At 42.0% G+C, this 57,671-nt stretch carries 52 protein-coding genes and 1 riboswitch (1 of these 53 running past the window's edge); of the genes, 35 read left to right on the plus strand and 17 right to left on the minus strand.

Going from position 1 to position 57,671, the window contains the following annotated elements; all coding sequences use genetic code 11:
• Window positions 1-390: 390 nt before the first annotated feature.
• Entirely contained in the window at window positions 391-2,814 is a 2,424-nt protein-coding gene (locus G3R48_RS15065; RefSeq protein ID WP_228497505.1) for a bifunctional diguanylate cyclase/phosphodiesterase, read from the plus strand.
• Here the strand turns inward: G3R48_RS15065 and G3R48_RS15070 are convergent.
• Window positions 2,783-3,757: an alpha/beta fold hydrolase gene (locus tag G3R48_RS15070; protein WP_153666047.1), complete on the minus strand. Its 975-nt coding sequence runs from the start codon at window positions 3,755-3,757 to the stop codon at window positions 2,783-2,785. The two genes, G3R48_RS15065 and G3R48_RS15070, sit on opposite strands and share 32 nt — an antisense overlap.
• Window positions 3,758-3,870: 113 nt before the next feature.
• Complete coding sequence (locus G3R48_RS15075; RefSeq protein WP_380714294.1) at window positions 3,871-5,625, minus strand: DUF885 domain-containing protein; 1,755 nt, start codon at window positions 5,623-5,625, stop codon at window positions 3,871-3,873.
• Window positions 5,626-5,860: 235 nt separating this feature from the next.
• On the opposite strand from G3R48_RS15075, the gene add reads away from it, so the two are divergent.
• Window positions 5,861-6,871 (plus strand): adenosine deaminase, encoded by a 1,011-nt coding sequence (gene add, locus G3R48_RS15080; protein WP_153666049.1) that lies wholly within the window; start codon window positions 5,861-5,863, stop codon window positions 6,869-6,871.
• Window positions 6,872-6,946: 75 nt separating this feature from the next.
• On the opposite strand, the gene hemN is transcribed toward add, so the two are convergent.
• From hemN to G3R48_RS15100, 4 genes are all read right to left on the minus strand, one after another.
• Window positions 6,947-8,323 (minus strand): oxygen-independent coproporphyrinogen III oxidase, encoded by a 1,377-nt coding sequence (hemN, locus tag G3R48_RS15085; protein ID WP_153666050.1) that lies wholly within the window; start codon window positions 8,321-8,323, stop codon window positions 6,947-6,949.
• A gap of 286 nt (window positions 8,324-8,609) precedes the next feature.
• A complete protein-coding gene (locus G3R48_RS15090) occupies window positions 8,610-9,371 on the minus strand; it encodes an NRDE family protein (protein ID WP_153666051.1) in 762 nt (253 codons plus the stop codon).
• 26 nt (window positions 9,372-9,397) lie between these two features.
• Window positions 9,398-10,906, minus strand: a complete 1,509-nt coding sequence (locus G3R48_RS15095; protein ID WP_153666052.1) for a ZIP family metal transporter — start codon at window positions 10,904-10,906, stop codon at window positions 9,398-9,400.
• Between the two features lie 114 nt (window positions 10,907-11,020).
• A complete protein-coding gene (locus G3R48_RS15100) occupies window positions 11,021-11,620 on the minus strand; it encodes a YhgN family NAAT transporter (protein ID WP_153666053.1) in 600 nt (199 codons plus the stop codon).
• Window positions 11,621-12,123: 503 nt separating this feature from the next.
• Between G3R48_RS15100 and G3R48_RS15105 the strand changes: the two genes are divergently transcribed.
• Window positions 12,124-14,931 (plus strand): immune inhibitor A domain-containing protein, encoded by a 2,808-nt coding sequence (locus tag G3R48_RS15105; protein WP_153666054.1) that lies wholly within the window; start codon window positions 12,124-12,126, stop codon window positions 14,929-14,931.
• A 287-nt stretch (window positions 14,932-15,218) separates the two neighbouring features.
• On the opposite strand, the gene G3R48_RS15110 is transcribed toward G3R48_RS15105, so the two are convergent.
• Window positions 15,219-15,788 (minus strand): chorismate--pyruvate lyase family protein, encoded by a 570-nt coding sequence (locus G3R48_RS15110; protein WP_153666055.1) that lies wholly within the window; start codon window positions 15,786-15,788, stop codon window positions 15,219-15,221.
• A gap of 122 nt (window positions 15,789-15,910) precedes the next feature.
• Between G3R48_RS15110 and G3R48_RS15115 the strand changes: the two genes are divergently transcribed.
• Window positions 15,911-16,306, plus strand: coding sequence for a flagellar basal body-associated protein FliL (locus G3R48_RS15115; protein ID WP_153666056.1), 396 nt, complete (start codon window positions 15,911-15,913; stop codon window positions 16,304-16,306).
• A complete protein-coding gene (gene rlmF, locus G3R48_RS15120; RefSeq protein ID WP_153666057.1) occupies window positions 16,306-17,433 on the plus strand; it encodes a 23S rRNA (adenine(1618)-N(6))-methyltransferase RlmF in 1,128 nt (375 codons plus the stop codon). The genes G3R48_RS15115 and rlmF overlap by 1 nt, the downstream gene beginning before the upstream one ends.
• Window positions 17,434-17,497: 64 nt before the next feature.
• Here rlmF and G3R48_RS15125 read toward each other — a convergent pair whose 3' ends face one another.
• Window positions 17,498-18,334, minus strand: coding sequence for a formate dehydrogenase accessory sulfurtransferase FdhD (locus G3R48_RS15125; protein ID WP_153666058.1), 837 nt, complete (start codon window positions 18,332-18,334; stop codon window positions 17,498-17,500).
• Between the two features lie 365 nt (window positions 18,335-18,699).
• On the opposite strand from G3R48_RS15125, the gene G3R48_RS15130 reads away from it, so the two are divergent.
• The 16 genes from G3R48_RS15130 to G3R48_RS15205 all read left to right on the plus strand — a co-directional run bounded on the left by G3R48_RS15130 (window position 18,700) and on the right by G3R48_RS15205 (window position 36,304).
• A complete protein-coding gene (locus G3R48_RS15130; protein ID WP_153666059.1) occupies window positions 18,700-19,167 on the plus strand; it encodes a DUF3305 domain-containing protein in 468 nt (155 codons plus the stop codon).
• Window positions 19,164-19,784 carry a DUF3306 domain-containing protein gene (locus tag G3R48_RS15135; protein ID WP_153666060.1) on the plus strand — a complete coding sequence of 207 codons (621 nt, stop codon included), beginning with the start codon at window positions 19,164-19,166 and terminating at the stop codon, window positions 19,782-19,784. The genes G3R48_RS15130 and G3R48_RS15135 overlap by 4 nt, the downstream gene beginning before the upstream one ends.
• A 110-nt stretch (window positions 19,785-19,894) precedes the next feature.
• Complete coding sequence (locus G3R48_RS15140; protein ID WP_153666061.1) at window positions 19,895-21,571, plus strand: 4Fe-4S binding protein; 1,677 nt, start codon at window positions 19,895-19,897, stop codon at window positions 21,569-21,571.
• Between the two features lie 10 nt (window positions 21,572-21,581).
• Window positions 21,582-22,253: a TorD/DmsD family molecular chaperone gene (locus tag G3R48_RS15145; protein WP_153666062.1), complete on the plus strand. Its 672-nt coding sequence runs from the start codon at window positions 21,582-21,584 to the stop codon at window positions 22,251-22,253.
• 77 nt (window positions 22,254-22,330) lie between these two features.
• On the plus strand, window positions 22,331-22,525 hold the full coding sequence (locus G3R48_RS15150) for a formate dehydrogenase (protein ID WP_153666063.1): 195 nt from the start codon (window positions 22,331-22,333) through the stop codon (window positions 22,523-22,525).
• Window positions 22,526-22,541: 16 nt separating this feature from the next.
• Window positions 22,542-25,391 carry a formate dehydrogenase subunit alpha gene (locus tag G3R48_RS15155; protein WP_153666064.1) on the plus strand — a complete coding sequence of 950 codons (2,850 nt, stop codon included), beginning with the start codon at window positions 22,542-22,544 and terminating at the stop codon, window positions 25,389-25,391.
• 27 nt (window positions 25,392-25,418) lie between these two features.
• Window positions 25,419-26,015 carry a formate dehydrogenase FDH3 subunit beta gene (gene fdh3B / locus G3R48_RS15160; protein WP_153666065.1) on the plus strand — a complete coding sequence of 199 codons (597 nt, stop codon included), beginning with the start codon at window positions 25,419-25,421 and terminating at the stop codon, window positions 26,013-26,015.
• A 47-nt stretch (window positions 26,016-26,062) separates the two neighbouring features.
• Window positions 26,063-27,076 carry a formate dehydrogenase subunit gamma gene (locus G3R48_RS15165; RefSeq protein ID WP_153666066.1) on the plus strand — a complete coding sequence of 338 codons (1,014 nt, stop codon included), beginning with the start codon at window positions 26,063-26,065 and terminating at the stop codon, window positions 27,074-27,076.
• A 481-nt stretch (window positions 27,077-27,557) separates the two neighbouring features.
• Window positions 27,558-27,755 (plus strand): formate dehydrogenase, encoded by a 198-nt coding sequence (locus tag G3R48_RS15170; RefSeq protein ID WP_153666067.1) that lies wholly within the window; start codon window positions 27,558-27,560, stop codon window positions 27,753-27,755.
• A 17-nt stretch (window positions 27,756-27,772) separates the two neighbouring features.
• Window positions 27,773-30,628 carry a formate dehydrogenase subunit alpha gene (locus G3R48_RS15175; RefSeq protein ID WP_153666068.1) on the plus strand — a complete coding sequence of 952 codons (2,856 nt, stop codon included), beginning with the start codon at window positions 27,773-27,775 and terminating at the stop codon, window positions 30,626-30,628.
• 29 nt (window positions 30,629-30,657) lie between these two features.
• A complete protein-coding gene (gene fdh3B, locus G3R48_RS15180) occupies window positions 30,658-31,227 on the plus strand; it encodes a formate dehydrogenase FDH3 subunit beta (RefSeq protein ID WP_153666069.1) in 570 nt (189 codons plus the stop codon).
• Between the two features lie 66 nt (window positions 31,228-31,293).
• Window positions 31,294-32,265, plus strand: coding sequence for a formate dehydrogenase subunit gamma (locus G3R48_RS15185; protein WP_153666070.1), 972 nt, complete (start codon window positions 31,294-31,296; stop codon window positions 32,263-32,265).
• A gap of 237 nt (window positions 32,266-32,502) precedes the next feature.
• Window positions 32,503-33,840 (plus strand): coproporphyrinogen III oxidase family protein, encoded by a 1,338-nt coding sequence (locus G3R48_RS15190; protein WP_153666071.1) that lies wholly within the window; start codon window positions 32,503-32,505, stop codon window positions 33,838-33,840.
• Between the two features lie 125 nt (window positions 33,841-33,965).
• Entirely contained in the window at window positions 33,966-34,832 is an 867-nt protein-coding gene (locus G3R48_RS15195) for a PfkB family carbohydrate kinase (RefSeq protein ID WP_153666072.1), read from the plus strand.
• A 321-nt stretch (window positions 34,833-35,153) separates the two neighbouring features.
• On the plus strand, window positions 35,154-35,855 hold the full coding sequence (locus G3R48_RS15200; RefSeq protein ID WP_212593386.1) for an MOSC domain-containing protein: 702 nt from the start codon (window positions 35,154-35,156) through the stop codon (window positions 35,853-35,855).
• Window positions 35,856-35,890: 35 nt separating this feature from the next.
• Complete coding sequence (locus G3R48_RS15205; protein WP_153666073.1) at window positions 35,891-36,304, plus strand: DUF4870 domain-containing protein; 414 nt, start codon at window positions 35,891-35,893, stop codon at window positions 36,302-36,304.
• Between the two features lie 174 nt (window positions 36,305-36,478).
• Here G3R48_RS15205 and G3R48_RS15210 read toward each other — a convergent pair whose 3' ends face one another.
• Window positions 36,479-38,128, minus strand: coding sequence for an electron transfer flavoprotein-ubiquinone oxidoreductase (locus tag G3R48_RS15210; protein ID WP_153666074.1), 1,650 nt, complete (start codon window positions 38,126-38,128; stop codon window positions 36,479-36,481).
• Between the two features lie 261 nt (window positions 38,129-38,389).
• Window positions 38,390-38,523: riboswitch (molybdenum cofactor riboswitch) on the plus strand.
• Here G3R48_RS15210 and moaA point away from each other — a divergent pair.
• The 11 genes from moaA (at window position 38,511) to G3R48_RS15265 (ending at window position 46,926) form a co-directional block, all read left to right on the plus strand.
• Complete coding sequence (moaA, locus tag G3R48_RS15215) at window positions 38,511-39,491, plus strand: GTP 3',8-cyclase MoaA (RefSeq protein WP_153666075.1); 981 nt, start codon at window positions 38,511-38,513, stop codon at window positions 39,489-39,491. Its footprint overlaps the riboswitch before it by 13 nt.
• Window positions 39,492-39,583: 92 nt before the next feature.
• Entirely contained in the window at window positions 39,584-40,027 is a 444-nt protein-coding gene (moaC, locus tag G3R48_RS15220) for a cyclic pyranopterin monophosphate synthase MoaC (protein ID WP_380714277.1), read from the plus strand.
• Between the two features lie 72 nt (window positions 40,028-40,099).
• Window positions 40,100-40,348: a molybdopterin synthase sulfur carrier subunit gene (moaD, locus tag G3R48_RS15225; protein ID WP_153666077.1), complete on the plus strand. Its 249-nt coding sequence runs from the start codon at window positions 40,100-40,102 to the stop codon at window positions 40,346-40,348.
• A gap of 10 nt (window positions 40,349-40,358) precedes the next feature.
• On the plus strand, window positions 40,359-40,826 hold the full coding sequence (moaE, locus tag G3R48_RS15230) for a molybdopterin synthase catalytic subunit MoaE (protein WP_153666113.1): 468 nt from the start codon (window positions 40,359-40,361) through the stop codon (window positions 40,824-40,826).
• 20 nt (window positions 40,827-40,846) lie between these two features.
• Window positions 40,847-41,641, plus strand: a complete 795-nt coding sequence (gene modA, locus G3R48_RS15235; RefSeq protein ID WP_153666078.1) for a molybdate ABC transporter substrate-binding protein — start codon at window positions 40,847-40,849, stop codon at window positions 41,639-41,641.
• 2 nt (window positions 41,642-41,643) lie between these two features.
• Window positions 41,644-42,324, plus strand: coding sequence for a molybdate ABC transporter permease subunit (gene modB / locus G3R48_RS15240; protein WP_153666079.1), 681 nt, complete (start codon window positions 41,644-41,646; stop codon window positions 42,322-42,324).
• Window positions 42,305-43,414, plus strand: coding sequence for an ABC transporter ATP-binding protein (locus G3R48_RS15245; protein WP_153666080.1), 1,110 nt, complete (start codon window positions 42,305-42,307; stop codon window positions 43,412-43,414). The genes modB and G3R48_RS15245 overlap by 20 nt, the downstream gene beginning before the upstream one ends.
• Before the next feature lie 123 nt (window positions 43,415-43,537).
• Window positions 43,538-44,071 (plus strand): hypothetical protein, encoded by a 534-nt coding sequence (locus G3R48_RS15250; RefSeq protein ID WP_153666081.1) that lies wholly within the window; start codon window positions 43,538-43,540, stop codon window positions 44,069-44,071.
• Between the two features lie 8 nt (window positions 44,072-44,079).
• Window positions 44,080-44,757 (plus strand): response regulator transcription factor, encoded by a 678-nt coding sequence (locus tag G3R48_RS15255; RefSeq protein ID WP_153666082.1) that lies wholly within the window; start codon window positions 44,080-44,082, stop codon window positions 44,755-44,757.
• Window positions 44,758-44,791: 34 nt separating this feature from the next.
• Window positions 44,792-46,066 carry a sensor histidine kinase gene (locus G3R48_RS15260; protein WP_323741280.1) on the plus strand — a complete coding sequence of 425 codons (1,275 nt, stop codon included), beginning with the start codon at window positions 44,792-44,794 and terminating at the stop codon, window positions 46,064-46,066.
• 158 nt (window positions 46,067-46,224) lie between these two features.
• Window positions 46,225-46,926 (plus strand): TIGR01621 family pseudouridine synthase, encoded by a 702-nt coding sequence (locus G3R48_RS15265; protein ID WP_153666115.1) that lies wholly within the window; start codon window positions 46,225-46,227, stop codon window positions 46,924-46,926.
• 36 nt (window positions 46,927-46,962) lie between these two features.
• On the opposite strand, the gene G3R48_RS15270 is transcribed toward G3R48_RS15265, so the two are convergent.
• Window positions 46,963-48,129, minus strand: a complete 1,167-nt coding sequence (locus G3R48_RS15270) for a GGDEF domain-containing protein (protein ID WP_153666083.1) — start codon at window positions 48,127-48,129, stop codon at window positions 46,963-46,965.
• A 38-nt stretch (window positions 48,130-48,167) separates the two neighbouring features.
• On the minus strand, window positions 48,168-49,376 hold the full coding sequence (locus G3R48_RS15275; protein WP_153666084.1) for a GGDEF domain-containing protein: 1,209 nt from the start codon (window positions 49,374-49,376) through the stop codon (window positions 48,168-48,170).
• Between the two features lie 185 nt (window positions 49,377-49,561).
• On the opposite strand from G3R48_RS15275, the gene G3R48_RS15280 reads away from it, so the two are divergent.
• A complete protein-coding gene (locus G3R48_RS15280) occupies window positions 49,562-49,729 on the plus strand; it encodes a YqaE/Pmp3 family membrane protein (RefSeq protein ID WP_153666085.1) in 168 nt (55 codons plus the stop codon).
• An 87-nt stretch (window positions 49,730-49,816) separates the two neighbouring features.
• Entirely contained in the window at window positions 49,817-50,014 is a 198-nt protein-coding gene (locus G3R48_RS15285) for a DUF2986 domain-containing protein (RefSeq protein WP_153666086.1), read from the plus strand.
• 1 nt (window position 50,015) lies between these two features.
• On the opposite strand, the gene moeB is transcribed toward G3R48_RS15285, so the two are convergent.
• Window positions 50,016-50,783, minus strand: a complete 768-nt coding sequence (gene moeB, locus G3R48_RS15290; RefSeq protein WP_153666087.1) for a molybdopterin-synthase adenylyltransferase MoeB — start codon at window positions 50,781-50,783, stop codon at window positions 50,016-50,018.
• Window positions 50,784-50,793: 10 nt separating this feature from the next.
• Window positions 50,794-52,047, minus strand: coding sequence for a molybdopterin molybdotransferase MoeA (gene moeA / locus G3R48_RS15295; protein WP_153666088.1), 1,254 nt, complete (start codon window positions 52,045-52,047; stop codon window positions 50,794-50,796).
• A 103-nt stretch (window positions 52,048-52,150) separates the two neighbouring features.
• Here moeA and G3R48_RS15300 point away from each other — a divergent pair, with 103 nt between their 5' ends.
• Window positions 52,151-52,462, plus strand: coding sequence for a GIY-YIG nuclease family protein (locus tag G3R48_RS15300; RefSeq protein ID WP_153666089.1), 312 nt, complete (start codon window positions 52,151-52,153; stop codon window positions 52,460-52,462).
• 284 nt (window positions 52,463-52,746) lie between these two features.
• On the opposite strand, the gene G3R48_RS15305 is transcribed toward G3R48_RS15300, so the two are convergent.
• The 4 genes from G3R48_RS15305 to hslR form a co-directional block, all read right to left on the minus strand.
• Window positions 52,747-54,663, minus strand: coding sequence for a M14 family metallopeptidase (locus tag G3R48_RS15305; RefSeq protein ID WP_153666090.1), 1,917 nt, complete (start codon window positions 54,661-54,663; stop codon window positions 52,747-52,749).
• 188 nt (window positions 54,664-54,851) lie between these two features.
• Window positions 54,852-56,396 carry a phosphoenolpyruvate carboxykinase gene (locus tag G3R48_RS15310; protein ID WP_153666091.1) on the minus strand — a complete coding sequence of 515 codons (1,545 nt, stop codon included), beginning with the start codon at window positions 56,394-56,396 and terminating at the stop codon, window positions 54,852-54,854.
• Between the two features lie 308 nt (window positions 56,397-56,704).
• Window positions 56,705-57,571, minus strand: coding sequence for an Hsp33 family molecular chaperone HslO (gene hslO, locus G3R48_RS15315; RefSeq protein WP_153666092.1), 867 nt, complete (start codon window positions 57,569-57,571; stop codon window positions 56,705-56,707).
• Between the two features lie 25 nt (window positions 57,572-57,596).
• On the minus strand, window positions 57,597-57,671 hold the end of the coding sequence (gene hslR, locus G3R48_RS15320; protein WP_153666093.1) for a ribosome-associated heat shock protein Hsp15. 324 nt of this gene lie beyond the right edge of the window; only the last 75 of its 399 coding nucleotides appear in the window; its start codon lies off the right edge, out of view; it ends in the stop codon at window positions 57,597-57,599.

Below are 57,671 nucleotides of genomic sequence, written 5' to 3' on the forward strand. Positions count from 1 at the left end.
CCGTCCGCTCCGCCAATATTACGATAAGCCCTAACAGCAATGTTAGGGCTTTTTCGTGTCTGAGGTTTATAACCAACGATGAATTGATAGTCATTTAGCACCAGAGTCTGTTCGTTAACGGCGTGCATGTCATGATGATTTATAGCGGGCTGCTATCGGTATAAACAATTATTTTTGATTTATATCGCGACTTTGTTATATCTGCAGCCATAATTAGTCAAAGTCCTCCTTATACCTATGGACTAATGATATAAGCACAGCTTATGCTATGTGCTCGTAATAAAGGCAGGAGCCTTTATATGTTAGATTTATCTACTGCCTTACAATGGATGTATTTTGCTTCGACTGCCTAAAATATCACTTAGTTTCTTAATTCCAGCATTTATAATAATGTTGTTTGTCCTTATTGTTTGCAGTCAATATCTTTATGAACGTAGTCAGTTGCAGACTCAAATTGCCCAAAATAAGTCCGAACAGATTATTAGCTCATTGTTTAGGATGCGTTATGTGGTTGAATCGTCATTAGCTACGCAAGATCTTGAACGTATTGATCAAGAAGTTTCCTTAGCTTCAACTGATGTCAATATGACTATCTACTCTCTACTTGATATGTCGGGTGAAATTCATTATTCAAACCATGCCATTTGGCGTGAAAGTAATGCTCGAAATGTATTACAGGATTACGATCAATTGACGCATCAAACGGTTGTCGATAATGAAAAACCTGCTGTCAATATCAGTCTTGATAAGCAGCTTATTCAAATTTACTACCCAATCAATACCAATAATCGCTTCAGTTATTCCAATACCATTAATTTAATTTACCTTGAGTATGATATTGCCGTGCTAACGTCACGGGCGGATGATCAGTTGATGGACCGTTTTATTAAAGTGTGGACATTTGGCTTTGCTGCAATCACATTTTTCTGTCTATTGCTCAATTGGTTATTGGTGATTCCTTTGAGAAAACTCACCCGCAATGTGAGCAAAATTGACTCTAAAGCGTTCGATATTGGTTTTAGCAACCCAGCAACAGAGTTGTGTGATTTACGCGATTATTTAATATTGGCCAATGCCAAATTAAAGCGCAGTAATAAAAGGTTAAATAATGCTGAGCAACGATGGTTATTTGCCGTTGAAGGTGCGAGAAATGGCATTTGGGATTGGAATTTAATCACCAATGATGTGTTTATATCTGATCGTTGGAAAGATATTTTGGGCTACCAGCCATATGAACTTGATAATGATTATTCGGTTTGGGAGTCACGGTTACACGTTGAAGATAAACAGCAAGTGCTAACGACGTTGCACAGTTACATTAATAATACAGTAGACGATTATGAGAGTGTGCATCGACTGCGAAATAAAACAGGTCATTATATTTGGGTATTAGATCGCGGCAAAAGCGTTGAGTGGGATGAAAATGGTCAACCGACGCGTATCATTGGCACGATTACCGATGTCACAGGTGATGTAAAAAGCCAGCGTCTTGCCGTACAGCAAGATTTAAAAACTAGCCTGACAGATTTAGTGGATCGTGAATCGTTGGCAAATGAGCTGTATGATTTACAAGTTTACAGTAGAAGAGTGGGTCAGTTCTCTGCAGTATTAATGATTAATCTCAATAATTTTAAGCTTATCAATGATGCGCTTGGTCGTCAGGTAGGTGACCGATTACTAATTCAAATTGCTGCAAGGTTAACCGGGGCTTTTTCATCCGTAGGGATTGTCGCGCGTCTTGGTGCAGATGAGTTTGTTATTTTGGCGAAAAATTTTGGCGGGGACATTCAGCAAGCAAACAAACGCGCACTTGCATTGGCTAGCGAGGTAAGACAATTGATCGGTCGTAGCTTTACCGTTGCTGACCAAACGTTATCTATTTCTGCTCGAATTGGTTTAGTGGTTTTTGATGGTATTGAATCACTTGAGCCACAAACATTATTAGCCAGAGCCGATGGGGCATTGGTTCAAGCAAAAGACAGCCGCTCTAACGGTTGTGCCATTTACTACCCTAATTACGATGAAGAATCTAAGCCGTTCGACTTGGGTTTTGAATTGAAAAAAGCATTAGTAGCGCAACATATTTCCATGATGTATCAACCCGTTGTCGACCAAGCAGGAAGAGTTCAATCTATTGAAGTATTATTACGTTGGTACCATCCTTTACATGGATTTATTTCACCAAAGAAGTTTATTCCTGTTGCTGAGTTATCTGACACTATTTTTGAGCTGGAATTATTGGTTATTGATGAAGCTTGTCATTTGATAAAGTCATTACAACAAGAAGATTTACAAGTGCCTATTATTTCGATCAATATCTCTGCTAGACACTTTCATCAAGACCACTTTGTATCGATGGTTGTCAGTAAAATCCAGTCGAAAAAAATTAAATTAGACAATATTCAATTTGAATTTGATGGCGATATTTTTTCGGTCAACGCAGGGCAGGCAAGATTAAAACTACTTGAATTACAACGTTATGGATTTAAGGTCGCACTAGATGACTTTGGGGCGGGTTCGTGTGCATTGTATTTAATTCAAGGGATAGGTTTTGCTCAAGTTAAGTTGTCTAAACACTATTTACGCAATATTGACAGCTCTGCAGAGTCGATAAACGTGCTCAATGGTGTGGTTGATGTAGCGCGGCAACTTTCATTACCTGTTGTCGGTAAACATATTGAAAACAAGCTACAACTTAATAAATTAACACAGGCTAAATGCAGCTTTTTCCAAGGCTATATTGTTAGCCGTCCATTAAATGAAGTCGACATAACCCAATTGATTAAATCTCAGTTGTCGTTGAGTGTGAAGTAAAGAAATCAAACATGGCTGTTAAAGCCTGATTACGGGCGCTATCTGATTCAATAAACATTTCATGGTAAGCGTTTTTAATGACCACCTTTTGGCAGTATTGATTCAGGCTGCGATTTTGAGCTTGATTACAGACAATTTTTTCTTGTTCTGCCTGCAAGATTAGCCTTGGCGTTGTGATACTCCTGCTTAAGTTGACACATTGCTCCGCCGCTTCTATTGCTTCTAGCAGCCAGTGATTTGTCGGTGCACCTAATTGGATTTTTGGGTATTCAGTAAATAATTCACGAAACCGATAGTATCTTTTGCGGCTGTGGCTAAGGTGGTTACTTTCAAATTTTATGGGAGAGTAATCCTTTCCACCCAACACATAATTGCATTGATATAGCCCTTCTTTTAGCTGGCAACTGTCTAGCAGTTTAGCTAGCCATAAAATGAAGTTAGCATTTAGCGGTAATTTAATGCCAAACATGGGTGATGAAAACACCGCGCAATTAAACCAATGCGGCTGCTGTGCAAGCAGTAATGTTGCGACTGTACTGCCCATAGAATGTGCTAATAAATTCAACTGTTGATGCTGTTGGCCTAGCACTATCTGCTTAATAAAGTCAGATAAATCGACAACATAATCTTCAAAACGCTTAACAAAACCTTGATGGGGATTGTGAGTTTGTCTTTGAGACAAGCCTTGGCCTCTGTGGTCAAGGGTGTAAACACTATAACCTTGTTGGTAAAGGTCATACATTAACTCTTGATATTTTAAGTACGACTCTACGCGTCCATTACTAATGACAACGGCTTTATTATTGTTAGGGTGACGAATGTAAGCATAAGCCAAAGAGATATTGTCTTGAGTAAGTAAGGTAGCTTGCGTGACCTGCTGCCAAAATGTGTTTTGTTCAGGGGTGTTAAATTGTGCTTCTGAGGAAAAGGTATAGTTTTGCATGATGCCTTAACGTTAATAATTTACAGATGATTGATTGGCTTAATTGGCTCGTGATAACGCGAATACCATTGGGTGGCAGTTTATTATGGTATCAAACTGCCACTTTATTAAGGCTACTTTTTATTATCAGCAATAAACTGCTCAACTATTTGCTCTAAAATCGACATAGGTACTGAGCCATTCTCTAGCACCGCGTCGTGAAAAGCGCGTATATCGAAGTCTTCGCCCAGTTCTTGTTCCGCTTTGGCTCGTAATCGTTTAATGGTTAGTTCACCAATTTTATATGACAAGGCTTGTCCCGGCCATGAAATATAGCGGTCAATTTCTGTTGTGACGTTGTGCATTGAAAGCGCGGTATTACTAGCCATAAAGTCCATCGCTTGTTGACGGCTCCAACCTTTAGCGTGCATCCCTGTATCAACCACTAAGCGTGCAGCGCGCCACATTTCATAGGTAAGCCTACCAAAGTTACTGTATGGGTCTTTATAGAAGCCTGCTTCTAATCCTAAATATTCACAATACAGTGCCCAGCCTTCACCAAACGCAGAGATATAACTGTAACGACGAAAGTTAGGTAAATGGGTTAATTCTTTAGTTAAAGATATTTGTAAATGATGCCCTGGCACCGCTTCATGCAGCGTTAATGCTTCCATTTCATATAATGGGCGCTGCTCTAGCGCATAGGTGTTGACCCAGTAATATCCAGGTTGATCATCACTGTTTGAGCCTGAATAGCGACCGGTCGTATATTTGGGGGCAATTTCCGCGGGAACAGGCTTAATTCCGTAAGGCGTTCTGGGAAGTTTGCCAAAATATTTTGGCAACATAGCATCGGCTTTCTTAGCAATATATGCAGCTTCTTTTAATAACTCTTCAGCACTTTTGGGGTAAAACTGTGGGTCGGTTCTTAAAACATGTAAGAACTCAGCAAAGTTACCTTTAAATTTTAAGTCCTCAATAATTTGCTGCATCTCTGCACGAATTCGGGCAACTTCTTTAAGGCCTAATTGATGAACTTCATCAGCAGTCATATTTAACGTGGTGTAATATTTTACCCGATTATCATAAAACGCTTCGCCATCCGGTAACGATGATGCGGCAATGTCAGTTCTTGCATTAGGAATGTACTCTTGGGTCATAAAGTCATAAAAGGCTTGATAGCTTGGTATGACATTTTGGCTAACGCTGAGTAAACCTTGTTGCGTAAAATGTTGTTTTTGCGCTTCAGTAAAGTGTGTTGGAAAATTCAAAAATGGTTGGTAATAACCACTTTTTTCCGCTGCGACAATATAAGGACTAATGCTATCTTCAAACCCTTTAAGGGTGACTTTAGCTGGTGTTATGCCGGCTTGTAAGCCTTGCGATAACCAATATGTTTGTTGGGAAAAATAGCGCGGTAAAGCACTCAGCTTCTCTAAATAATGTTGATAATCTGCTTCTGAATCAAAATTCGAATTGGCAATAGATGCAATGTAAGCATGGAAGCCGCTTTCAGCCGTAATCGGTAAGTAATGATCTTTAAAGCGATACATATCGACTTCATTTTGCAGCTGATCTTGTAAAATCGTTAGGTTAATTAAGTCATCTTTATTAAGCGATTCACGATCGATCCCTTTTGCGGTCGCTAAAAGTTGCATCGCTTCGGCGTTGCTCTTAGCTAATGTTTCAACCGACATATCGGTTAATTTTCCTAGCGCTTGTGTGTTACCAAGGCGTGCCGCCATTGCGGGATTAAATTTTAAAGTATGTGCCCAACTTTGGTCTATTAAGGTTGCCACCTCATGTGCTTGGGCTGTTTTTTGTGGTTGTTGAGTGTGATTAGCTTCAAATGAAGTGGTATGGGCACTGCAGCCCAACAATGTTGTCATAATGACTAAAGATAAAACAGAATTACGCATTATTATTCCTTATTAATTTTTACGCAATTGCAGAGTATGCAATAAAAAACTAACAAATACATGCGCCAAAACACAAAATGCTTTTAAAAGTAATTGGTTATATTAATTAAAGAACACTGTGTTTGGCCTGATTATGTTAAGCTTAATGATAGCCAACGTTAGTAACAAAAATATTCATATGGCTGTTTTGTAAAGAGGTAATTTCATGATCGATAAAACACTTCCATTAGTCGATTTACATCGACATTTAGATGGTAATGTTAGAGTTAACACGGTGTGGGAATTGGGTCATCAACACGGAATTCAATTACCCGCAAATTCTTTATCTGAGCTAGCTCCTTTTGTACAAGTACAAGGTGTTGAAAGTAACTTGGTGGCTTTTTTAACTAAGTTAGATTGGATGGTAGGCGTGTTGGCTGACCTTGATGCCGTTAAACGTGTGGCTTATGAGAATATTGAAGATGCTGTGGTGTCGGGTTTGGATTACACTGAGTTACGCTTTAGCCCATATTACATGGCAATGAATCATAAGTTGCCTATTGAAGGCGTAGTCGAAGCCGTTATCGATGGTGTGCAAGCAGGCTTAAACGACTTTGATATCGACGTTAATTTAATTGGTATTTTATCTCGCACGTTTGGGCAAAAAACCTGTCAGCAAGAACTTAATGGGTTATTGGCATTTAAAGATAAGCTGATTGCAATTGACCTTGCGGGGGATGAACTTGGATTCCCGGGTGAGTTGTTTAATCACCATTTTAAACAGGCTCGAGATGCTGGTTTAGCCATTACTGTACATGCAGGGGAAGCTGCTGGCGCATCAAGTATGTGGCAAGCAATAGAGAAATTAGGTGCAACACGTATTGGGCATGGCGTTAATGCCATTGACGACCCTAAGTTAATGAATTATTTGGTTGAACATAAAATTGGGATTGAATCGTGCCCAACCAGTAACTTGCACACTTCAACAGTGACCAGTTATGACGCGCACCCTTTTACGACGTTTCTCAATGCGGGTGTATTAATTGGCTTGAATACTGATGACCCTGGGGTGAGTGCAATCGATATCCAACATGAATATCAAATAGCTAAGTCGCAACTTGGATTAACCGATGCCCAAATTAGCCAAGTTCAGCGTAATGGCGTTGACATGGCATTTTTATCTGCCAGTAGCCGACAAGCCCTATATAACAAGGTTCGTGCTAAATCACTTAAATAGTACGCGCATATTTACTCAGAGACACAAAAAAGCCAGCATTTATGCTGGCTTTTTTAATGGCTTTCACGCCATGTGTTAGATAACGCGAGAGAACTGCTGTTGACGTGCTTTTTGACGGTAGTAAACATCAAAACACATACAAATATTACGAATAAGCAAATGGCCTGTTGGACTAACAGTCAGTTTACGATCGTTAATTAGCACCAGTTTGTCATTAACAAAGGTTTGCAACAGTTTTAAATCTTCAGCGAAGTAGTCTTCAAACACAATGTTAAAGCGTTCTTCAATTGTTGCCATATCAAGGTCAAAATGACAAATGATTTGTTTAATTACCACACGACGAATCTCATCGTCATGGTTTAAGCTACAGCCTTTCCATAATGCATGACCTTGTTCGTCAATGGCTTCATAGTATGGACGTAAATCTTTTTGGTTTTGCGCGTAACAGTCGCCAATTTGACTGATTGAAGACACGCCAAGCCCAAGTAAGTCACACTCTTCTTGAGTGGTGTAACCTTGGAAGTTACGGTGCAATTTGCCTGCATTTTGTAACTTAGCAAGCTCATCGTCAGGTTTGGCAAAGTGGTCCATACCAATAAACTGATAACCTGCGTTCGTCAATGACTCAATCGTTTGGTGCAACATATCAAGTTTTTGTTGTGGCGAAGGCATATCAACCTCTTTAATTTTGCGCTGTGCAGCAAAACGAGATGGTAAATGTGCATAGTTAAACACTGATAGACGATCAGGTGATAACTCAATTATACGTTCAATTGTTTGAGCAAATGTTTCAGGTGTCTGAAGTGGTAAGCCGTAAATTAAGTCAACGTTGGTTGAAACAAAACCAAGTGCTTTGGCTTTTGCCATAAGGTCAAAGATGAATTGTTCATCTTGCTCACGGTTTACAGCAACCTGTACATCTTTATTGAAGTCTTGTACCCCAATAGAAATACGGTTAAACCCTGCTTCTTTGAGTGTATCAAGCATTGTGAGCTCGATTTCACGAGGGTCTACTTCAATAGAATACTCACCGATTTCTGCAAAATTGAAGTGCGATTTAATTAGGGTGGTGAGTTTTAAAATTTGTTCAGGGTTAAGGAAAGTTGGTGTGCCTCCACCCCAATGCATTTGCGTTACCGTGTAGTTTTTAAATAACGGTGCGCGTTTAATAATTTCAGCCGCTAGATACTCAATGTATTGATCAGCTTTGTGTGCGTGACGGGTAATAATTTTATTACAACCGCAGTAATAGCAAAGCTTGGCACAAAAAGGAATGTGCACATATAGAGACAACTTATCCGATTGACTGTTTTCAATCGACGTCTGCAAATTCTGTTCGGTAAATGTGTCGTCGAATTCAAGTGCGGTCGGATAAGAGGTATAACGGGGACCGCTGTAATTGTACTTCTCGATCATCGACTGATCCCAACTAATCTGTGTGGGCTGCTTCAAGGCGTGTCCTCCGGAGGGTAAATTAGCAACAACCGAAGTATGCAAGGTATGCCAATAAATAACTATGATCTAGGTTGTAAAATTGATATTTGTTGTTAACTTTTCGCCTCCTAGCTAAGGACGCTTTATTATCAATGTTAAGTTTTGCTGGTGACTTCACATCAAAATAAACGATGAAAGCATAGAGCACTGCTAAGAAGAGTAATGATTTGACGCTGAAATAATTACCACTTATAGGGTGGTTTATAGTGTTAACTATTGATTAATAAGCTATATCGTAAAAGACTTATTGAGGGGATAACCAGAAAGTTTGTTGGCCTAAATTACGCGCTTTGCCATCGTAGCGCCTCTCAGTAAATTCAATGTCACTTTGTTGGTTTTGTAAAATGATGGTTGTTGAACGAGTGCCGTATTCAGGGTGTTGAATGAAAATAGGTGATAATAGTCGTTCCCATTCTATCGCGATACCTGTACTGGGCAGTTGCTTGTCATCGGGAGTTGATTGATCAAGCATCAAGTTTATCAATTGTTCTTTATCTAAGGTTTCATGTTGATTGATTAGAGACTCTAAGGCTTGTTCGCCTTTTGTCATTTTAGGCCATTTATCTTGTAAATCCCCATTACTAATTGTATGAAATCCCGTTGTTAAGGACGTGGTCGCCATCGTTAGGCTATTAAAACAAAAGAGCTTTGTGCCTGTTTGGAATATTAAATTAAAAGGTGCGTAATTAGAGGCGTGCTGCATTAACCAAGCTTGGGTTATTTTCCCTTGTAATGCCATGATAACTAATTCACCGCGACTGCGGGCTTTAGTTGGTATTGAAGGCTGACGTAGATTGGTTAATGCTGCAAATTGCAGCGATAGTGAAACGCCTAACCACGTTCCCCCAGCTTGTAAGTCTCGTCCTGCAAGTATCTGATCGTTAGCATTGTTAGGTAGCCAATATTGTGCGGGTTGAGTCGGTCTGTGGTGAAACTCATCTCTATTGGCGCACACCACTAACGGGTATTGAGGATGAACATTCACAGCAATAAACAAAATACACATAACCGCCTCCGGCTTGGGTTTAATACCTAATGGTGATGCTTATGTTGTTTTATTAACATTAATTTGGCTAAAAATTGGCGAGGCCCAACCCGCAATAAGCTGGCACTAAACAATAAACTGACCAGCGTTAAACTGACAATATTTATCCACTCTGGTAAGGCTAACGCCTGTTGCTTAGGTAATTCGACCCAATAACTAACGCTGACTAGCGCCATTAATATGAATAATGATGTTATTACTTGTCGTGGTTTCATTAATTTACATTGTGCCAAATTAATTAGTGGAGCGGCAATAACAGCAAATATAATCGCAATAGGCGTCCAACCGCTTAACGCAAGAGAAACCGCTAATATTGCTGCGCCTAAGTTACAAAAACGCAGTGGGATAAAGACACACAATAAAATGGCTACTTGTAACCAAGGTGCAGACAACGGTACCGAAGGGTGGCCAATCACATTGGCTACGACCAAACTAAAGATTATCCATGGGGCACTGCGGTCCACCGTGTGGGCGAAGCCAAACTGCCAAGCTGATGTGGGTAATTGGCTATGTGGGTCCGTTAACTCAACTTTTTGATGAGTGAGGTAAAGCGTGAGTAACAGCGCTGCGAGAAAATGCAGTAAACCATAAGTTGGCCCCAGTAAAGCCAAGGTAAGGATCATTGACTCAGGGCCAATCAAACGTTGTAGCCAGCGTTTATTGAGCTGTGGGTTGTTTGGCCTACAGTTTAAGTGATAGCGCAATGTCGCGGCTAAATAACAGAGAATTAAGTAAGGCGACACTAACAATGACCATTCCAATAGTTGGGCGAATCCGTGGCTATGGTGATGATGCTCACCGCCCGTTTCTAATGACAATAACGATGCCAATAAAGCAAGCCCAAGCAAACTACCTATGCCTGCTTGGTACTCGTATTTTCCTTGCTTATCTTCGGTGTGATGCCCATGAGGTTGATGCAATACCACATGCAAAATAGAGCCAGTTACAAATGCTTGTAAATATGCGGTATTTTCTAAACTAATATGGTGTAAAAGTTGTTCACTACCAAAGTAACCTACGCAAGTTAGCACAATCATGCTGGCAATAACTGCGCTTGCCCAACGACTGCCCACTTGCGGTTTTAACAACCACCAAATGGCTAAACCTACGGGTAAACGGTGTAAGATAATGCCTAATGCCAGTAAAATTGAATAATCATCACGTTGTGCTAAAACCATTGCACCACCATCAGTTACGGTGTGCAAGAACAAGCCAGCAATACCTAAGGTTAGGGTGATGTTGTGGGTAATATTGGAATATTGATGAAATACTCGTTCACTGGCTGTCGGACCCCAAAGCCCTAAGACCACGAACAATAACGACAATGGTCCGCCATGTTCTAGTAGCTCAGGTAATATATGGATCAGTACCAAGCCACCTAAGGCGACAAAAATAAATCCGTCTAACCCTTTTTGCAGACCACTACCCGATGAAAAATAACGGTAAAAAAGGGGCCCTAATAGTAATGCAATGCAACTAGCGACTAAATAGAACATGATTTATTCCATAAAATGTAAGCACGAAAGTATATCACCTTTATATTTGATTGTAGTTGCCTGTATTAGATGTAATAAATTAGGCGATGTGCGAAGCGCTACGCCTAATTTAACTTAGATTGATTTAGCAAAAGCCAAGTAATCAATAATACCATCTAGCAACATCTGTACTGCAATCATTACCAGTAACATACCCATCAACCTTTCTACCGCAGTTAAGCCTTTTTCACCTAATAAACGGTGGAACAAGTCTGACATCATTAAAATAACCGCACTTAAAAACCAAGCTCCGAATAGAGCAAGGCTCCAATCGCCCATCCGGTTTGGATCGGCATGTGCTAATAGTAACAACGCGGCTAAAATTGAAGGTCCTGCGACTAATGGAATTGCTAGTGGTACGATAAAAGGTTCTTCACCTGCAGCTACGCCACTTAATCCACCTTCCGTTGGGAAAATCATTTTAATACCAATTAAAAACAGAATGATCCCGCCTGCAATCGATACAGCTTCTTTCTTTAAACTTAAGAAGTTAAGGATTTGTTCGCCGGTAAATAAAAATAACATCATAATGGCTAATGAGACCAACAACTCTCGAATAATAATCTTACGGCGGCGCTTTTTTTCGACGTGCTTTAATACGGCGGTAAAGACGGGCAAATTGCCAAGAGGGTCCATAATTAAAAAAAGCATTATGGCGGCAGAAAGGGTTTCCATTAGATTTCCTAGAACGATATTTCTTAAGTAGCAGTAAGTCACAAATGGTAGCATATTTTGCAGTGACTTAAGCATTATTAAGTTGTTGTTATTCACTTAAAGTCGCCGCAAAACCAGTGATTTTTACTGATATTTTTTAATGATGTTAACCCCATTCATATTGCGAGTTTGTTTCGCGTCACTTAAACGTACAAATATCATGTATTTAATGTGTGGCTTCTGTTGCTATTTTGTGAGGTGTTTGTATAGTTTTATTGGTGGTGTCACAATGCTGCTAATGGATAATCGCGCAATAAACACGGTTATAAGTAAAGCCATAAACCTAATTATAAACAAAGTTATACAGGATTATTACTGACGTAACAGTGTGTTGTCAGTTAAACCAATCTCACTAAGCAGACATATGGTTTATTAGATTGTAAAAGTGGTGTGTAACAAGATTTAAACGTCATAGAGTAGGTTCATCAAATTTACTTTAGGTGGGATTGATAAAGGAAGTCACCATGTACAAAAAAATGAGTCTGAGCTTATGTAGCACATTTTTAGCATTAACTTGCATGGGGGCTGTTGCTGTGCCATTAGGTGGGACACCGGCCGATCCCGGCGTGATTAACAAAGAGCAAGTGCTTTACTGGTTAATTAAGCGCGGTGAAGTTGCCACTGACGCAACTGATCAACAAAAAGATGCGGCAGTGGCGAGCTTTATTCAACGAAGTCAAAACGGTGGTTATCAACCTATCGCGTTAGAGAAAAAAGCTCAGGCTCTTCGACAGAATCAAAAAAAGTCAAAAACCGTAAGAAATATGAGCATTATCGCTGATAAAGATATCACTAAAACTGTCAAGGTTATGGCTGTGTTGGTGGATTTTCCTGATCTCCCATATGACAATAATGGCTTAAGCGCAGCAGATACTGGCATGTTTTATAACAGCTACCCAAGTTCACATTATCAAGATCTATTGTTTTCCCAAACCGGGTTTAATGGTCCACAAAGTCAGACGTTACAGTCAGCGTATCAATATTTTCAAGCCGCTTCTGGGCAAAGTTTTTTCTTTACCGGTCAAGCTTACGACTGGGTTCGCGCCGATAACAACGCGGCCTATTATGGCGGTAATGAAAACAATACAGATCGAGCCGTCCCTGAATTAGTTAAAGAAGCGGTGGTAAAAACCGTGGCAGGGTTAACGGATGCTGAGTTAGCCAGTTATGACATTGAAGATCCTTATGATCTGGACGGTGATGGTAATTTTGATGAGCCCGATGGCATGATTGATCACATTATGCTGTTTCACTCCAGCATTGGTGAGGAAGCGGGTGGTGGCATGTTAGGTGAAGATGCTATCTGGTCACACCGATTTTTTGTCGACAGTCATACCACCGGTTACACTATTCCTGGTCGCGATATGAAAATTTTTGGCTACACCGTGCAACCCATCGATGCCGCAGTTGGAGTGTGTACGCATGAGTTTGGCCATGATCTTGGTTTACCCGATGAATATGATATTAATACCTCATCCGAAGACGGTTCTCCTGTGGGAGCTTGGTCTTTAATGTCGGGCGGGAGTTGGACTGGCAGTATTCCTGGCGCGCAGCCAAGTGGGTTTAGCCCTTATGCCCGCTCATACTTACAACAACAGCTCAAAGGGAAGTGGGTGAATGAACAAGTGATTCCACTTAGCAGTATTGGTGATGCAGGTGTAGAAGTTAAGTTGCATCATGCAGTTGAGTCGGATCAAGTGAATCAACTATCGATTAATCTTCCTTCCAATCTGATCGCGTTTAAAGCGCCTTATGCCGGTGAGTATCAATATTACTCTGGTCAAGGCCATATGCTTAACAATCGCATGTCATTTGAACTGAACTTACCCACTTCTGCAACGTTATCGCTAGTATTCAAAGCACATTGGAATATCGAGCAAGATTACGATTATATGCAGGTGCTGATTAACAACGTTGCGTTGATTGGTAACCATACAAAAAGCGTTAATGCTTATCACGGCGAGGTAAATAATTTTATTTCTGGTCGCTCAAATACCATTGCTGGCGCTGAAGGAGCTGATGCCTGGGTTGAACTGAACTATGACTTATCGGCCTATAGTGGACAAAATGTTACAGTGGAAATGGTTTATGTGACTGATCAAGCTGAAGGGGATTACGGTATTGCAATTGATGAGCTGGTGGTCACTGACAATGGTAATGTGATTTATCAAGACAACGCTGAAACCGTTGCGACGATGAGTCTAGCGGGGTTTAGCCGCATTAGCGATACACGTCCCGCAGAGCCAAGAAGGTACCTAGTGCAGTTGCGCTCACATTTAGCGCTTGATAGTGGATTACAACACCAAGGTTATGAGCCGGGAGTGCTGATGTGGCTAGAAGATCTTGAACAAAACGACAATAACTCATCACAACATGCCGGTTCTGGCTTAATCGGGGTGATTGATGCCGACCAAAATCTCATTGGCCAGCATTCAACAACGGTTCAAATTCGTGATGCAGCATTTAGTTTGTTTCCACAAGGTAATTACTTCTCTGATAATCACTTAGATGGAAATAGCTTATTTGATGATTCCTTAGACTACAGTGCGCCGTTAAAACCGCAATCAGGTATTGTGTTACCAGAGTTAGGTTTAACGATGGAGGTTATTGAACAGGCTGTTGATAGCACTACAGCAACGGTTCGTTTCAAGCGCTCTGGAGTGACAGCGATTGTTGCCCCATTAAATGCCTCTGCCACGTCAAATATGGATCAAGGGTTCGTGACATTTACTGCGCAAGTGAGCGGTGGTGATGGCAGTTACAGTTATCAATGGGATTTTGGCGATGCTGGAAATACCAGCTCTGATGTATCGCCTAGCTATACCTACAGTCAATCGGGCATATATAACGTGACACTAACAGTGACCGATGCCAGCGGAGCAAGTAGCAAGACAGCATTTGAGATACAAGTGGTGATACTGCCTAAGGTTGCTATGCAGGTGCTCCATACTGAACTTGTCGCAACGTTAACGGCTGCAGGGGAAGACGGCTTTGGTGAGTTAAGCTACCAGTGGGATTTAGGCGATGGCAACACCAGTAGCGCAGCTTCATTGCAACATACTTATGCTCAAGCGGGGACTTATACCGTTAAGGTTACAGTGACTGATGAGCTTGGAAATAGTGCCCAAGAAAGCCAAACTATTAATGTTGCGCAAGCAGCACAAGACCCTGCTGCAATAGAGTTAACTAATAGCGGTGACTCTGGTGGCAGTGTTGGTTGGTTGTCAATGTTAGTTTTACTGATGTTAGCGAGAATGAGAAAAACAATTTAATACTCAAATTACTCCTTATTACGCGTCAACGTGCTTGTAATACTTATCGCCTGTTATTGATGAGTTACCATCGACTGTAAGGGGAAGAGGACAGGTGTAAAGGTGAGTTCAGTGTTTATTTCAGCAATAATATTAAAAGGAGCGCCTAACGTTTGAAGTATGCATGTCGCCTAATCTAAACCAGGTCTGGTCATTGTGCATTAAAAATTAACGCCAAAGTGAGTGTCATGTTTGTTGTCAGCTGGTAAATGTTAATTTTGGAGTGTACGTTTGTGTTTTAGGTACTCTTAAGCGTGCTTGATAATATCTTGCATCGCCGCTGGTAGAAAAATTTCACTCACAATAATCTGTTCATCAGCTAGTTCAAAGTAACGTCTTCTTCCCCATAATGTGTCAGTGACAGGTTGTTCAAGACTTAGCGCTAAACTGGCCAGTTTGCCGCAGGTTTCAAATTGAGCAACTTCAATATTTCCCGGCCTAATTTCATTGCTATTAAATAGCAGCTCACCTAAAGGACGTGTGCCGAGGGTGGCAAAGGTATAAAGCGGGTTATCTAATATGGCTTGGGGGATGAGTGTGCGGGCAAATACCCAAGGTGTTCCATCTAGTGACAATAACACTTCGCGAATCCACATCGACGTTGAGCTTTGCTCACATTCACCTTCTAGTGGTGCATGTAAGTGTTCACCCAGTACGGTGACATCAAATTTCTGGCAATGATTCCTTAGCTTAGTTGTTAGGCTATTTTCATCGAGCAACCAGTCCCTTAAGGGCATATTTGGTAAATTATGGCTGTTTTGTGGAGAAAACCATTGAATGGCTTCACCATATGGGAAGCTAATACTAGTCACGTTCATTAAAAACTCGTTACAATACTTCAACTGCCGCAGTTTAGCACGAGCATGACTAGGCAAAAACTATAATGAACGTTTACAATATAGATTATTAATTGCGCAAGTATTTTAGGAACCGCCCCTTGATGAAAAGAATTGCCTCACTGCTGTTATTGTTAAGTCTGTTTTCTTGTTTCCATGTCGCAGCAGAAGACAAAAAAGACTATGCCTATTACGGTTTTGAACCTGACATTGTCACAAATTATATTTCTAACCGCAAAAAGCTTGGGTTTGTTAAAATTAGCGTTGAATTGATGGTGAATGACCCTACCGATTTAGTCGCACTTGAACACCATGATCCATTATTGCGCTCTGCCATCGTTGAAATTCTTGGGAATCAAGAAGAAGATAAAGTGAAATCGCTTTCAGGCCGTGAGGAAATTCGTCGTGAATGTTTTGAAATGGTTAACCGTTTAATGCAACAAGAAACCGGAAAAGAAACCGTCGTCAACTTGCTATTTACTAAATATTTATACGACTAATGGGCACGAAAAAAACACCCGCGTCAGAGCCGACTCTGACGCGTAAACTTCAAGTCAAACGTGCGACGGCGCAATCTAAAAAATCATCTAAAACTATAACCGCTAAACCAACAACAGCATTGTCAAAAACACACTCAGTGAAGAAGGCTAAGGCGGCTGCACCGGTATTAACCAGTAAGGGCCTGCATCCGCTTAACAAGCATCGTCACGGCTATGACTTTACAGCTTTAGCGTTGATATCGCCCAAGTTAAATCAATATGTGCAGTTGAATCAATACGGTAATTTATCAATCGACTTTAGCGACCCGCAGGCGGTTAAAGCACTTAACGCGGCGTTATTGGCAGAGTATGGCGTGCAACAATGGGACATCCCCAATGGCTTTTTATGCCCCCCTATACCTGGACGAGTGGATTATTTATATTATTTAGCTGACTTATTAGGTCAAAGTAACAATCAATCTAAAAAGGTTTCTATCATTGGGCTTGATATCGGCACGGGGGCCAATGGCATTTATCCTTTCTTGGGGATTAAACAATTTCATTGGCAATTTGTTGCTTCTGATATTGATACCGTGTCACTTGATAATGTCGCCAAGATTGCCAAAGCCAATCAATTAACTTCAGCGCAGTTATCTTTACGGCATCAAGGCGATGCGAGTGCGGTTTTCAATGGCATCATCGCACCAACAGAGCATTATGATTTTACGATGTGTAACCCTCCGTTTCATCGCTCGTTAGCCGAAGCTACAGCGGGTAGCCAGAAAAAATTAGCGAATTTAGCGGCAAATCGACAATCAAAGCAGCCGAGAAAGGCAACAACATCCAAAACCAATGTCTTGAATTTTGGTGGCCAGAAAGCTGAATTATGGTGTGAAGGCGGTGAGCTGCAATTTATGACGAACATGATTAATGAAAGCGTGAGGTTTGCAGGGCAGGTCCGTTGGTTTACTTCATTGATTTCAAAGTCTGAACATCTCAAACCTTGTAAAGTATTGTTGGCTAAGTGTAAGGCGGTGCAGGTGAAAGAAATTGAAATGAAACAGGGCAATAAAATTACCCGTATTTTGGCTTGGAGCTTTTTAGATTTAAAAATGCAGCAGCAATGGCGAAAGCTGAAACGTGGTTAAGTGTCGCTTTAACATTGCAGTAGCTAAGTGAATTTCCTTAGCCACATACCTGTTTTGATTAGCTTTAAAGTACATCAAATTCAATGGTTTCAGCGCCGTGATACACCAAAAAGTGCTTTCCTTTTGCTCGAGCAATTAAGGTAATCCCTAACTGTTGTGCTAACTCTAATCCCATTTGAGTGACACCACTACGAGAGAGTAATAGCGGAATCCCCATCTTAGCCACTTTTATTACCATTTCAGAGGTTAAGCGACCTGTGGTATAGAATATTTTGTCAGCACCGGCTTGCTGATTTAGCCACATATCTCCAGCTAATGTATCGACCGCATTATGACGGCCAACATCTTCAACAAATGCTAAAATTTCATCTTGCTGACAAATGCCGCAACCATGCACTGCACCCGCATTTTTATAGGTGTCATTATATGCACTGATATTTTTCAATAATTGGTAAATAATGGACTGTTTAATTGAAGGCGTCGGTAGCTGAATATCATCAACACCTTGCATTAATCCGCCATATACGGTGCCTTGCCCGCAACCAGACGTCACGGTTTTCTCTGCAAGCTTCGCTTCAATATCGTCAGAGGTTTCTTTGGTTATTACGACTGCTGAGCTTACGTCCCAATCAACAATGACTGACTCTAACAAGGTTAAATCACTAATAAACCCTTGGTTTTTTAAATAACCAAGGGTGAGAGACTCTGGTTTTGCGCCAAGCGTCATTAATGTCACTATTGGGCGCCAATTTAAATAAACAGTTAACGGCCTTTCACAAGCAACATGTTTATCTACTACCTGCCCTTTTTCATCAATCGCTTTAACGGGAAGCGTTAATGGAACCTCTGTTTCAGTTTTCACAAATTTAACATTGTTGGCCAAAGGCGTTGTTTGAGACATGAAATAAACCTTGTAATTCGAGAGCTAAAAACGAATATAAATTTCGCCAATAGCAATGATAATGAAGCGTGAAAAACGCTATTAAATCCTAGGCATTCAGCATAACAACTTCTTATGAGCTCAGACCAGAGATGTTTTCAATGCGTGATCTAACGCAAGTATTGAAATGTTTAGCCATATAAATGTGAACTAATGTCCCATTTTTTATTTGGAAAGGGACAAATTGTCCCGTGAGGGGGATCGATTTCGAGACCTAGGTCAAAGTTATTATAGGATTATAGTTGGCACTTTTTTTGCTCTAAAATATGGGACTAAGACAAATTTTAAAATCACGTCTTAAAAATCAATGTAAGGCAACCATAACTATGCAACATACTGATAACGTTTGGCCAATGTATGTGTCCTTGAAAACGGTCGAAACTCAAGTCGGGCGTTGGAAATCAGTCCGTTGGGAAATTGACCAGTTTATACCTGCAACACATGAGGCTCCTGAAGGTGCTAAATTAATCTTGCTTGAGCTTTATAAAGATCAACGCGGTAGCTACCGTATTAACCTCGATATGATTAACTCTATGTTATATATCGTGTGTGATGAGTTAGAAGACGGCACTTGGATTCCTGCGACTATTTCAGCAGATCAAAATGTGGGTGCAGGCTGCTTAGAGTCAGATACCCCCGTATTAAATATTCTTATGCCTACAGCCATTGCTTGTTGGATTGAAGCGTTCATTACCCGTCATGGTGAAGTTGAAATTAGCGCAAAACGACGTCGTCATGTTGATCGTCGTAAAAACCAAGGTCCAAGCGCTAATATGGTTGGGAAAATGCAATGAGTGGGCTATTAAGTCGCTGGCAACAACGAAGAGATAAAGTTGCTAAAGAAGCTGAGCAAGTCAAGGTGCAAGAGCCTCAAGATGTTACCTCGACGGATATTGATGTCGAAGTAGGGCCAGTCTCCTCAGCAACCACTCAAGAAGTACCAGCAGAACAACCAGATAAAATATTAACGGCAGAAGACTTGCCCGATCCTGACGCTATTGAAATAGGCGGCAGTTTTGCCAGTTTTATGGCTGACAATGTTGATCCGGCAGCTAAACAAGCCGCGCTTAGAGCACTGTGGAAGCAACCGCAATATAATGAAATTGATGGTTTACTTGAATATGCTTTAGATTATTCAAATCAACCGAAATTATCCGCCGAAGTCTCATCTGAATTAGCTAAAAAGGTCTTTCGTCATATGACTAAGACTGAAACTGATGAAGAACAAGAACAGGAGCTCACGGCTGAACAGGACGAGAACGAGATTGAGGAAACCACGTTAGCACAAAAGGAATTAGCACCAACTGAACAGCAAACACATAACCAAGTTGTAGCAGCAACAAGCCCGCAAGATGTGCTTAGCCAGTCTGATGAACTGGTAAAGCAAACACAGGCCAGTGATGAGGTTTAAACACTGCTAATTATATAGCAGGTTTAATACTGTGGGGTGAGCAAGGACTGCTGCAAACAACTTAACCATGTTGGTAAGCTAGACTTACTAACATAAATGTTAGGAACGCAATGAGTATGATACAAAATCAGCTAGAGCTTAAAAAAGCTCGGCAACAAGCCCTCGGTAGCAATCAGATCCTTCAAAACCTGATCCCACCGACGGTGAGTTATACCACCCAAGGCCATGTACTAGTGATTGGCCCTGAAGATTTAGCTCGGCTTGCCGCCGATAAATTGTCAAATATGGCCAGTCGCGTCATTTTGGCCAATGGCAGTATCACCAGCCAAGACGAAGCGCATTTAGAATTAGTTATGAATGCCGCGACTGATGTTGAAAGCTTTTATAACAAACTTAAAGGGATTAAAGGGTTCTTAGGTCAATTTCAAGTGAGTGTCGAAGGTGATAATGGCTTGGCTGAATTAAGTGCCGTCGCTATTCGTCAACCTCACTTTGATATTGTGTTAGATCTTAGTGATGAACCGTGTATTAACCTAGAAATGTTGCCAGCAGGCTACTTTTACGTAGGTCAGGACGCAGCCAAACTTACTGATGCTTTAACACAAATTCCAGATTTAGTCGGTGAGTTCGATAAACCTCGCTACGTTAAAGTTAACGAAGATGTTTGTGCGCATAATCGCAACGGTGTTAATGGCTGTAATCGTTGTTTAAATTTCTGTCCAGCAGATGCCATTAGTAGCATTGAACAAAAAATCGAAATTGATCCTTACCTTTGTCACGGCGCAGGAAGTTGTACTAACCTTTGTCCTACTGGCGCGATCAGTTACGACCTGCCAACCCCTAAAGCCCTTCATAGTTACCTTGAAAAGCTAATTAGCCAATTCCGCCAACAAGCACAAGTCGCCCCGGTAATTTTATTCCATGACGACGGTGTGGGTCGTGACGCTATCACAGATGCCATTAGCGGTGATGTATTGCCTATTGCACTTGAAGAAATCACCGTTGCGAGCATTGATCACTGGATGGCCGCTCTTGCATTTGGTGCCCGTGAAGTGCTTGTGTTAAATACACCGGCAACCGCGCCAACATTAACGCAAATGTTAAATGGCGAAATGGGGCTGGCAAACCAAATCCTAGAAGAAATGGGCCAACCACAGCGTTTACGTGTGATTGATGTTGAAGAGTTAGATGCCATAGACGCTAAGCTGGTGGTCAGTAATTCATGGCCTGTTGTTGTGCCGATGGTATTAGCAGCATCAGAAGACGTGAATGTTAAACGTAACATGCTTTATCAAGCCATAGACCATTTAAATCAACAAGCAGCGGCGGTAGACACTCAATTAACGGTTGCTAACGTGCCTTATGGCAAAGTCGTCGTTAATCAAAGCAGCTGCACCTTGTGTATGTCATGTGTTTCTACCTGTCCAACGCAAGCGTTGACCGATGGCGGTGACACTCCAGCATTGAAATTTGTTGAACAAGATTGCGTGCAATGTGGTTTATGTGAAAGCTCTTGCCCTGAAAATGCCATTAGTTTAGTGGCACAAGTCAACTTGAATCAGGCAGAGCGTCAACAAGTTCAACTGCTGAAAGATGAGCCACCATTTGAGTGTATTACTTGTGGTAGCCCATTTGCGACACAGTCAATGGTGCACAAAATGCTTGAAATGGTAGGTGAACACAGTGCGTTCAGTGCCAATATTGAGCGTTTAAAGATGTGTGGCGACTGCCGCGTGAAAGATATGTTTGAAGATATTCTTCAAGATCCAGAAAAGCAATTGCGATAAGAGATCCGCTATGACCGAAAATGTAAGAGAAATCAGCGAAAACGATCAGTTAAGAGCAGACATTTATCAACTACTGGCCGCATTACTTCGTCGTCATCCTAATGCTGAATTATTGCAATTTTTAGCAGAATTGGACATTGAAGCTGAAGACGGTAATGCCATGAGTGAGGCGTGGGTTGCGTTGAAACAAGCGGCTCAAAAAACAGATACAAATGCCCTTGAAGATGAGTACTTTGCCATTTTCTTTGGTGTTGGCCGGGGTGAGATTATGCCTTATGGCAGTTGGTTTATGACCGGTTCACTGATGGATAAACCATTAGCATTATTGCGTAACGACCTAATGCAACTAGGCTTTGAGCGTGAAGAAGACGTAAAAGAGCCTGAAGATCATGTGGCTGCGCTATGTGAAGTCATGGGCACACTTATTTTAGAAGCCCCTGGCTATCGTCAGTTGGCGTTTTATCAGCGCCATGTTGGTGAGTGGATTGCACGTTTTTGTGATGCATTAGCAACCACCCCAAGTGCCTCTTTCTATCTTGCAGTTGCTCAACTTGCTAACGCATTCTTTATTGCTGAAGCATCTGAGTTTGAACAGTTGAGTTTAGATATTCCGGTAAATTGTCCAGGTAGTGCTGACTTAGAATCGGCGGACAGTAATGATGATGCTGTCCAAGTAAACTGATTGCCTAATAACGCAATTTAAGCAATCAAAACACCGCCCTAGCTTCGGTTAGGGCAACCATTAACTTAGGAGATACTATGAAGAAGCAAGCTTCCGATATGGACCGCCGCCAGATGCTAAAAACCTTAGCAGCAGGCGCAACCGTCGGTGCTGCAGCAACGTTAAGTACATCAGCTTCGGCTGCTGAACCTAAAGTCGCCGCAGAAAACAAATCTAGTGGCTACCGCGAAACCGATCATATTCGTAATTACTATGCATCGTTAAGCAAATAATATAGGAGAGTGTGTGATGCGATTAACCCGCAAAACAGACACGGTCGAAAAGGTTGAAAAACCCGGCTTAGGTCTTAATCGTCGCCAATTCTTAAAGTCAGCGAGTTTAGCGACTGGTGGAATTGCAGCCGCTTCAATGCTCGGTTCGGGCATGATGCGTAAAGCAGAAGCAAAAGATGTACCTTATGATGCACCAACTGATGTCATTAGAACAATTTGTTCTCACTGTTCTGTTGGTTGTGGTATTTATGCCGAAGTGCAAAATGGTGTTTGGACAGGTCAAGAACCTGCTTTTGATCATCCATTTAACTCTGGTGGACACTGTGCAAAAGGTGCCGCATTGCGTGAGCACGGACATGGTGAACGACGCCTAAAATACCCAATGAAGTTAGTTGGTGGAAAGTGGAAAAAACTTTCTTGGGATCAAGCCATTGAAGAAGTTGGTCAAAAAGCACTGGATATTCGCAGTGAGTCTGGCCCTGATTCAGTTTACTTCATGGGTAGTGCGAAATTTTCAAACGAGCAAGCTTATTTATACCGCAAATTAGCAGCAATGTGGGGCACCAACAATGTCGACCATTCTGCACGTATTTGTCACTCTACCACGGTAGCCGGTGTTGCAAACACTTGGGGCTACGGTGCGCAAACTAACTCGTTTAACGATATTCGTAAATCAAAATGCATGCTGTTTATTGGTTCAAACCCTTGTGAAGCTCACCCTGTGGCGATGCAACACATTTTGACTGGTAAAGAGCGCGGCGCAAAAATCATTGTTGTTGACCCTCGCTTTACTCGTACCGCTGCGAAGTCTGACGAGTATGTTCATATTCGTCCCGGTACTGATATCCCGTTCATCTACGGCCTACTTTGGCATATTTTTGAAAACGGTTGGGAAGACGAAAGCTTCATCTCACAACGTGTTTACGGTATGGAACGTATTCGCGAAGAAGTGAAGAAGTATCCGCCTGAAGAAGTTGAGCATGTTGTTGGTGTCACGAAACCACAAATGCATCGCGTAGCTAAAATGCTTGCTGAAACCAAACCAGGTACCGTAGTTTGGTGTATGGGTGGTACTCAGCATCATATTGGTAACGCTAACACGCGTGCATACTGTATTTTACAATTAGCACTTGGCAACATGGGTGTTGAAGGCGGCGGAACTAATATTTTCCGTGGTCACGATAACGTACAGGGCGCAACTGACTTTGGTTTACTATTTGACACCCTTCCTGGTTACTACGGTCTAAAAACCGGTTCGTGGAAACATTGGGCGAATGTCTGGGATCTAGATTATGAATGGGTGAAGTCTCGTTTTGACCAAGGTGATTATCTAGGCCAAGATCCAATGACTTCAACTGGTATCCCATGTTCTCGTTGGCATGATGGTGTACTTGAAGACAAGTCAAAGATTGCGCAAAAAGATAATATTCGTTTAGCATTCTTCTGGGGACAATCAGTCAACACTGAAACTCGTGGCCGTGAGGTGCGTGAAGCACTTGATAAAATGGACACTATTGTTGTTGTTGATCCATTCCCAACCATGGCGGGTGTCATGCACAACCGTACCGACGGTGTGTATTTACTTCCTGCTGCAACGCAGTTTGAAACATACGGTTCAGTATCTGCATCAAACCGCTCTTTGCAGTGGCGTGACCAAGTTATTACACCATTATTTGAGTCAAAACCTGATCATGAAATCATGTATAGATTGGCGAAAAAATGGGGTATTGAACAACAAACCTTTAAGAATATCGAGATCAAAGGCAATGAACCTCTCATTGAAGATTTGACCCGCGAATTCAATCGAGGAATGTGGACAATTGGTTATACAGGCCAAAGCCCAGAGCGTTTGAAAATGCACCAACAAAACTGGGGCACATTTGACGTTGAGTCATTAGAAGCACCTGGTGGTCCAGCTCGTGGTGAAACTTATGGTTTACCTTGGCCTTGTTGGGGGACGCCTGAGAACAAACATCCAGGTACTCAAATTTTGTACCGCACTGGACGTGAAGTGAAGTACGGTGGTGGTAACTTCCGTGCGCGTTATGGTGTTGAACACAACGGTACTAACATTCTTGCCGAAGGTTCTTTCTCTAAAGGCAGCGAAATCAAAGATGGTTATCCAGAGTTTACTGCAGACATGCTTAAACAGCTTGGCTGGTGGGATGACTTAACTGCTGAAGAAAAAGTACACGCAGAAGGTAAAAACTGGAAAACTGATATTTCTGGTGGTATCCAACGTGTGGCAATTGAGCATGGTTGTATCCCTTACGGTAATGCCAAAGCGCGTGTTGTTGTGTGGAATTTCCCTGATGATATCCCATTACACCGTGAACCGCTTTACACTCCTCGTCGTGACTTGGTTGCAAAATATCCAACCTATGATGACCGTATGGTTGCACGTCTTCCAACACTGTATAAATCAATTCAAGAAAAAGACTTTGCTAAGGATTTCCCTCTCGCATTAACGTCTGGTCGCTTGGTTGAACATGAAGGTGGTGGTGAAGAAACGCGTTCTAACCCTTGGCTTGCAGAGTTGCAACAAGAAATGTTTATCGAGATGAGTCCTGCTGATGCAGCTGATCGTGGTATTCGTGATGGTGACGCTGTGTTTGTTCATAGTCCGGAAGGGGCAAAAATTAGAGTTAAAGCCATGGTAACGCCACGTATTACCGAAGGTGAAAGCTTTATGCCATACCACTTTGCTGGTGTATTCGAGAGTGAGAGCTTAGAGAAGAACTATCCACAAGGAACTGCTCCTTATGTGCTTGGTGAATCTGCAAATACCGTTCTTACTTATGGTTATGATGTTGTGACTCAGATGCAAGAAACTAAGTCCAGCCTATGCCAAATCAGCAAAGCCTAACCGAACTTGATGAGGAGATAAGCCATTATGGCAGTCATGAAATTTTTATGTGACACCAAACGCTGCATCGAGTGTAACGGTTGTGTCACTGCGTGTAAAAACGAGAACGCCTCTGCTTTAGAGTGGGGGATCCAGCGTCGCCGAGTCGTCACCATTAATGATGGTGAGCCAGGCGAAGCATCTATTTCAGTTGCATGTATGCACTGTACTGATGCTCCATGTATGGCCGTTTGTCCTGCAGATTGTTTCTATCAAACAGACGACGGTTTAATTTTGCATAACAAAGATACGTGTATCGGTTGTGGTTACTGTTTCTATGCATGTCCATTTGGTGCACCCCAATTCCCTAAAAAGACGGCCTTTGGTAGTCGTGGGAAAATGGATAAATGTACCTTCTGTGCCGGCGGCCCTGAAGAGGACTTCTCTGAAGCAGAACGCCTAAAATATGGTGCAAACCGTATTGCTGAAGGCAAGTTACCTATGTGTGCTGAACTTTGTGCAACCAAAGCACTATTAGCTGGTGACGCCGGTGTGGTATCTGATATTTACCGTGAACGTATGGTTCTGCGTAATAATCCTGATACCATTTGGGGTTACATTCCAACAGTTGGTTCATCAAATTAACAGAGCAAGAGTTATGTGTCATGCGCATAACTTAACAAGGAGTGACTATGTTAAACAAAAAGTTAAACAAATCACTGCGTAGCTTGTTTGCACTGTTAGTGTTGTTGATGGGGGTAGGATTTTCGACTACCGCTTTAGCAGCAGATGAACAATCAAGTAAGCAACAGGCAGTTACTGAAAACCCAGCCGATCTTTGGCGCGCAGTGAAAGCTGGCGAGCCCGGATTCACAACCTATAACAGTCTGGAGTCAGACGTGTTAATCAATGTTGTGGGTAACGACGGTCGACTGGTACGCGATACTTACGTTAAACCAGCTATTGCGTTATCGGTTGTTGGTGTGTTCGGCGCGTTTTTATTATTTTACTTGGTTAATGGCCCATCTAAACTCGAAAAAGGCTTTTCTGGTCGTATGCTCGAAAGATGGGATAAGTCGGATATCTGGTTACATTGGGTGATGGCCGTTGCGTGCCTGATCCTAATGGTAACCGGAATATTTCTCTTATTGGGTCGTCACTTTCTCGCACCATATATTGGTGAAGGGACGTGGGGAGCCATTATTATTACTTGTAAATTTATCCATGATTGGGTCGGACCGGTGTTTATCGTGTCTTGGCTTTTGAGTGTCATTAAGTGGATGCCACTACAGACCTTTAAATTATACGATTTAAAATGGTTCTTAGTGGTTGGGGGTTACATTAACTTCGGTCCATTTAAAGGCAAGCACCCGGATAGCGGCTTTGCTAATGCGGGTGAAAAAATGTGGTTCTGGGCGTTAGCGATATTTGGTTTGTTCGTTAGTGTTTCAGGCTTGATGTTAGTTTTTCCTAACCTTGACTTACCGCGCGTGGCGTCAATGGCAGCATTATTAATTCATGCTGGCAGCGCCGTTATCTTAATTGCATTTACGATTGTGCATATTTGGATGGCAACGGTACTGAGTGAAGGTGGTATGGAATGTATGGTTTCTGGTTATTGTGATGAAAACTGGGCCAAGCAGCACCATAACCTTTGGTATGACGAAATCAAAGCCAACGGCACATTGAAGTATCAAGACGACTAAATTTAGCTTGATTTTATATTGCTAAATAAGGCACAAATAATGGCCTGTGAGTGAATACTTACAGGTCATTTTTTTGTTTAAAATCAGCTAAAAAAGCAATTGTTAAAAAAAGCAACATTATGATTATTTCTTAAAGACTGTAACAAAAAAATTAATATTATCTTTCCTAAATTTAACGCAATTCAAACACGTCATTCCCACCTTCTTTACGTTTATTTTTTAGGCAATTTTTGCGTGCAAACTAAGTGTGACTTAGTCGTCATTTTTACTCTTTTGCTGGACATAAATTAACAAATGCTGATGTGACATCAATAACTGATCTTGTCTTTATCTTTATATTGCGCGGGTTGAAAAATAGCAAAGTAGATGAGTCTTTGCTGCTAAGTATTTTGTTAGCCATTTTTTTAACAATTCACTCTAGTTGAAGTGATTTTTTATTTTTTAGATTTGATGGAAGTACAACTTTCATTTAGGAGTAAAGATGAGTAAGCAACAACCTGATCTGAGCCGCAGATCGATGCTGAAAGCGTTAACGGTAGGCGGTACAGCAACTGCTGCACTAGCTGTCACTGGCGTCAATGCTGCCCAAGCCAAAGTGGCTAGCGCAACAGACACAAAATCAGAAGGTTATCGTGAAACTGCTCATATTCGCAGTTACTACGATAGCTTACGCGGTTAGATTAGGAGAATTAAGCGATGAAATTAACTCGCAAGTCAGTAACGGCACAACCTGCCAAGGCTGCCGGTTTAGGTATTAACCGTCGTCAATTTATGAAGCAAGTAGGGATTACCTCTGGTGGTATTGCTGCCGCTTCAATGTTAGGTACGGGCATGATGCGCCGCGCTGAAGCAAAAGATATCCCACATGATGCACCGATTGAAATTAAACGTACTGTTTGTAGTTCGTGTGCGGTTGGTTGTGGTTTATATGCTGAAGTACAAAATGGCGTGTGGACTGGTCAAGAGCCTGCATTTGATCACCCATTTAACTCTGGTGGACATTGTGCGAAAGGTGCAGCACTTCGTGAACATGGCCATGGTGAAAAACGTCTGAAATATCCAATGAAATTGGTGGACGGTAAATGGAAGAAATTGTCTTGGAAACAAGCGATTAACGAAGTCGGCGACAAAATGCTTGATGTTCGTAAAGAGTCTGGTCCTGATTCTATGTACTTTATGGGTAGTGCTAAGTTCTCGAACGAAGGCTGCTACATGTACCGCAAAATGGCTGCAATGTGGGGCACGAACAACGTCGATCACTCTGCACGTATTTGTCACTCTTCCACGGTAGCCGGTGTTGCTAACACTTGGGGTTACGGTGCGCAAACTAACTCTTTCAACGACATTCAAAATGCCAATGCCATCTTCATTATCGGGGCTAACCCTGCTGAAGCGCATCCTGTTGCAATGAGGCATCTTCTGATTGCGAAAGAGAAAAACAACGCTAAATTAATTACCGTTGACCCTCGCTTCACTCGCACAACAGCGCATGCTGACCTGCACTGTGCATTACGTCCAGGTACTGATATTCCATTTATTTACGGTATGCTTTGGCATATCTTTGAAAATGGTTGGGAAGATAAAACATTCATTAAAGAACGTGTGTTCGAAATGGATACTATTCGCGAAGAAGTGAAAAAATTCCCACCAAAAGAAGTTGAGCTTGTTACTGGCTGTAAAGAAGAAGAAGTTTACCAAGCTGCGAAGATAATGGCTGAAAACCGTCCAGGTACCGTTATTTGGGCAATGGGTGGTACTCAACATACTATCGGTAGCTCTAACACTCGTGCTTACTGTATCCTTCAATTAGCGCTCGGTAACATGGGTGTATCTGGTGGCGGAACGAATATTTTCCGTGGCCATGATAACGTTCAAGGCGCAACTGATATTGGTCTTTTATTCGATACACTTCCTGGTTACTACGGCCTTAAAACGGGTGCGTGGAAACATTGGAGTCACGTATGGGATCTAGACTTTGATTGGGTTAAATCGCGTTTTGACCCAAATGAATATCTTGGTCGCGTACCAATGAATACTCCTGGTATTCCATGTTCACGCTGGCATGACGGTGTATTAGAAGCTTCTGATGAGCTTGCTCAGAAAAATCCTGTTCGTATGGCTTTTTTCTGGGGTCAATCAGTTAACACTTCAACCCGTCAAAATCATGTTCGCGAAGCATTAGATAAACTTGAAACCGTTGTTGTTGTCGATCCATATCCAACAATGGCTGGTGTTATGCACAATCGTAAGAATGGTGTTTATTTACTGCCGGCTTCTACTCAGTTTGAAACTGAAGGTTCAGTTTCTAACTCAGGTCGTAGCCAACAATGGCGCGAAAAAGTTATCGAACCATTGTTTGAGTCTAAAACAGACATTGAAATCATGTACCGTTTATCGCAAAAACTTGGTTTTGCTGATGAATTCACTAAGCGTATCGCTAAAGATTCTAATGACATGCTCGTCATTGAAGATATTACCCGTGAGCTTAACCGCGGTATGTGGACTATTGGTATGTCAGGTCAAAGCCCTGAGCGCTTGAAAATGCATACGCAAAACTGGGGTACATTTAGCAATAAAACCCTTAAAGCAGAAGGTGGACCAGCTAAAGGTGATACTTACGGTTTACCTTGGCCTTGTTGGGGTACGCCAGAGCAGAAGCATCCAGGTACTGAAATTCTGTACGATACATCTAAAAATGTATTAGACGGTGGTGGTAACTTCCGTGCTCGTTTTGGTATTGAATATCAAGGCGAAAGTTTACTTGCTGACGGCAGCTTCTCTAAAGGTGCTGAAATTGAAGATGGTTACCCAGAGTTCTCTGCTGACATGCTTAAACAGCTAGGTTGGTGGGATGAGCTAACAGCTGAAGAAAAAGCAGAAGCTGAAGGCAAAAACTGGAAAACTGACCTTTCAGGTGGTATTCAACGCATCGCAATGAAACATGGTTGTGTTCCTAATGGTAATGGTAAAGCACGTTGTATCGTATGGACTTTCCCTGATATAGCGCCTGTTCACCGTGAGCCTTTATATACCCCACGTCGTGATCTTGTGTCTAAGTATCCAACTTATGACGATATGCGAGTTCATCGTTTACCAACACTTTATAAAACACTTCAAGAAAAAGACAACACCGTTAAATACCCATTAGGTATGACAAGTGGTCGTTTGGTTGAATATGAAGGTGGTGGTGAAGAATCTCGTTCTAACCCTTGGCTAGCAGAACTTCAACAAGAAATGTTTGTTGAAATTAACCCTGCAGATGCTGCTGATCGTGCAATTGGCAATGGCGATACCGTGTGGTTAGAAGGGGCTGAAGGTGGTCGTATTAAGATTAAAGCTGTTGTGACACCACGTATTCCGAAAGGGTTAACTTGGATGCCATATCACTTTGCGGGTGTTATGCACGGTGAAAGCTTAGAGCCTAACTATCCAGAAGGTACTGTGCCACATGTACTTGGTGAATCTGTCAATACCGCATTGACTTATGGTTATGACCCTATCGCACAGATACAGGAAACCAAGGCGTCGCTTTGTCAAATCACGAAAGCGTAGTTGCAGAATAAGCTAGGAGAAATGCCAAAATGGCTACAATGAAATTTTTATGTGATACCAAGCGCTGCATCGAATGTAACGGCTGTGTCACTGCGTGTAAAAATGAAAACGACTCTGCTTTAGAGTGGGGTATTCAACGTCGTCGTGTTGTGACGATTAAAGATGGTCAACCAGGTGAAGCATCTATCTCAGTAGCATGTATGCACTGTAGTGATGCACCTTGTATGGCTGTATGTCCAGCAAACTGCATATATAAAACAGAAACCGGTATTGTGTTGCATGACAAAGACACTTGTATCGGTTGTGGCTACTGTTTTTATGCTTGCCCATTTGGCGCGCCACAGTTCCCACAAAAGTCAGCATTTGGCGGCCGTGGAAAAATGGACAAATGTACTTTCTGTTCTGGCGGGCCTGAAGAAGACCATTCTGAAAAAGAGCGTAAATTATACGGTGCTAACCGTATTGCAGAAGGCAAGTTACCTATGTGTGCTGAGCTTTGTGCAACGAAAGCGCTACTTGCAGGTGATGCTGAAGTTGTTTCTAACATCTTCCGCGAACGTGTTGCTTCTCGTGGTTCTAATAAAGCGATCTGGGGCTAACTGTCGTTCCCATTGTGTAAATTAAACGCTTGGCAACAAGCGTTTAATGAACCTAAAGGATGTAACATGAAAAAAATATTTTTAATGTTGGGTGTTGCTCTTACGCTGATGTTTAGCGGCGTGAGCTTTGCCGACAACGGTAAAACAGCGACCGAAACGGAAGGACAAATCTGGTCACAGATTAAAGCGGGTGAAACCGGTGTCACAACGTCAATGGGTCAAGCACACAATCAATTGATTAATGCGTATGATTTACGTGTACTAAAATTGCGGAGCGATATCCTTGCTCCGGCATTGCTCGTTGCGTTATTTGGTATGATCATCATTTTTGTGTTGTTCATTAAAGTAAATGGCATTTCAAAACTGCATGGCGGCTTTACTGGGAAACTGGTTTACCGTTGGTCGAAGTTTGATGTATCGATTCACTGGTTAGGTGCTATTCCTTGTATTTTGTTAATCCTTACGGGTTTGACATTATTAGCAGGGCGTTACTTCTTCAAACCTTATATCAATGAAGATGTATGGGCTGCATTCGTCCATGGCGCAAAATTAGTCCACGACTACATGGCGATTCCGTTTATGTTTGGTTGGGCATTAATGACAGTGCTTTGGGCTAAAAACCAGCTACCAAAAATGTATGATCTTAAATGGATGATGTTTGTTGGTGGTTATATCAACTTCGGTCCTTTTAAAGGTAAACATCCCGATGCCGGTTTTGCCAATGCGGGTGAAAAATTATGGTTTTGGGCATTTGCACTGTTTGGTTTGTTTATTTCGGCAACCGGCATGTTGTTATTGTTCCCTAACTTATTTGAGCCTAGCCGCACTTTAAGCTTAATTTCGTTGGTATTGCACTCAACAAGTGCAATTATTATCACTGCATTTTCTATCGTGCATATCTTTATGGCAACTGCAATGTCAGAAGGTGGTATGGAATGTATGGTGTCAGGCTACTGTGATGAACAGTGGGCGAAACAACATCACAACCTTTGGTATGATGAAATTAAAGCCAATGGCCAATTAAAATTTAAAGAATAAACAGAGTTGTTTAGGCTTTATTTTAAAAAGCACTTTAGCGGTAACGTTGAAGTGCTTTTTTTATTGTGTTTGATCAATACCTCAGTTGGTGAACTTTGCTAGAGCGAGTGTATATTAGTGATATGTGGTTCACAGTTTATATTTTAACATTTATGTAAGATGATCATCCGTCACGGTCGTTAATTGTAACTAAATAATGAAATAGCTATTTAAGTTGTTATTTCTCTTGGAGTATTGATGTCTTCTTCGATTATATTACCTGATAACAAAATTATTACCCCTTATCAGGCAGATATTACTGTTCCTAATTGGATGGTGAGTTCACTTGAACGGGTTATGCAGTACTTTGTCGACAAGAATTTAAGGCTAGATACTATTTCTGCCGACCGTATGCCTAAACCTGTTGAGGGCAAAAAGTATATGTTGTATGTGCATATTCCTTTTTGTCACACCTTGTGCTCATTTTGTACATTCCACCGCTTCTTATTTAATGAAGAAAAAGCTCGTGCTTACTTCATTTCTCTGCGTAAAGAAATGCAGATGGCAAAAGACTTAGGTTATACCTTTGAGTCTATGTATATCGGTGGCGGTACGACAACCGTATTAGAAGACGAATTAGCGCGCACCATTGAGCTGGCCAAGACCTTGTTCCCTGAAATGAAAGAAGTGTCTTGCGAGTCAGATCCTCAGCATTTAGCTAATCCTGAATTTAGGCAACTACAAGGCCTAGTCGACAGAATGTCGGTTGGGGTACAAAGTTTCGATAACGGCATCCTTAAGATGACGGATCGTCTAGACAAGTTTGGTACCGGTGAAGAAACCTTCGACCGTATCATGGCGGCCAAAGAGTTATTCCCTATTATCAATGTTGATTTGATCTTTGGTTTTAAAGGCCAAACTCAAGAAATTATTCAATCTGATTTGGACATGGCGTCTAAGTTAGATCCGCGCCAAATCACAACATACCCATTGATGATCACTCATCAAACACGTAAAAGTGTTAAAGGTAAACTTGCCGCGCCTCATGGTGAAATGATGGATCAATATCGTCAAATTCTAAATAGCCTTGTGGGTCAATATACACAACTATCTGGTTGGGCGTTTGGTAAAACCAATGATGAAGGTTTTGACGAGTACGTTATTGATTATGACGAATACCTTGGTATTGGGTCAGGTTCATTTAGTTTTTTAAATGACACGTTGTATGTGAACACCTTTTCATTACGTAAGTATCAAGAACGGATTTCACAAGGCCGCATGGCTGTTGAACAGCAAAAACGTTACCAAAAGAAAGAAATCATGCAGTACCGTTTCTTGTTAGGCATGTTTTCTGGTCGTTTGTCCCGTCAGTATTTTCGCGACAATTTTAATGTGAATTTAGATACTGCATTATTTAAAGAAATGTCGTCAATGAAAGCCATTGGCGCAATTAAAAATGATCCAAATAACCCAGATGACATTATCGTGACTGACAACGGTAAGATGATGGGATTAGTGATGATGAAAGAGTTTTACTCTGGTATGGACAATGTTCGCGCCCAGTTACGTAAGCCGTTAGCAAAACAAGATATGTAACTCAACGCGTGATTTTATTTAAGTAAATATATAAACAACGGCAACTAGGTAGTTGCCGTTTTTTTTTATTCGCGTAATCTCATGACGATTAGATGACAGTCTGCTGTTAACAAGTGAGAGTGAATATGGCAAATATCTTATTGCTGGCAAATATTAACTGTGACCGTATTTTAACCTTAGATAAGCCCCTGCAAACGGGTGGTCGCTTCCATTATGACGATGGTGGATTACGCCTTGGTGGCGGTGGCGCAAATACTGGTCTTGGGTTAGTTTGGGCGCAACATAAAGTGGCCGTGGTGAGCCAAGTTGGTGAAGATGACACCGGTGACTGGGTATTAGCTAAAGCAGGCACGTTAGGGCTAGATTGCCGTATGGTGCAACGTTATCCAGGTAACACCTGTGAAATGTTATTGGTGATGACCCCTGATGGTGAGCGCACCATTATTCGCTCGAAACGGCCTCCTTTTATCCTACCTACTCAACCTAAATGGCAAAATTGGCAAGGGTTTTATATTAATTCTGAAGCCCAAAACCCTGCGATATGGTCAACGGCTGCAATGGCACAAAACCCAGACTGTCTAGTGGTTGCACAGCTTGGCGATGCGGAGCAACCACTGCCTTGTCATGTGCTTATTGCATCATTGTCTGACATGCAAGCACGTTGCAATTGTGACTTTTGGCAATTTGGCCGCAAAATAGCAGGTGAGAACTTACGTTACTTTGTCGTAACCGATGGTGAAAATGGGGCGATAGCTTACAGTGAACGTTCACCGATTAATGTTGCGGCCGTTACCACCGAGGTGGTTGATACTACAGGAGCAGGCGATGCTTACGCTGCTGGTATGATTGATAGCTTAGTCCATGGACAAACGATGGTGAAAGCGATGCAACAAGCTGCCATTTGGTCTAGTTTTGCCGTAGCGACTAAAAGTTCTGTTCCTGGTAAAGCATTACTGGCATATATTGAGCAAGCATCCCAAAGCGAAGCTTAAGTGTCATTAAACTGTCATTATCGCTTGTTAGTTTGTTATTCGTTAGAGGTGTTATTGCGTTTAGCCTCATGAGGTCTTGTCTCCCCACAAGGCCTTTTTTAATGGTTTTTTCAAATAAGTGTCACTTGATTGTCATCAATCGTTCTTATGCTATGTGGGTGAATTTGAGGCGTGTCCATGCTTGCTCCCACAGGTATTTTGCCTCATTCATTCCCTTGATTTATGTTGGTTATTTAATTGCCCTGCCATGTCGGTAGGGCTTTTTTTATGACGAATTTGCGTATATTGTTGCTATAACAATTTCAAGATTAAGGAATAACGGTGACTCAACAGTTAGTTAGTCGGTTATCTGGTTTATACGCAGGGGATCAAGTCGGCCTTTATGCTGGCGTTGAAAGTACCATTGCGCACAAACATGCTGTTGAGCAACTGGTTGTTCAATTTACTCAAATCCAAGGCAATCGCGAGGCGGACTCAAAGCATCATGGTGGGGGTGACCGCGTGATTCATCATTTTCCGCGTGAACATTATGGTCAATATCGACGTTGGGATATGATCAGCGATGGTCGAGATGCGCCAAGTATGGGAGAAAATATTTCCACGGTAGGGGTGAGTGAGCATGAGGTGAATATTGGTGACATTATTCAATTTGGTGAGGTTATTGTGCAGGTTACTCAGCCGCGTGCACCTTGCTTTAAATTGAATCGTCAATTTGGCCATCCTCAGTTTGCGTTGACCATGCAAAATACTGCCCTGTGTGGTTGGTTTTATAAAGTATTGTCATCAGGCGTGATTCATCAACATGACAATATGGTGCTAATAGCGCGGTGCAGTGATATCAGCCTTGCTCACGCGATGGAAATTTACTTTTCGGTCGAGTTTGATCAGCAAGCGTATCAACAACTACTTGGGTGTGAAGGACTAGCGAGTAGTTGGCAAACAAGTCTAGCGCATCGACTTGATACAGGCATAATTGAGCCGTGGGAAATGCGGCTTTATGGGGAGAATGTCCCCCCGAAATAACCAACCGTCGCGACATTTATCATTAAGGGATTAGTATGCTTGAAGACAAAGCAAAAATTGATAAAGGTGAAAGAACAATTGGGATGTTGGTTCATGCAAGCAGCCTAAGTGGCTTTTTTTTGCCATTGGGTAATGTTGTCGGACCGCTAGTGGTATGGCTGCTCAAGAAGGATCAGTTTGAGTTTGTCGATGAATGCGGCAAAAATTGCATCAACTTTAAAGTGAGTGTGTTGATGTATTATTTTTTGATTGCCGCTATGGTGTTATTTCCACTTTATAGTGCTTATTCACCACTGCAAATCGAAAGTCGCTTTTCGTTTGCTGGCATAGCATTAGTCAGTGGGTTTGTTTTGGTCGTGGTTGATATTATTTGCACTATTGTGGCAATGGTAAAGGCAACAGACGGTATTGCTTATCGATATCCATTGACGGTAAATTTCATCCAATAATCTTAATGATTTTGGTTATTAATGATGATGCCACTCATGGCGATTAGCGCATTTGTAGCGTGGCTAACGCCTATTTCCTTATATCAACGTAGCGCTACTGTAAATAAAAGGGCGACAGGATAAGCAAATCAACACGCCTATCGCCCATATGTTATTTGTGCTAACGAGCTGAAATTACATATTTGGGTAGTTTGGCCCGCCGCCGCCTTCTGGTGTTACCCAAGTGATATTTTGGCTTGGGTCCTTAATGTCACACGTTTTACAGTGGATACAATTTTGGCCATTGATGACCAATGATTGTTTACCTGCCTCTTCAATCACTTCATACACACCAGCAGGACAATAACGTTGAGCGGGTTCGTCAAATTGAGCTAAGTTAACTGAAATTGGAATACTTTTATCGGTTAACTGCAGATGACAAGGTTGATCTTCTTCATGGTAAGTGTTTGATAAATATACCGATGATAGTTTATCAAAACTCAATTTACCGTCTGGTTTTGGGTAATTTATCTTCGCAAAATCAGCGGCTTTACCTAATGCGGCATGATCAGGCGTGGTGTCTCTAAAGGTGACAGGGAACTGACCGCCAAACCAATTTTGGTCAACAAAGTTAAATGCGCCGCCCAGTAAAGTGCCAAATTTATGCAGGGCTGGGCCAAAGTTGCGCGAGCTGTGTAGTTCTTCTTGTAGCCAGCTGTTCTCAAAACGAGTTTGGTAACAATCAAGATCTTTGCCACCTTCAAGCCCAGCTATGAAGCCTTGACCGAGGGTTTCGGCGGCTAAAATGCCACTTTTCATTGCAGTGTGAGTGCCTTTTATTTTGGCAAAATTAAGTGTGCCGGCATCACATCCCACTAAAAGGCCACCTGGGAAAGACATTTTTGGTAGCGAATTCAAACCTCCTTTGGCAATAGCTCTGGCACCATAAGTTACTCGTTCCCCACCGCTAAGGTATTGTGCAATCACTGGGTGGGTTTTATAACGCTGAAACTCATCAAAAGGGCTTAAATGCGGGTTTTTGTAATTAAGGTCGACAATTAATCCAACCGCAACTTGATTATCTTCCATGTGATATAAAAAACCACCACCAGAAGCGCCGTCAACTAATGGCCAGCCACCAGTATGAACCACTTTACCTTGTTGATGTTGTTCTGCGGGGATTTTCCATACTTCTTTAAAGCCTAAACCATAATGTTGAGGTGTTTTGCCATTATCAAGGTGATATTTGGTGATTAACTGCTTACCTAAATGCCCACGACAACCTTCAGAAAATACGGTGTATTTGGCATGCAGTTCCATTCCGGGCATATAGCTATCTTTGGGTTTACCATTTTCCCCAACCCCCATGTCGCCAATTAAAATGCCTTTGACAGAGTTATCTTCATTAAATAGCACTTCACTGGCGGCAAATCCGGGGAAAATTTCAACGCCAAGGTTTTCGGCTTTATCGGCTAACCAGCGGGCAAGGTTACCGACGCTGATAATATAGTTACCATCATTGTGCATCGTTTTAGGTACAAGACTGTTTGGCATTAATCGAGATTTGGTGTCTGAATTCAACAAATAAATATCATCATTTGTCACTGGGGTGGTTAAAGGTGTATCGCTGCTACGCCAGTCGTCAAATAATTCATCGAGCACATCGGGCTGAAAAACGGCACCTGATAAAATATGTGCACCGACTTCAGAGCCTTTTTCAACAACACAGACTGTGATTTCCTTATTGGCATCTTTTGAGATTTGCATTAAACGACAGGCAGTTGCTAAACCGGCAGGGCCTGCGCCGACGATAAGTACGTCGAACTCCATTGATTCGCGTTCCATTTTCTCACCTTTAATTATGAACTTTCCCCGTACGTTGCGAGGTGTTTTGTTGTCATGAAACGTATTGAATTAACAGCAAGCTAGCTGCTAACGTAAACGTTCATTTCTAGGCTAACTTTACCGCAAATTTGAGCTATGTCACAGAAGAAAAAGTACTTGATACGAAGTGAGATGGCTCACAAATAGGCAAAACCATTGCGCTAATGTGTTAAAAAATGATCATTAAAGCTATTCGTCGCCCTCGAAATAAGCCTATAATTAAATCTGACGGTTCTCCGAGCTTTCTTTCCTACGTCATAAGATACGGGAAGTTCGCCGTGGTAATTTTGCCACCGGGGTGAGTAAAGAAATGAACTCACCTCCCACACTTGGAAAGGTTAACATGTCCCAATTACAGGATAATTTTGGTCGTAGATTTCATTATTTACGCATGTCAGTCACTGATGTATGTAACTTCAAATGCACTTATTGTTTGCCCGACGGCTACCGCCCTGATGGTAAACCTAAATTTTTGTCCTTAAATGAGATAGAAAACTTAGTCACTGCATTTGGTGAAGTTGGTACCCAAAAAATTCGTATCACGGGCGGTGAGCCTTCACTGCGCAAAGATTTCAGCGACATCATCCGAATTGTTGCTGATAACCGCAATATTAAGACCATTGCAACCACCACTAACGGTTACCGCCTCGAAAAAAATGCCCAACAATGGTATGACGCGGGATTACGCCGTATCAACGTTTCTGTTGATAGCCTCGACCCAAAGATGTTTCACCAAATAACCGGTGAAAATAAATTTGACGAAGTAATGCGTGGTATTGATGCGGCTTTAGAAGCTGGATTTGAGCGTATTAAAGTTAATGCGGTATTGCTCAAAGGCATGAACGATAAAGACCTACCTCAGTTTATTAATTGGATTAAAGATACCCCAATTGATTTACGTTTTATCGAACTGATGGAAACCGGTTTAGGTCATGACTACTTTACTGCCCACCATTTATCGGGATTAGACATTAAGCGCCAGCTGGAACGTGATGGCTGGTTATATGACTTACCTAATGTTGATGATGGCCCCGCGCAAAACTTCAGCCACAGCGATCATAAAGGTCGTATCGGTTTGATTATGCCTTACGCCAAAGACTTTTGTGCTTCTTGTAACCGTTTACGTGTGTCTGCCAAGGGTAAATTACATTTATGTTTATTTACTGAAAATGGTCTAGATTTGCGTGACTTACTACAAGATAGCTCGCAAAAAGCAGAGTTAATCGAGCGTTTGCATGGTCAGCTAGCCCAAAAGAAAGAAACTCACTTCTTACACCAAGGTGTCACTGGCGTTACTCAGCATTTAGCCTCAATTGGCGGTTAATCCAGTTACCCATTCCTACCTTATTTAATGATTAAAAGGCCAAACTCATGAGCGAGCGTTTTACCCATATTAATGCCGATGGCAATGCCCACATGGTTGATGTAACCGATAAAAATGTTACCGAACGCGAAGCGCGTGCAGAAGCATTTATCAATATGGCTCCTAGTACATTAGAGATGATCGTCAGCGGCAGCCACCATAAAGGTGATGTGTTTGCTACGGCTCGTATTGCTGGCATTCAGTCAGCTAAAAAGACGTCTGATTTGATTCCACTTTGTCACCCTTTAATGCTGACTAAAGTAGAGGTTGAACTTGAAGCTCAACCTGAACATAACCGTGTGCGAATTACGAGTTTATGTAAATTATCCGGTAAAACCGGTGTGGAAATGGAAGCCTTAACCGCAGCCTCAACTGCTGCGTTAACCATTTACGACATGTGTAAAGCGGTTCAGAAAGACATGGTTATTTCGCAAGTGCGTTTATTAGAAAAACGTGGCGGTAAATCTGGCCATTTCACTGCGCCTTCAGCACAGTAATTGAGTTAGTCGCTAATTGATTTAATCACAACCAAGGTGAGCGGTTATATGTTCGCCTAAAAGAGAAACGATATGATCCAAGTATTATTTTTTGCCCAAGTCCGTGAGTTACTCGGTACAGCCAAAACAGAAGTCAACGCCGAAGGCATTGCTACTACTGAGCAGTTACGTGCAGCGCTAGCTGCAACGGATGACAAATGGGCCAAAGTGTTAACCTCTGACAAGTTATTAGTGGCTGTTAATCAAACGATGAGCCAATGGGATACTGCGATTAAAGCAGGCGATGAAGTCGCATTTTTCCCTCCAGTAACAGGTGGTTAATATGAACGACATGGCAAACACCAATCAAGCTAAGGTTATTGTTCAAACCGCTGACTTTGACGTTGCGAATGAATACTCGTTGCTCGCTAATGATAATAGTGACGGTGCAGTGGTTAATTTTGTTGGCAAAGTGCGCGACTTTAATGACGGCAGTGTCGTGACTGATTTAACCTTAGAACACTACCCAGGAATGACTGAGTCAGTACTTAATCAGTTAGCCCAACAGGCTTATGAACGCTGGCCGCTAAACAAGGTCACCATCATTCACCGCGTCGGTACGATGGCCTTAGGTGAACAAATTGTATTTATTGGTGTAACTAGTGCACACCGTAAAGCCGCTTTTGCTGCTTGCGAGTTCTTGATCGATTTTTTAAAGACCAAAGCCCCATTTTGGAAATTAGAAGCAGGTGACGATGGCGATAAGTGGGTCGAAGCCCGTGATAGTGACGAGCAAGCAGCGAAAATGTGGCAAAAATAGTTATTAATTAGGAGTTTGAAATGAACAAACAAGGTTTTATGGGCAAGTCTCTTGCCGCCTTGATGGTTGTGTTGGGCTGTGTATTTACTTTCAGTGCAACAGCAAGTGATAACGATGTGCCAGCCATTGCGGCGGCGTCGAGCATTCAATTTGCGTTAGATGATATCTCAAAGCAATTTACTAAAGACACTGGTAAGCATGTGCGTATTTCATACGGCTCATCAGGTAATTTCGTTGCTCAAATAAAACATGGTGCGCCGTTTGAGTTATTTCTGTCGGCAGATGCGCGTTATACCGAACAAGTGAAAAATGCTGATTTAGGTGAGGGTGACAGTGTTATCTATGCGGTCGGCAAATTAGTTGTTGCCGCACCTAAAAATAGCCAATTAACAATTGATGGCAACCTTAAAGGGTTAACTCAATTACTTAAAAGCGGTAAGTTATCGCGCTTCACTATTGCTAACCCGCAGCATGCGCCATACGGTGAACGTGCACAAGAAGTGCTAGAAAATCTGGGTTTATGGCAACAAATTCAGCCTAATTTGGTCTTTGGTGAAAACGTATCGCAGGCGGCACAATTTGCCTTGAGCGGTTCAACCGATGGTGGACTAGTGGCAATGTCATTAGCCAGTGCAGATCGTTTCAAGAAGGTTGCTCAATATATTGAAATACCACAAAAACTTTATACTCCACTTAATCAAAAAATGCTTTTATTGAAAAAATCTGGTGCAACCGCACACGCTTTTTATCAATATTTGCAAACACCTACGGCACACGCTATTTTCAAAAAATATGGTTTTGGTGTAGGTAAGTAACAATGAATTGGGAAGCATTAAGTCTTTCGTTTAAGTTAAGCTGTTATACCGTACTTTTTTTAATTCCCTTGTCGGTATTCGCTGGCAGACTGTTAGCTTTTCGTCAATTCAAAGGTAAGTCATGGGTGGAGGCGCTGATTATGGTGCCTCTTGTCCTTCCTCCTACTGTTATTGGTTATTACTTGTTGGTAGGGTTAGGCAGCCAAAGCTTTATTGGGCGCTGGGTTGAGCAAATATTTGGTCAACAACTGGTGTTCCATTTTTCTGGTCTTGTTATTGCCTCTATGTTGGTCAATATTCCCTTCGCTGTGCAACCTATTCAACGAGCGTTTGAAACGATTCCTGAAGATATCCGAGATGCAGCCTCTTGTTGTGGAATGAGCGCGTGGGCTACTTTTATTAAAGTTGAAGTGCCTATGGTGTGGCCGGGCATTTTGACCGCATTCGTCTTGTGTTTCTCACATGTGTTAGGTGAGTTTGGGGTGGTATTGATGCTCGGTGGTAATATTGCCGGCGAGACCAAAACTATTTCTATTGCTATTTATGACAGTGTGCAAGCATTTGACTTTAAAGCTGCAGGTACGATGTCACTTATATTATTACTTTTTGCTATCAGCGCATTAGCGATAACCACAAGCTTATCTCGCCGAATTGGAGGGCAAAATGGTCGTCGAACCCGCTGAATTAAATTGCAATATTCAACAAACATCACCGATTCCACTTAGCGCGAGCTTTCATTGCCGCGCTGGAGAAGTGCTTGCCGTTGTTGGGCCTTCTGGGGGCGGTAAAACAACGTTGTTGAGAATGATTGCCGGTTTGTCACAGCCTCAATTAGGACAAATCTCATGTGGTGAAAGCGTGTGGTATGACGGTAAAACCAACACATTATTGTCACCGCAGCAGCGTCATATTGGTTATATGCCGCAACACTTTGGCTTGTTTCCAAATTTAACCGCTGAACAGAACGTTATTGCTGGGTTAGATCATATCCCCAAAGCTGAGCGCCCATCGCGCGCGCTTGATTGGCTTGAAAGGGTTAATTTACATGGTTTACCCGATAGACTGCCGGCAAACCTTTCTGGTGGGCAGCGTCAACGTGTTGCTTTAGCACGTGCATTAGCGCGTCAACCAAAGGTCTTGCTGCTAGATGAACCTTTCTCAGCAGTCGATAGAGAAACCCGTGAGCGGCTTTATATTGAGCTTGCACGGTTAAAGTCGCAGTTATCTATACCGGTAATTATGGTGACTCACGACATTAATGAGGCGTTGTTGTTGGCTGATAACATGATTTTAATCAGTCAAGGACAAATGCTCCAGCAAGGTCGGCCATTTGATGTATTGTCGCATCCTCATAATGAGTCTGTGGCAAGGCAAATGGGCCTACGTAATATTTTCGACGGTGAAATTATTGAAATTGATTTTGAGCGGAAAATTACCCGTATCAAAATGGGCGAACATATCATTGTCAGTGACAATGTACCTAATGTGAAGGTGGGTCAAACCGTGCGCTGGGTTATCCCTAATCAAGGGATTCGTTATAATTCGATTAGCCGCGGGCGTTTATGCCGCAGTATTAATAAATTTGATGTTATCGTAGAATCACTACTGGTGATGGGGGAGTCGGTAAGGGTTATTGCAGCTATTGCAGGTATCTCTGCTAAAATTAATACGGATATTCCAGCGCACCTGGCAGCTAAGCTGTGTTTGAAGGTCGGGCTTGAAACCACATTAGCGCTAAAATCAGAACAAGTGCATATCTTGGCTCCTGAATAGAAATAGTGTTTGCTTATATTAGTAAAATGATATTTATGATCAATTATTAATCTTGCAAACCTTGGGTCTTGATCCGCTCTTATGTAAAGTAGCAATGTAGAATATTATTAGTTGAGGCTCGCAATGTTTCGGTTGCTTTTTGCACTTTGTTTACTTCCCTTTAGCGCGTTAGCTTTTGCAACGCCGACGATTCAATCATTACTTAATGATGGTAATTATATTGCCCCAATTAAAGTGATGAAAAGCTTCGAATCACAGTATCGTCAACGTACTATTTGTGGTTTCAATGTTGAAGTTGATAATCAAAGTTTGGTTTACACATTATCAATGGTTGACCTTGCAACCGACACTCGTACTTACTTTCATATTCGAGCAGCAGACGGAAAAATTCTGGGCCAAAACCTCGAAACAATTGTTGCCGACAAAGAAGAACAGGTTCATGCTGTTAAAGTATTACAGAAAAAACGCATGACTTTTAGCAAGGTAGTGAAAATGGCTCGTAAAAACCATGCTGGTTTTTTAGTTCAAGCTGACCTAGACCACGACCTGTCAATTAGCTATGTTGAATTAAAATTATTGAATCAAGATAGCAAAAAAAGTACTGCCGCGTTTGATATTGAAAATCTCCGTCCTTTACCGTTACTAAAATGGAATTGATCACACCTATGCGTATATTAATTGTTGAAGATGATGCCACCACGCTAAAGTATGTCACTGAAGGGTTTACTGCCCAACAATATCATGTCGATAGCGCTTCTGACGGCCAAGAGGGGCTAACCCTTGCCAAGCATAATGACTATGATTTAATCATTTTAGACCGCATGCTCCCTAAGTTAGATGGCTTAACGTTATTAAGTGCCTTACGAAATTGTGGCAATGTGACTCCCGTTCTTATTCTATCGGCCTTGAGCCATGTTGATGAACGCGTAAAAGGGTTGCGTGCTGGTGGCGATGATTACATGACTAAACCGTTTGCATTTGACGAGCTATTGGTGAGAGCGGAAAAACTGGCTCAACGTAATCAAGTGCAACCGGCATTAACAGACCTTGATGTTGGCAGCTTAAGTATGGAGTTGTTAACGCGTAAAGTGACTCTCGATGGCCATGATTTATTGCTGCAACCGAAAGAATTTCAACTGCTTAAGTACTTAATGGAAAACCCAAATAAAGTGATTAGTCGAACATTATTGTTTGAAGCCGTTTGGGATTACCACTTTGACCCTCGTACCAATGTTATTGATGTACATATTGCTAAATTGCGTCGTAAGTTTGAAGAGTTGGGTTACGGTGAACTTATTGAAACCGTCAGAGGGGCCGGCTATCGCCTTTGCAAAGGTTATTAAGCCTTATCAAAGTAGTGCGTGGCGCATTACCTTTATTTTCTCCACTGTCGTCACCCTGTTAATCATCTTGTTGGTGTCAGGGTTGTATCGACAGCTGGTCACTGAACAACAAGCTCAAGTCGATACCCACCTTGACGCTGAAATGCTGCGCTATCAGCAGCTTGCACTATCAGTCGACCGCGTTAGCTTTGCGGCGCAAGTTAGGGCTGCTGACCCTAAAACCGCTTTAGTTGTATGGCAAAATAACGTTGATATGGTTGGAGCGCTAACCTTCTTACCTGACGATATGCCGTTATTACCTGCAACGAAAGAATTCCCTATTTTTACTGGTGGCCCAGAAAAACTGCATATTTTAACCGGTGGTATCGCGACGACCCGTTATGGTCCAGTGTTAATTGCCACTCGTACTGACCAATTTGCAACATTGATTGAAAACTTCTTTAATGCCACATTTTGGGCTGTGGTATTTATGTTGGTGCTCACATTGGCTGTGGGCTATGCGTTCTCTAAAGCTATTTTACGACGTATTGTTCAGTATAATCGTCTAAGCGAAGAGGTTGAGGCAGGTCATTACAAAACCCGTTTGCCTTTGAGCAAGCACCATGATGAATTTGATATTATGGCCAAACAGTTTAATTCGGTATTAGATACCTTGGAGCAAAATCTCCTCGCAGTACGCGGTGTGACCGATAATATTGCTCATGATTTACGTACTCCATTATCACATTTACGTATTGGTATTGAACAACTTGCTCGTAAACCACAGCATGATGTCGCTGATGCTACCGCCGACTTACTTGAAGAGCTTGATGGTTGTTTAGCCACCTTTGATGCCATGCTATCGCTGACACGTATTGAAGAAGGTCAACAAATGCTTGATCTACAACGGGTGGGCTTAAATCATCTTTGCCAAGACTTGTTTGAAATGGCCGAAGTCATGGCTGAATCAAAAGATCAACAGCTGACGTTATCAGTGGCACAAGAAGTGGAAATACAAGGTGATAAGCACTTGTTATTTCAGGCTCTATTTAACCTTATTGATAATGCAATTAAGTACTCACCTGATGGTGCTAAAATTAGCATCACCCAAAAAGATAAACTTATTGTGATTGCCGACAACGGTCCAGGTATTGATGGCGCAGATAAAGAGCGGGTATTTGAACGCCTAGTTCGTTTAGACCCAAGCCGTCATTACAAAGGAACAGGTCTTGGGCTATCGATGGTTAAAGCGATTTTATCGCGCCACCAAGCGGTGATTACCTTATCAGACAATAATCCCGGTCTTATCGCCAGTATTCAATTTCAATAACAACGGCAATATTTATCAGTTTCCAAGTGAATCATTACGCTTACCAACGGCGGCATTAAATTTGCGTTGAGCAACCGCTTTGGTGCTAAATCGGGTAATATAGCCGCATCCACAACTGCCCATATATATCGACCAACTTGATGACCCAAAACAACGCCATGTATCAGATTATTAGTCAACAAGATGACTTTATTATCATTGATAAATCCCCTCAAGTGCACTTTCATAGTCAAGATAGTCAGGCGGGGGTCGTGGCCAAGGTTGAACAAGATTTAGCAATAAAACTTTTTGCGGTACACCGTTTAGATACGCCCACATCAGGGCTGTTAATTTTGGCTAAATCAGCCGCTGCAGCGGCAATATTCACCCAGATGTTTACAGCACATCAAGTGCAAAAATATTATCTCGCCATTGCTAAAGGCAAGCCAAAGAAAAAGCAAGGTTGGATTATTGGTGATATGGCAAAGTCACGTCGGAGCATGTTTAAGTTGCTACGTAGCCAAGATAATCCAGCGGTAACACAGTTTTTTTGTTTACCGCTATTTGATGGGTTTCGGTTGTATTTATTAAAGCCACATAGTGGTAAAACCCATCAGTTACGGGTTGCTATGGCAAGTATTGGCGTGCCGATCTTTGGTGATCCACTCTATGGTCATACCATTAAGCCATTACATAATGAGCAACAACCGTCGCGTTGTTACTTACATGCTTATTCACTGAGTTTTACTTATCAAGGCCGGGTTTTTAATTTTCAATCACGACCTAGCCAAGGCGATTTGTTTACCCATGACGACAGTGTTTCGTTGTTATCTGCACAGTGGGCGGCTCCTGCATCTTTGGCTTGGCCTGAGCGTAAATAACCGTGTGAATTAGCATCATTTGGGCTGTAAAAGGCGTTATGGCGCCGCTCGCACACAATTACGACCACTGCTTTTAGCTTGATACATTGCTTTGTCTGCCATGCTCAATAAATTTTCTGCATCCACATGTTTACTAATTGTCGCTACTCCAAAACTGGCGGTAACATGCACTTTTCCTTGGTGAGTGATGACAACCATTTCATTGAATAAAGCGCAGCACCGCTTTGCTACCACCAGTGCTTGAATTTGATTGGTGTCAGGCAAGATCAATAAAAATTCTTCACCGCCATAACGAAATACATCATCGTTATGATGTATCGAAGCCCTGATATGTTGTGCTGTTTGGCGCAGAACCTCGTCACCTACTGTATGGCCATACGTATCATTTATGTTTTTAAAGTGGTCTAGGTCGAACAACAAAATGCTATAGACGCTGTTGCTGTGCAGCCAGTGTTGATGGGTGCTGCGTAATTTTTCCGCTAAACTGTGGCGATTCCATATTCCTGTTAATTCATCAATATGCGCAAGATTACTGATTTTGGTCATCAGATTATTCACCACGTTTGCCATGATTAACATGTTCATCCCTAAAATAAATAAGATATAGAGCCATAAAACAGGTTTTGATTCATAAGTATTGAGCATTGCCAGCGTTCGGGCTAAATCAGGTTGGATCAGTAAGGCAATCCCTTTAAGTAAAAACAACATCCCAAAAACAGTGGTTGGAATAACGAGAGAATAAATCGCAAATGAGGTGGGACTGGCTTTATAGGCACGATAACAATCCAAGGTTAAGCCACAAAAGAAGCCTGCAGCAGCCAGTGATAAAATACTAACAAGGTAAGCAGCAAATTGTGCTTGTGGAGGTACTAATAACATCAGTGTCGCTGCAGATAAAATGATCATCGTATTTTGTCGCCAGGTCGATGGCAACTTATCTAGCATTTGAGTGCCGCTACGCAGCGCGGCAAATCCACATAAGATGATGATATCGGCGAATAGCCAATGTAGGTAGCTGGCGGCGTCTGTCCTGTAGGTGTATAGGTACATTCCTACCAACACGCAGCCATTTGCCAATGCAAAGCGTATACATGTTTGTGGCACAATACGCATTGGAACCACCATTAATGTCCAACAAATCGTGGCTAACGCCGACAATAAGCAGATCACTTGAACCAGAGTTTCAGCTGAATTGTGTTCCATTAATCTATCTAATTATATGTTGTAAAATAATCAGGGCGCTAAGTCGTGCTATTGACTCTAACATGGTTGTCGTTAACGCCATCACGTTCGAATAACGCTTTGTGCCAAAAACAAATGTTGTTGCGTCCTTGCTTTTTTGCTTCAAACATCGCTTCATCAGCTTGCTTTAATGCCTGTTGATAGTCACTAGACTTTTGACATGTTGTGCCGCCAATACTGACTGAAAAAGTCAATTTTTTTGCTTGCCAAAGTAAACTGGATTTATTGACAGTTCGTTGAATTTTCTCAGCCACAATAGTGGCTTTATTTTCAGGTGTGGACGGCAAAATAATCAAGAATTCTTCATCGCCATAACGACAAATAAAATCCATTTTACGTAATGAGCTGGTTAACAGTTGTGCCATGTGCTGCAATGCGGTGTCACCTGCAATATGGCCATAGTAATTATTGATACGTCTAAAGTGGTCTATATCAATCATTAAAATACTGTACATATCACCATTAAGACGCCACTGTTCATCAACCTGTTCCATTTTGGTTCTTAATGCATGCCGATTCCATAATCCTGTGAGTGGATCTCTAATTGCTAATCCTTTAATTTTCTGAACTAAACGAGTAATCGCATTGCCAAAAAGGACAATATTAACGATGAGTAGTAAGATAATGTATGTCCACATTGGTAGTGGATTTTCAATGCTATTAGTCGCGGTTAAATACATCATGTAATCAGGGTTGATGACATAAAGCGCTGCACGGGCAAGAAAAACCAAGCTGACAATCGATAGCGGAATACTCAGTAAAGCAGCGTAGGGGAGCGACATGACCTTTCGAAAGGTCATGAAGTTGTCCTTAGTGATCATCGCAAAAATATAAGCAGAGACTAAGCTCATGATAAACACAAAGTAAGCGGCATAAGTGAGTTGTGGAGGCACAAGCAACATTAACAACGCTGCGCTAATCAATACGATACTATCGGACAGAGTGTTAACTTGTTGTTTAAATAGATACTGGCTTCCCCAGCGTATTAGCATAAAACCCAATAACATCACCATATCGGCAATAAACCAGCTGGTGTAGCTGATGTCGTTATTACGCAAGGTATATAAAAGAAACCCAGAAACAATAGCTATGTTGGCTAATGCAAAACGCAAACTGGCTTTAGGGGCAATTTTTAACGGGTGGACTAAAAGCCCCCATGCAAAGGCACAACTTCCGGCGATTAAACATAAAAATTGAGCATAAATCATAAGGCTGCGTGTTTTTTATTGTTGATAATTCGCGTTGTCATAATGAATTAAGCTGAATGTTTACCTCAGAATACGGATTATTAAAGATGGTTGATAGCAATATTTGTGCTGGTTTACAACTTGTAGCGTGTGTTACTTTTATGACCACAATGGACTTAAAAGACAAATCTCGTATAAGGTAAATTATGGATATAAAAAAATTACTTTTGATCATCATCGCAATTTTATTACCGCCAGTGTCAGTACTGCTAAGTAAAGGTGTCGGTAAAGATTTATTGATCAATGTATTACTGACTATTTTGATGTTTGTGCCCGGCATCATCCATGCAATTTGGGTGCTGTTTCAAGATTAATCTTGATGATGAAGCATAAAAAAACACAGCCCAAGCTGTGTTTTTTTTATTTATAATGACGCCAAAATACTCAAGTAAATGATCGCCATGAACCGTAAAAAGAAAATTAATCAAACCTTGAAGGCAAAGGCTAAAAAGGCCAATAGCAAGTTTCATAGTAACGGCAAAGCTAAATACATTGCCAAAGCAGACCGTGTTGCGACAGACGTTGGTGAGCAAAGTACTACAGCAGTCGAAAGTGTGATTAAGGAACAAGCAAACACTGCCGCTCCATTAGAACAATGAGTTAGCTATTATTCCCACACACTGGGCATTGTTGCTGCTTAGGCAGTTTCATCGCTCGAAACTCCATGGTCATCGCGTCAATCATTAAGATTTTACCCGCAAGGGTTTCACCAAACTCCGCAAGGGTTTTAATCGCTTCTGTTGCTTGTATACAACCAACTAACCCCACAACTGGCGCTAAAATACCGGACTCTACACAGGTTAAATGCTGCTCACCAAATAGGCTGCTGTAACATTGATAGCAAGGGCTGTGTTGCTGGTAATCAAATACCGTGACCGTCCCTTCCATACGAATAGCTGCCGCTGAGATAAAGGTGATCTTATGCTTGAAGCAGCTTCGGTTAAGTTGTTCTCTTACAAGTACATTATCGGTACAATCGAGAACCAAATTATTTAATTCAACTAGGCGCTCTAGCTCAGCTTCATCTAATAAGCGATTAATTGCATTTACTGTAATGTACGGGTTTAGCTCAAGCAGCGAGGCTTTTGCTGAGTCTACTTTTGCACTACCCACATCACTATCATGGTGTAAAACTTGGCGTTGCAAGTTAGAGGTTTCAACATGATCAAAGTCGACCAAGGTGATTTCACCAACACCTGAAACCGCTAAATATTGAGACGTTGCACAACCTAAACCGCCAGCACCAATCACTAATACTTTAGCTTGTTTGAGCTTTTCTTGGCCTTCAAAATCCATCGCTTTAATAGAAATATGGCGGCTGTAACGTAAAATCTCTGCGTCAGACAAAATATCATCTTCAATATTCATGTAGTTCTCGCTAGCTTAATACGGTGTTAAACGGTTCAACAATGACAGTGGTGCCCGCCGCAGTATTACCTTGTTGTTGCTCTAACAGCACAAAACAGTTTGCCATGCTCATTGATGTCAGCATGCCCGAACTTTGCCCACCTGTGGTGGCGACTTCGAGTTGTCCGTTGGCGTTGGTGGTTAAAATGCCGCGCTGATATTCAAAACGCCCTGGAGACTTTTTGATGTCGGTAGTTAGCGTTGCTTGACATGTTAATGGGGTCACTGGTGCTAAGCCTTGCATTTTATTAATAATCGGCCACACCAACTTATAAAAGGTCACCATAGATGATACTGGGTTGCCCGGTAAACCACAGAAAATAGCTTCGCCAAGCTTGCCAAAAGCAAAAGGTTTACCCGGTTTGATGGCTAAACGCCAGAAAGTAATTTCACCTTCTTCAGACAATATTTGCTTGGTATAGTCTGCATCGCCAACTGAGACTCCGCCAGAGGTTAATACCATATCAGCTTTGGCTGCTGCCTCTTTAAATGCGGCTCTAATCGCTTCTTTGTCGTCGCGGATAACGCCTAAATCTAACCATTCAATGTTGGCCTTGGTTAATAGGCCTTGAATAGAATAACGATTTGAATCGTAAATTTGTCCCGGCGCTAACTCACTGCCGACGGGGCGAAGTTCATCACCGGTTGAAAAGAAAGCCACTTTTATGCGGCGTTTCACTCGCACCTGACTAATACCAATTGTGGCTAACACGCCCATTTCACCGGCACGAATAATACAGCCTTGGTGTAAAACTTTGCTGCCCGCTAAAAGTTCTTCCCCTTTAAAGCGCACGTTTTGTCCTGCTTTACGCACGTCTTCAATGGTAATGATATCGTCATTTGCCTGGGTTTTTTCTTGCATTTGCACGGTGTCGTAACCTGCAGGTAGCGGCGCACCAGTCATAATTCGAATACAGGTACCTCTAGCGGTCTCACCTTGATAAGGGTGACCGGCAAATGAGCTGCCAACTAAAGTAAGCTGCTGCGAATCGGCATTGGGGTCGATATCGGCAAAATTAAAAGCATAACCGTCCATCGACGAATTATTAAAAGGAGGTAAGTCGATACCAGAAGCTAAATCTTCAGCAAGTACTCTGCCGGTAGCTTGGGTTAAGCTGACTAATTCAGTGTCTTGTGTTGCTTCAACTTGGGCTAACAATAGCTCAATGGCTTTAGCTGGGTGCAGCAAAGCAGGTTGAGTACCAGGGGCTTGAGTTGTTAACATTGTGGCTTCCTTTAAAGTACTTAAAACTGTGTTCAATGATGACATCGCAATAGTATGCCATGAAGTCTATAAATATGGGATTACCATGTAGGTTATTCAAGATATGACGCAAAATTCTCATGCTGATGCTTGGTTTGTTTATATGATCAAATGCGCTAATGGTCACCTTTATACGGGGATTACTACCGATGTAGCAAGGCGCTTTAATGAGCACCAATTGGGAGGTAAAAAAGGCGCGAAATACCTTAAAGGCAAAGGGCCACTGACATTGGTTTATAAAGAGCGGCAACATGATAGAAGTGTGGCGACAAAACGTGAGTTAGCGATCAAAAAAATGACTAGAGAACAAAAGCTTGGGATGATTGACTCAAGCAAAAATCTATATATTCCAGCACTAAATGTCCCTAAAAATTAATCGATTATAAGCATGATTGCCCCTATCGTTATGAGTGTTTTTTGTCATCAGTGCTGTAACTTATAGGCTATTTTTGCAGGTTGATTTTGCATTGAACAAGTGTCAACTTTCATCATTAACATCATTTTTAAAGCTGAAAAAGCAGAGTAAATGGGTAATACAAGGCAAGAATTAAACTTAATTAACCTCATTTACAATCTAATAAATTGTCGTTTAATGTTGAGCTGTTGAGAGCTCGGCTACCAAATTATGCTTGATAGCCAAGACTCTCAGGGCAATAAAACCTAGTCTATGCTGCGCATTACCGGATATTGCTGATATTGATTATCATAATATGGGCTGCGTTTGTAGAACCAACTTAAGCGAGCGCGGCTGTCGTTAGCAAAGTCTTTATCTAGTAAGGCTTGTTCAAAATCCGCTTTTAATTGTGGATCTTGCGCTAACATTTTGGCCGCCATGACTTCTACTGCATAATCTTCAATGTATTCAGTACGAGTGAAAATGGTATTAAATTCGCCCCAGTAAAATAACGAATCAGGTGCTTGTGGCTCAAGCAACAGCATTGCTAATTGCCCTAATGGTTGTGCCGTACTGATTTTTACTGTGCCTTTGGGTAAGCGTGTTTTTTCAGTGGTGCGGTTAACCGTTGCGGTTGCGGTTTGGCGGCTTTCATAATCTTTAGCACCAAATTTTACATCCGTTAATTGGTAGTGTTGTAGCATCAAGGTTTTAGGATTTGTTAAGGTTTCTAAGCGGATACCGTGCAATTCTAGGGTGTTAATTGCATGAGTCCATTGCGGTGGAATATAATAGGCCTCAGGACGAGTAACTTGAATGTCAGCTTTAGTATTACCAAGTACTGGTAGCTGTGGATACAACTTAGGTTCACCATTCCAGCGTACAACGTCTTTACCACTAATATTGCTGTGTTCAGTGGTGTAACCAATGCCTTTAAAGTCCCAGCCTTTTGGTTGTAGTTCGCGCTTCCAAGTTAAAGTTAACTTATCTGGGTGCTGATATTTGTCTGAATTAATTGCCGACTTTAATTGGGTGCTGTGCTTAGCCACGGTTTTTAAGGTTTGCTCTAACATCACGTACGTACCCAATACTCGTTGTTTAAACGGCTTGAGACTGTGATTTTCAATCAAAATAGTGGGTAAATGGCGAGCATCACCATAACCGTTTGAATAACGGGCGCTTGGGTTCCACCATGACAGGCCTTTTGACATGTCAGACTTATCAATGGCGAACACTAATGGCCCCGGAATATGGCCTTGCCTAGTGAGTGCCGCTTCCACTTCTGGACGATAAATATTTTCTAACCAGTCAAAGCTGCTTGGGCTGTAGCCTTGTTTCACGTTATAACCGAAGGTGACATCATATTGATAGTCAATGCCGTCCGTTACGTGGACATCAAGATAAAGATCAGGCTGCCAAATATTGATGGTACGGATCAGGTGCTGCATCTCGATGGCATCGGCTTTAGCGTAATCGCGGTTCAAGTTTAAATTAACCGCGGTGGTGCGCCAGCCCATATCAACCGGGCCACGTTGATTAACTCGGTTAAACTTGTCACTGCGCTCGTGACCATCGACACTCAAGATAGGGATAAACAGTAAGTTTACTTTATCGAGCAAACTCGCTTTGGTGCCATGAGTTATATCGCGAAGCAACATCATCCCCGCATCTTTACCGTCAATTTCCCCAGAGTGAATGCCGGCTTGTACTAACACGTTGGGTTTGCGGTTTGTCGATAGTTGCGTGGGCAATGTTGCGCCTTCTTTACTGGCGACAATCATCCAAATATCGCGTCCTTGAGGACTTTTTCCAATACTAGTCATATGCAACATAGGGCTGCTATCGACTAATTTAGTTAACCAAGTGACTGTATCATCATAGTTGGGGCTACTAACGAAACCGTGTTGCTCAAACGGGGTGACCCAAGGCGTGTTTGGCTTATGGAGTAGTTGCTCGCTTGCTCCATGCCAAGGAATGGCTGGGGGTAGAATGACATCATTAATATAGGTGTTAGCGATAACCGCGGCAGAAGAGGGCTCGTGTAGTGTCACATCAATATTTTCAACTGCGTTATCCGCATGTGTGGTTATTGGCGTATCAGTTTGGGCAAATGCGGGTAATGCTTGAGCTGCAAAAATAGCGCTGAGTAATGATAAAACAAGCGGCGAACGTGCCATGGTCATCCCTTACGTGTTGGATAATGAGGCAATATAATAGCCTGCAATTAGCGAAGGTTAAACTCATGCAAGACAAACAGAACAGAATAAAATGTAAGAAAAAACCCTGATTTTACTCAGGGTTTATTCGGTAGCGTTTTTATCGCCATGCGGGTTCAATTATTAACCGAGCTAACGGGGATGATAAAGTATGATTACCCTTTAGGGCCTGCCGCTTTTATGGCATCAGATACATTGTATTTGGCAAAGTTGCTGGCAAACTCTTGCGCAAGTTGTGTGGCATAAGTTTGGTACAGGGCTTTGTCTTGCCAAGTGTTTTGCGGATTGAGCAGTTGCTGGTCCACATTACTTACACTGACAGGTACCGATAAATTTAGTTGTGGTAAATACTCGGTTGCGGTGTCATTTAACTCACCAGACACAATAGCATCGACAATTGCGCGAGTGGTTGGAATATCAAAGCGTTTACCAACGCCATAAGGTCCGCCAGTCCATCCTGTATTCACCAAGTAAACTTTACTGCCAAAGGTTTTAATTCGCTTCATTAACAACTCGGCATATACGCCTGCGGGGCGCGGGAAGAAAGGTGCGCCAAAGCAAGTAGAGAACGTTGATTCAATTGCTGCACTAGAGCCCATTTCTGTTGAGCCGACTTTAGCGGTATAACCTGACAAAAAGTGATAAGCCGCTTGTTCTTTGGTAAGTATAGAGACGGGAGGCAATACACCAGAAACATCACAAGTTAAAAACACCACGGCATTGGGCTCAGCCCCACGATTAGCCTCCACTCGTTGATTGATGTGCTCTAGCGGATAAGCAGCGCGGCTATTTTCAGTTAGGGTTGTGTCGTGATAATCAGGCTGGCGCTGCGCATCAAGCATGACATTTTCAAGTACGGTTCCAAAGCGAATAGCATCCCAGATAACCGGTTCATTTTTTTGGCTAAGGTCGATACATTTCGCGTAACAGCCGCCCTCAATGTTAAATACGCCACCCGGTGCCCAACCGTGTTCGTCATCGCCAATCAATAAGCGTTTGGGATCCGCTGACAAGGTGGTTTTACCGGTACCAGATAAGCCAAAGAATAGTGTGGTGTCGCCATTATGGCCCACGTTAGCCGAGCAATGCATCGGCAGTACACCCTTTGCTGGCAATAAAAAGTTTTGCACCGAAAACATCGATTTCTTCATTTCACCTGCATATTTTAGCCCGGCCAGCAATACTTTACGTTCCGCAAAGTTAATGACTACTACGGCTTCAGAATGAGTGCCGTCACGCTCAGGTGAGCAAACAAACCCCGGTGCATTAATAATTTGCCACGTTGGCTTGTTACCACGATTAAAAGACGATGGCGTAATAAACAGGTTACGAGCAAACACTTGATGCCATGCATATTCAGTTGTGACCTTGACTGGCAGGTAATGTTCGTCATCTGCACCGACTTCGAGTTCTGAGCAAAATAGCGTTTCTTTTTCAGCAAGGTAAGAGTCAACGCGATTCCATAGTGCATCAAATTTACCTGCATCGAATGGGCGGTTGACTTTGCCCCAGTCAATGTCGTTTTCAGTGTTGGGCTCTTTAACAATAAAACGATCCAATGGCGAGCGACCCGTGCGTTGCCCTGTTTTGGCGACCAGCGCACCGTTAGCCGTTAGTTGGCCTTCTTGGCGTAATAATGCCATTTCGATTAATTGAGCAGAGGTAAGGTTAAGGTGAACTCGATTTTGAGCTGCGGCCATCGTGTGATCTCCATGTCATTAGGTCGTTTGTGAACATAGAAAATCTGCCCACAACTGCAATTGTCTAGCCGAGAGTTATTATTTTTTATTGCCTCAGTCTAGGTAGCGCAATTGTAACTTATGTTGCAAGTGTGATGACATACAGTTTGGTAATTTATTTGAAAGTAATTTGTGTTCACGGAATAGTTAGACATAAAAAAAGCATCTAAAAGATGCTTTTAATCGAACTTGTGTGCGTTTTATGTCATTTTATCTGTAGCTGAGATCAAAATGATGCCAAAGCCAGCACATGACTACGGCTCTGTGACTTATTGTGTTGGGGTATCTTGCCCCGCTGGGCTATCAGCAAAAATGGCGGCAACATCAATGGCGTCAAAGGTGTAAGTTGATGAACAGTATTCACAACCCATTTCAATTTTACCGTCTTCAGCGACAATGGTTTCCGCTTCTGCTTGTCCAATGGTGCGGATGGCTGCTGCGGTGCGCGTTCTTGAACAAGTACACTTGAACATCACATCAACAGGATCAAATAAACGCACTTCTTCTTGGTGATACAAACGGTGCAAAATATCCGCCGCAGGTAGTGTAAATAACTCTTCTTGTTTGATGGTTGCCGTTAGAGCAGACAAATGATCAAAGTCATCGTTGTTGTCTTTGTCAGTTGGTAGCACTTGCAATAACATACCGGCAGCGTGTTTACCGTCAGCAAATAATTGAATTTGCGTAGGTAACTGCTCTGATTGATTGAAATACTCTTCAAGACAGGCTGCTAAATTAGCATGCTCAAGTGACACAATACCTTGGTAACGCTCACCTTCATCAGGTGTTAGCGTGATCACCATGTAACCTTTACCGAATAACTCGTTTAGGCTGGCAGTATCAGCAAGTTCACCTGTCCAACGGGCTACGCCCCGTAACGCTTGTTGATTATTACCATTGATCACTGCAACGCTAACAGGGCCATCGCCTTGTAATTGCACACTAATGTCACCAGAAAACTTAATTGTGGCAGACAACAGCGAAGTCGCAGCAAATAATTCACCTAGGATCACTTGCAGTGCGACAGGGTAATCATGTGCTGATAATATTGCTTGATAGCTGTCTTGTAACTGAACGATTTCACCGCGAACGTCAGCATTGTCAAATAGATAACGGTGTAGTGTGTCTTTGTTCATTATATATCTCGTATTTGGGATGTCTTTAAAGTGATTTAAAGCGCAAAATTTGGCGTCGTTGTTTTTTATCCGGCTTGTTTTCTGGCGCCGGATTATTGAG

The sequence above is a fragment of the Shewanella intestini genome (assembly GCF_018221465.1).
Taxonomy (GTDB): domain Bacteria; phylum Pseudomonadota; class Gammaproteobacteria; order Enterobacterales; family Shewanellaceae; genus Shewanella; species Shewanella intestini.

Bases quoted from the DNA above. Each gene is read 5' to 3' on its own strand.
- G3R48_RS15095 (WP_153666052.1), bottom strand. From the start codon at position 10,906: ATGTTCTATTTAGTCGCTAGTTGCATTGCATTACTATTAGGGCCCCTT.
- moaC (WP_380714277.1), top strand. From the start codon at position 39,584: ATGGTTGATGTAACCGATAAAAATGTTACCGAACGCGAAGCGCGTGCA.
- G3R48_RS15250 (WP_153666081.1), top strand. From the start codon at position 43,538: ATGTTTCGGTTGCTTTTTGCACTTTGTTTACTTCCCTTTAGCGCGTTA.
- G3R48_RS15190 (WP_153666071.1), top strand. From the start codon at position 32,503: ATGTCTTCTTCGATTATATTACCTGATAACAAAATTATTACCCCTTAT.
- modB (WP_153666079.1), top strand. From the start codon at position 41,644: ATGAATTGGGAAGCATTAAGTCTTTCGTTTAAGTTAAGCTGTTATACC.
- G3R48_RS15195 (WP_153666072.1), top strand. From the start codon at position 33,966: ATGGCAAATATCTTATTGCTGGCAAATATTAACTGTGACCGTATTTTA.
- moaD (WP_153666077.1), top strand. From the start codon at position 40,100: ATGATCCAAGTATTATTTTTTGCCCAAGTCCGTGAGTTACTCGGTACA.
- G3R48_RS15115 (WP_153666056.1), top strand. From the start codon at position 15,911: ATGAAAAGAATTGCCTCACTGCTGTTATTGTTAAGTCTGTTTTCTTGT.
- G3R48_RS15130 (WP_153666059.1), top strand. From the start codon at position 18,700: ATGCAACATACTGATAACGTTTGGCCAATGTATGTGTCCTTGAAAACG.
- G3R48_RS15140 (WP_153666061.1), top strand. From the start codon at position 19,895: ATGAGTATGATACAAAATCAGCTAGAGCTTAAAAAAGCTCGGCAACAA.
- G3R48_RS15110 (WP_153666055.1), bottom strand. From the start codon at position 15,788: ATGAACGTGACTAGTATTAGCTTCCCATATGGTGAAGCCATTCAATGG.
- G3R48_RS15100 (WP_153666053.1), bottom strand. From the start codon at position 11,620: ATGGAAACCCTTTCTGCCGCCATAATGCTTTTTTTAATTATGGACCCT.
- G3R48_RS15265 (WP_153666115.1), top strand. From the start codon at position 46,225: ATGTATCAGATTATTAGTCAACAAGATGACTTTATTATCATTGATAAA.
- moaE (WP_153666113.1), top strand. From the start codon at position 40,359: ATGGCAAACACCAATCAAGCTAAGGTTATTGTTCAAACCGCTGACTTT.
- G3R48_RS15275 (WP_153666084.1), bottom strand. From the start codon at position 49,376: ATGATTTATGCTCAATTTTTATGTTTAATCGCCGGAAGTTGTGCCTTT.
- moeA (WP_153666088.1), bottom strand. From the start codon at position 52,047: ATGTTAACAACTCAAGCCCCTGGTACTCAACCTGCTTTGCTGCACCCA.
- moaA (WP_153666075.1), top strand. From the start codon at position 38,511: ATGTCCCAATTACAGGATAATTTTGGTCGTAGATTTCATTATTTACGC.
- G3R48_RS15155 (WP_153666064.1), top strand. From the start codon at position 22,542: ATGCGATTAACCCGCAAAACAGACACGGTCGAAAAGGTTGAAAAACCC.
- G3R48_RS15210 (WP_153666074.1), bottom strand. From the start codon at position 38,128: ATGGAACGCGAATCAATGGAGTTCGACGTACTTATCGTCGGCGCAGGC.
- G3R48_RS15170 (WP_153666067.1), top strand. From the start codon at position 27,558: ATGAGTAAGCAACAACCTGATCTGAGCCGCAGATCGATGCTGAAAGCG.
- G3R48_RS15305 (WP_153666090.1), bottom strand. From the start codon at position 54,663: ATGACCATGGCACGTTCGCCGCTTGTTTTATCATTACTCAGCGCTATT.
- add (WP_153666049.1), top strand. From the start codon at position 5,861: ATGATCGATAAAACACTTCCATTAGTCGATTTACATCGACATTTAGAT.
- G3R48_RS15280 (WP_153666085.1), top strand. From the start codon at position 49,562: ATGGATATAAAAAAATTACTTTTGATCATCATCGCAATTTTATTACCG.
- G3R48_RS15245 (WP_153666080.1), top strand. From the start codon at position 42,305: ATGGTCGTCGAACCCGCTGAATTAAATTGCAATATTCAACAAACATCA.
- G3R48_RS15135 (WP_153666060.1), top strand. From the start codon at position 19,164: ATGAGTGGGCTATTAAGTCGCTGGCAACAACGAAGAGATAAAGTTGCT.
- fdh3B (WP_153666065.1), top strand. From the start codon at position 25,419: ATGGCAGTCATGAAATTTTTATGTGACACCAAACGCTGCATCGAGTGT.
- G3R48_RS15105 (WP_153666054.1), top strand. From the start codon at position 12,124: ATGTACAAAAAAATGAGTCTGAGCTTATGTAGCACATTTTTAGCATTA.
- G3R48_RS15145 (WP_153666062.1), top strand. From the start codon at position 21,582: ATGACCGAAAATGTAAGAGAAATCAGCGAAAACGATCAGTTAAGAGCA.
- G3R48_RS15075 (WP_380714294.1), bottom strand. From the start codon at position 5,625: ATGACAACATTGTTGGGCTGCAGTGCCCATACCACTTCATTTGAAGCT.
- G3R48_RS15165 (WP_153666066.1), top strand. From the start codon at position 26,063: ATGTTAAACAAAAAGTTAAACAAATCACTGCGTAGCTTGTTTGCACTG.
- G3R48_RS15255 (WP_153666082.1), top strand. From the start codon at position 44,080: ATGCGTATATTAATTGTTGAAGATGATGCCACCACGCTAAAGTATGTC.
- moeB (WP_153666087.1), bottom strand. From the start codon at position 50,783: ATGAATATTGAAGATGATATTTTGTCTGACGCAGAGATTTTACGTTAC.
- G3R48_RS15300 (WP_153666089.1), top strand. From the start codon at position 52,151: ATGACGCAAAATTCTCATGCTGATGCTTGGTTTGTTTATATGATCAAA.
- G3R48_RS15205 (WP_153666073.1), top strand. From the start codon at position 35,891: ATGCTTGAAGACAAAGCAAAAATTGATAAAGGTGAAAGAACAATTGGG.
- G3R48_RS15090 (WP_153666051.1), bottom strand. From the start codon at position 9,371: ATGTGTATTTTGTTTATTGCTGTGAATGTTCATCCTCAATACCCGTTA.
- modA (WP_153666078.1), top strand. From the start codon at position 40,847: ATGAACAAACAAGGTTTTATGGGCAAGTCTCTTGCCGCCTTGATGGTT.
- hslO (WP_153666092.1), bottom strand. From the start codon at position 57,571: ATGAACAAAGACACACTACACCGTTATCTATTTGACAATGCTGACGTT.
- G3R48_RS15175 (WP_153666068.1), top strand. From the start codon at position 27,773: ATGAAATTAACTCGCAAGTCAGTAACGGCACAACCTGCCAAGGCTGCC.
- G3R48_RS15185 (WP_153666070.1), top strand. From the start codon at position 31,294: ATGAAAAAAATATTTTTAATGTTGGGTGTTGCTCTTACGCTGATGTTT.
- G3R48_RS15285 (WP_153666086.1), top strand. From the start codon at position 49,817: ATGAACCGTAAAAAGAAAATTAATCAAACCTTGAAGGCAAAGGCTAAA.
- fdh3B (WP_153666069.1), top strand. From the start codon at position 30,658: ATGGCTACAATGAAATTTTTATGTGATACCAAGCGCTGCATCGAATGT.
- G3R48_RS15070 (WP_153666047.1), bottom strand. From the start codon at position 3,757: ATGCAAAACTATACCTTTTCCTCAGAAGCACAATTTAACACCCCTGAA.
- rlmF (WP_153666057.1), top strand. From the start codon at position 16,306: ATGGGCACGAAAAAAACACCCGCGTCAGAGCCGACTCTGACGCGTAAA.
- G3R48_RS15125 (WP_153666058.1), bottom strand. From the start codon at position 18,334: ATGTCTCAAACAACGCCTTTGGCCAACAATGTTAAATTTGTGAAAACT.
- G3R48_RS15150 (WP_153666063.1), top strand. From the start codon at position 22,331: ATGAAGAAGCAAGCTTCCGATATGGACCGCCGCCAGATGCTAAAAACC.
- G3R48_RS15270 (WP_153666083.1), bottom strand. From the start codon at position 48,129: ATGGAACACAATTCAGCTGAAACTCTGGTTCAAGTGATCTGCTTATTG.
- G3R48_RS15065 (WP_228497505.1), top strand. From the start codon at position 391: ATGTTGTTTGTCCTTATTGTTTGCAGTCAATATCTTTATGAACGTAGT.
- G3R48_RS15310 (WP_153666091.1), bottom strand. From the start codon at position 56,396: ATGGCCGCAGCTCAAAATCGAGTTCACCTTAACCTTACCTCTGCTCAA.